49 protein-coding genes, 1 pseudogene, 1 riboswitch and 1 other annotated feature (1 of these 52 running past the window's edge) are annotated in these 57,671 nt (G+C 36.9%); of the genes and pseudogenes, 10 read left to right on the forward strand and 40 right to left on the reverse strand.

Annotated elements, in window-relative coordinates; all coding sequences use genetic code 11:
- Window positions 1–101 precede the first annotated feature (101 nt).
- Both HMPREF1639_RS04750 and HMPREF1639_RS04755 read left to right on the forward strand, forming a co-directional pair.
- The gene (locus HMPREF1639_RS04750; RefSeq protein WP_036763935.1) at window positions 102–1,532 is read left to right on the forward strand and encodes an aminoacyl-histidine dipeptidase; all 1,431 of its coding nucleotides are present in this window, start codon (window positions 102–104) and stop codon (window positions 1,530–1,532) included.
- A gap of 410 nt (window positions 1,533–1,942) precedes the next feature.
- Entirely contained in the window at window positions 1,943–2,620 is a 678-nt protein-coding gene (locus HMPREF1639_RS04755; protein ID WP_036763937.1) for a phosphoribosylaminoimidazolesuccinocarboxamide synthase, read from the forward strand.
- Window positions 2,621–3,004: 384 nt separating this feature from the next.
- Here the strand turns inward: HMPREF1639_RS04755 and HMPREF1639_RS09470 are convergent.
- The 7 genes and pseudogenes from HMPREF1639_RS09470 to HMPREF1639_RS04785 all read right to left on the reverse strand — a co-directional run.
- Window positions 3,005–3,111: pseudogene (locus HMPREF1639_RS09470) on the reverse strand (transposase); the annotation flags it as partial.
- Window positions 3,112–3,168: 57 nt separating this feature from the next.
- Window positions 3,169–4,227: a hypothetical protein gene (locus HMPREF1639_RS04760; protein WP_036763938.1), complete on the reverse strand. Its 1,059-nt coding sequence runs from the start codon at window positions 4,225–4,227 to the stop codon at window positions 3,169–3,171.
- Between the two features lie 77 nt (window positions 4,228–4,304).
- The gene (locus HMPREF1639_RS04765) at window positions 4,305–5,177 is read right to left on the reverse strand and encodes a hypothetical protein (RefSeq protein WP_036763940.1); all 873 of its coding nucleotides are present in this window, start codon (window positions 5,175–5,177) and stop codon (window positions 4,305–4,307) included.
- Between the two features lie 116 nt (window positions 5,178–5,293).
- On the reverse strand, window positions 5,294–6,694 hold the full coding sequence (locus HMPREF1639_RS04770) for an AbiH family protein (protein WP_036763942.1): 1,401 nt from the start codon (window positions 6,692–6,694) through the stop codon (window positions 5,294–5,296).
- 43 nt (window positions 6,695–6,737) lie between these two features.
- The gene (locus HMPREF1639_RS04775) at window positions 6,738–7,439 is read right to left on the reverse strand and encodes a restriction endonuclease (protein ID WP_036763944.1); all 702 of its coding nucleotides are present in this window, start codon (window positions 7,437–7,439) and stop codon (window positions 6,738–6,740) included.
- 55 nt (window positions 7,440–7,494) lie between these two features.
- Window positions 7,495–8,004 carry a hypothetical protein gene (locus HMPREF1639_RS04780; RefSeq protein ID WP_036763946.1) on the reverse strand — a complete coding sequence of 170 codons (510 nt, stop codon included), beginning with the start codon at window positions 8,002–8,004 and terminating at the stop codon, window positions 7,495–7,497.
- 354 nt (window positions 8,005–8,358) lie between these two features.
- On the reverse strand, window positions 8,359–11,010 hold the full coding sequence (locus HMPREF1639_RS04785) for a valine--tRNA ligase (protein ID WP_036763947.1): 2,652 nt from the start codon (window positions 11,008–11,010) through the stop codon (window positions 8,359–8,361).
- Window positions 11,011–11,057: 47 nt separating this feature from the next.
- Window positions 11,058–11,267 (reverse strand) — a binding site (T-box leader).
- 479 nt (window positions 11,268–11,746) lie between these two features.
- Between HMPREF1639_RS04785 and HMPREF1639_RS04790 the strand changes: the two genes are divergently transcribed.
- On the forward strand, window positions 11,747–13,297 hold the full coding sequence (locus tag HMPREF1639_RS04790; protein WP_036763949.1) for a 4Fe-4S dicluster domain-containing protein: 1,551 nt from the start codon (window positions 11,747–11,749) through the stop codon (window positions 13,295–13,297).
- 195 nt (window positions 13,298–13,492) lie between these two features.
- Here the strand turns inward: HMPREF1639_RS04790 and HMPREF1639_RS04795 are convergent, their stop codons facing one another.
- The 3 genes from HMPREF1639_RS04795 to HMPREF1639_RS04805 all read right to left on the reverse strand — a co-directional run bounded on the left by HMPREF1639_RS04795 (window position 13,493) and on the right by HMPREF1639_RS04805 (window position 15,444).
- On the reverse strand, window positions 13,493–14,134 hold the full coding sequence (locus HMPREF1639_RS04795) for an ABC-2 transporter permease (RefSeq protein WP_036763951.1): 642 nt from the start codon (window positions 14,132–14,134) through the stop codon (window positions 13,493–13,495).
- Window positions 14,127–14,993 (reverse strand): ABC transporter ATP-binding protein, encoded by an 867-nt coding sequence (locus tag HMPREF1639_RS04800; RefSeq protein WP_036763953.1) that lies wholly within the window; start codon window positions 14,991–14,993, stop codon window positions 14,127–14,129. The genes HMPREF1639_RS04795 and HMPREF1639_RS04800 overlap by 8 nt, the downstream gene beginning before the upstream one ends.
- Before the next feature lie 73 nt (window positions 14,994–15,066).
- Window positions 15,067–15,444 carry a GntR family transcriptional regulator gene (locus HMPREF1639_RS04805; protein ID WP_036763955.1) on the reverse strand — a complete coding sequence of 126 codons (378 nt, stop codon included), beginning with the start codon at window positions 15,442–15,444 and terminating at the stop codon, window positions 15,067–15,069.
- 201 nt (window positions 15,445–15,645) lie between these two features.
- On the opposite strand from HMPREF1639_RS04805, the gene HMPREF1639_RS04810 reads away from it, so the two are divergent.
- Window positions 15,646–16,041 carry a MerR family transcriptional regulator gene (locus HMPREF1639_RS04810; RefSeq protein ID WP_052045425.1) on the forward strand — a complete coding sequence of 132 codons (396 nt, stop codon included), beginning with the start codon at window positions 15,646–15,648 and terminating at the stop codon, window positions 16,039–16,041.
- Window positions 16,042–16,317: 276 nt separating this feature from the next.
- On the opposite strand, the gene HMPREF1639_RS04815 is transcribed toward HMPREF1639_RS04810, so the two are convergent.
- A complete protein-coding gene (locus HMPREF1639_RS04815; RefSeq protein WP_036763956.1) occupies window positions 16,318–17,868 on the reverse strand; it encodes an ABC-F family ATP-binding cassette domain-containing protein in 1,551 nt (516 codons plus the stop codon).
- A gap of 185 nt (window positions 17,869–18,053) precedes the next feature.
- Here HMPREF1639_RS04815 and HMPREF1639_RS04820 point away from each other — a divergent pair, with 185 nt between their 5' ends.
- Window positions 18,054–20,849 (forward strand): transglycosylase domain-containing protein, encoded by a 2,796-nt coding sequence (locus HMPREF1639_RS04820; protein ID WP_242847282.1) that lies wholly within the window; start codon window positions 18,054–18,056, stop codon window positions 20,847–20,849.
- A gap of 182 nt (window positions 20,850–21,031) precedes the next feature.
- Here the strand turns inward: HMPREF1639_RS04820 and HMPREF1639_RS04825 are convergent, their stop codons facing one another.
- The 3 genes from HMPREF1639_RS04825 to HMPREF1639_RS04835 all read right to left on the reverse strand — a co-directional run bounded on the left by HMPREF1639_RS04825 (window position 21,032) and on the right by HMPREF1639_RS04835 (window position 25,199).
- Window positions 21,032–22,648 (reverse strand): DEAD/DEAH box helicase, encoded by a 1,617-nt coding sequence (locus HMPREF1639_RS04825; protein ID WP_036763958.1) that lies wholly within the window; start codon window positions 22,646–22,648, stop codon window positions 21,032–21,034.
- 201 nt (window positions 22,649–22,849) lie between these two features.
- On the reverse strand, window positions 22,850–24,037 hold the full coding sequence (gene thiI, locus HMPREF1639_RS04830) for a tRNA uracil 4-sulfurtransferase ThiI (protein WP_036763960.1): 1,188 nt from the start codon (window positions 24,035–24,037) through the stop codon (window positions 22,850–22,852).
- Between the two features lie 4 nt (window positions 24,038–24,041).
- Window positions 24,042–25,199 (reverse strand): cysteine desulfurase family protein, encoded by a 1,158-nt coding sequence (locus tag HMPREF1639_RS04835; protein ID WP_036763964.1) that lies wholly within the window; start codon window positions 25,197–25,199, stop codon window positions 24,042–24,044.
- 245 nt (window positions 25,200–25,444) lie between these two features.
- On the opposite strand from HMPREF1639_RS04835, the gene HMPREF1639_RS04840 reads away from it, so the two are divergent.
- The 4 genes from HMPREF1639_RS04840 to HMPREF1639_RS04855 are packed head-to-tail and all read left to right on the forward strand — an operon-like array spanning window position 25,445 to window position 29,164.
- Complete coding sequence (locus HMPREF1639_RS04840; protein ID WP_242847283.1) at window positions 25,445–26,407, forward strand: AEC family transporter; 963 nt, start codon at window positions 25,445–25,447, stop codon at window positions 26,405–26,407.
- Window positions 26,408–26,436: 29 nt separating this feature from the next.
- A complete protein-coding gene (locus HMPREF1639_RS04845) occupies window positions 26,437–27,084 on the forward strand; it encodes a trimeric intracellular cation channel family protein (protein ID WP_036763969.1) in 648 nt (215 codons plus the stop codon).
- 12 nt (window positions 27,085–27,096) lie between these two features.
- Complete coding sequence (locus tag HMPREF1639_RS04850) at window positions 27,097–27,582, forward strand: PH domain-containing protein (protein ID WP_036763970.1); 486 nt, start codon at window positions 27,097–27,099, stop codon at window positions 27,580–27,582.
- Between the two features lies 1 nt (window position 27,583).
- Complete coding sequence (locus HMPREF1639_RS04855) at window positions 27,584–29,164, forward strand: PH domain-containing protein (RefSeq protein WP_036763973.1); 1,581 nt, start codon at window positions 27,584–27,586, stop codon at window positions 29,162–29,164.
- A 93-nt stretch (window positions 29,165–29,257) separates the two neighbouring features.
- Here the strand turns inward: HMPREF1639_RS04855 and HMPREF1639_RS09245 are convergent, their stop codons facing one another.
- The 4 genes from HMPREF1639_RS09245 to HMPREF1639_RS04870 all read right to left on the reverse strand — a co-directional run bounded on the left by HMPREF1639_RS09245 (window position 29,258) and on the right by HMPREF1639_RS04870 (window position 32,213).
- Complete coding sequence (locus tag HMPREF1639_RS09245) at window positions 29,258–29,425, reverse strand: hypothetical protein (protein ID WP_156955951.1); 168 nt, start codon at window positions 29,423–29,425, stop codon at window positions 29,258–29,260.
- 29 nt (window positions 29,426–29,454) lie between these two features.
- Window positions 29,455–31,605, reverse strand: a complete 2,151-nt coding sequence (gene feoB / locus HMPREF1639_RS04860; RefSeq protein WP_036763974.1) for a ferrous iron transport protein B — start codon at window positions 31,603–31,605, stop codon at window positions 29,455–29,457.
- Window positions 31,606–31,633: 28 nt separating this feature from the next.
- Complete coding sequence (locus tag HMPREF1639_RS04865) at window positions 31,634–31,867, reverse strand: FeoA family protein (RefSeq protein WP_036763976.1); 234 nt, start codon at window positions 31,865–31,867, stop codon at window positions 31,634–31,636.
- A 127-nt stretch (window positions 31,868–31,994) separates the two neighbouring features.
- Entirely contained in the window at window positions 31,995–32,213 is a 219-nt protein-coding gene (locus HMPREF1639_RS04870; protein ID WP_036763979.1) for a FeoA family protein, read from the reverse strand.
- A 456-nt stretch (window positions 32,214–32,669) separates the two neighbouring features.
- Between HMPREF1639_RS04870 and HMPREF1639_RS04875 the strand changes: the two genes are divergently transcribed.
- Window positions 32,670–33,401 carry a hypothetical protein gene (locus HMPREF1639_RS04875; RefSeq protein ID WP_036763982.1) on the forward strand — a complete coding sequence of 244 codons (732 nt, stop codon included), beginning with the start codon at window positions 32,670–32,672 and terminating at the stop codon, window positions 33,399–33,401.
- Window positions 33,402–33,525: 124 nt separating this feature from the next.
- Here HMPREF1639_RS04875 and HMPREF1639_RS04880 read toward each other — a convergent pair whose 3' ends face one another.
- From HMPREF1639_RS04880 to HMPREF1639_RS04985, 22 genes are all read right to left on the reverse strand, one after another.
- Entirely contained in the window at window positions 33,526–34,182 is a 657-nt protein-coding gene (locus HMPREF1639_RS04880; protein WP_036763983.1) for a hypothetical protein, read from the reverse strand.
- Window positions 34,183–34,372: 190 nt separating this feature from the next.
- A complete protein-coding gene (gluD, locus tag HMPREF1639_RS04885; protein ID WP_036763985.1) occupies window positions 34,373–35,626 on the reverse strand; it encodes an NAD-specific glutamate dehydrogenase in 1,254 nt (417 codons plus the stop codon).
- A gap of 265 nt (window positions 35,627–35,891) precedes the next feature.
- Window positions 35,892–36,059: a DUF362 domain-containing protein gene (locus HMPREF1639_RS04890; protein WP_004167102.1), complete on the reverse strand. Its 168-nt coding sequence runs from the start codon at window positions 36,057–36,059 to the stop codon at window positions 35,892–35,894.
- A 376-nt stretch (window positions 36,060–36,435) separates the two neighbouring features.
- Window positions 36,436–37,071, reverse strand: coding sequence for a redox-sensing transcriptional repressor Rex (locus tag HMPREF1639_RS04895; protein WP_036763987.1), 636 nt, complete (start codon window positions 37,069–37,071; stop codon window positions 36,436–36,438).
- Window positions 37,072–37,201: 130 nt separating this feature from the next.
- A complete protein-coding gene (gene abc-f / locus HMPREF1639_RS04900; protein WP_036763989.1) occupies window positions 37,202–39,133 on the reverse strand; it encodes a ribosomal protection-like ABC-F family protein in 1,932 nt (643 codons plus the stop codon).
- 11 nt (window positions 39,134–39,144) lie between these two features.
- A complete protein-coding gene (tsaD, locus tag HMPREF1639_RS04905) occupies window positions 39,145–40,164 on the reverse strand; it encodes a tRNA (adenosine(37)-N6)-threonylcarbamoyltransferase complex transferase subunit TsaD (RefSeq protein WP_036763991.1) in 1,020 nt (339 codons plus the stop codon).
- A gap of 3 nt (window positions 40,165–40,167) precedes the next feature.
- The gene (gene rimI / locus HMPREF1639_RS04910; RefSeq protein ID WP_036763993.1) at window positions 40,168–40,614 is read right to left on the reverse strand and encodes a ribosomal protein S18-alanine N-acetyltransferase; all 447 of its coding nucleotides are present in this window, start codon (window positions 40,612–40,614) and stop codon (window positions 40,168–40,170) included.
- A complete protein-coding gene (gene tsaB, locus HMPREF1639_RS04915; protein WP_036763995.1) occupies window positions 40,604–41,323 on the reverse strand; it encodes a tRNA (adenosine(37)-N6)-threonylcarbamoyltransferase complex dimerization subunit type 1 TsaB in 720 nt (239 codons plus the stop codon). The genes rimI and tsaB overlap by 11 nt, the downstream gene beginning before the upstream one ends.
- Window positions 41,320–41,778: a tRNA (adenosine(37)-N6)-threonylcarbamoyltransferase complex ATPase subunit type 1 TsaE gene (gene tsaE / locus HMPREF1639_RS04920; protein ID WP_036763996.1), complete on the reverse strand. Its 459-nt coding sequence runs from the start codon at window positions 41,776–41,778 to the stop codon at window positions 41,320–41,322. Before tsaE ends, tsaB begins: the two co-directional genes overlap by 4 nt.
- A gap of 237 nt (window positions 41,779–42,015) precedes the next feature.
- Window positions 42,016–42,936 (reverse strand): bifunctional enoyl-CoA hydratase/phosphate acetyltransferase, encoded by a 921-nt coding sequence (locus HMPREF1639_RS04925; protein WP_036763997.1) that lies wholly within the window; start codon window positions 42,934–42,936, stop codon window positions 42,016–42,018.
- A 543-nt stretch (window positions 42,937–43,479) separates the two neighbouring features.
- On the reverse strand, window positions 43,480–44,274 hold the full coding sequence (locus HMPREF1639_RS04930; protein WP_036764000.1) for an acyl-CoA dehydratase activase: 795 nt from the start codon (window positions 44,272–44,274) through the stop codon (window positions 43,480–43,482).
- 282 nt (window positions 44,275–44,556) lie between these two features.
- A complete protein-coding gene (locus HMPREF1639_RS04935) occupies window positions 44,557–45,177 on the reverse strand; it encodes an ECF transporter S component (RefSeq protein ID WP_036764003.1) in 621 nt (206 codons plus the stop codon).
- Window positions 45,178–45,265: 88 nt separating this feature from the next.
- Window positions 45,266–45,377, reverse strand: a riboswitch (FMN riboswitch).
- Window positions 45,378–45,541: 164 nt separating this feature from the next.
- On the reverse strand, window positions 45,542–47,695 hold the full coding sequence (locus HMPREF1639_RS04940) for a Tex family protein (protein ID WP_036764007.1): 2,154 nt from the start codon (window positions 47,693–47,695) through the stop codon (window positions 45,542–45,544).
- Between the two features lie 128 nt (window positions 47,696–47,823).
- A protein-coding gene (prfB, locus tag HMPREF1639_RS04945) for a peptide chain release factor 2 (protein ID WP_198021062.1) occupies window positions 47,824–48,931 on the reverse strand; the annotation gives its coding sequence in 2 pieces (ribosomal slippage) (window positions 47,824–48,855 and window positions 48,857–48,931; 1,107 coding nt in all).
- A gap of 115 nt (window positions 48,932–49,046) precedes the next feature.
- Window positions 49,047–50,045, reverse strand: coding sequence for a D-2-hydroxyacid dehydrogenase (locus HMPREF1639_RS04950; protein WP_036764012.1), 999 nt, complete (start codon window positions 50,043–50,045; stop codon window positions 49,047–49,049).
- A 329-nt stretch (window positions 50,046–50,374) separates the two neighbouring features.
- The gene (locus HMPREF1639_RS04955) at window positions 50,375–51,385 is read right to left on the reverse strand and encodes an electron transfer flavoprotein subunit alpha/FixB family protein (protein WP_036764013.1); all 1,011 of its coding nucleotides are present in this window, start codon (window positions 51,383–51,385) and stop codon (window positions 50,375–50,377) included.
- A gap of 27 nt (window positions 51,386–51,412) precedes the next feature.
- Window positions 51,413–52,198 (reverse strand): electron transfer flavoprotein subunit beta, encoded by a 786-nt coding sequence (etfB, locus tag HMPREF1639_RS04960; protein WP_036764016.1) that lies wholly within the window; start codon window positions 52,196–52,198, stop codon window positions 51,413–51,415.
- 16 nt (window positions 52,199–52,214) lie between these two features.
- Complete coding sequence (acdB, locus tag HMPREF1639_RS04965) at window positions 52,215–53,357, reverse strand: putative isocaproyl-CoA dehydrogenase AcdB (protein WP_036764018.1); 1,143 nt, start codon at window positions 53,355–53,357, stop codon at window positions 52,215–52,217.
- A 27-nt stretch (window positions 53,358–53,384) separates the two neighbouring features.
- Window positions 53,385–54,509: a 2-hydroxyacyl-CoA dehydratase subunit D gene (locus HMPREF1639_RS04970; RefSeq protein WP_036764021.1), complete on the reverse strand. Its 1,125-nt coding sequence runs from the start codon at window positions 54,507–54,509 to the stop codon at window positions 53,385–53,387.
- The gene (locus tag HMPREF1639_RS04975) at window positions 54,509–55,738 is read right to left on the reverse strand and encodes a 2-hydroxyacyl-CoA dehydratase subunit D (RefSeq protein WP_036764024.1); all 1,230 of its coding nucleotides are present in this window, start codon (window positions 55,736–55,738) and stop codon (window positions 54,509–54,511) included. Before HMPREF1639_RS04975 ends, HMPREF1639_RS04970 begins: the two co-directional genes overlap by 1 nt.
- Window positions 55,739–55,759: 21 nt before the next feature.
- Window positions 55,760–56,971, reverse strand: coding sequence for a CaiB/BaiF CoA transferase family protein (locus HMPREF1639_RS04980; RefSeq protein WP_036764027.1), 1,212 nt, complete (start codon window positions 56,969–56,971; stop codon window positions 55,760–55,762).
- A gap of 544 nt (window positions 56,972–57,515) precedes the next feature.
- Window positions 57,516–57,671 carry the 3' end of a YkvI family membrane protein gene (locus HMPREF1639_RS04985; protein WP_036764030.1) on the reverse strand. It continues 1,032 nt past the right edge of the window, so only the last 156 of its 1,188 coding nucleotides appear in the window; its start codon lies beyond the right edge, outside the window — the gene reads right to left on this strand; it ends in the stop codon at window positions 57,516–57,518.

The following is a 57,671-nucleotide window of genomic DNA, read 5'->3' on the forward strand; positions in this document are numbered from 1 at the left end:
CTCTTTCATTATGCTGATAATTCTTGATAAATTTCAATAAATGCGTTATTATAATTACAGGAAAGTTTATAAAATTATAAACAATTTAGGAGGTTTAATTCATGAATAACTTAAGCAATATAGAACCAAAGGAAGTCTTTAGATGGTTTTACGAAATCAACCAGCACCCTAGAAGTTCTGGAAATGAACAAGAAGTGAGTGATTTTTTGGTACAATTCGCCAAGGATAGAAATCTAGAAGTTTATCAGGACGAAATTCTTAACGTAATTATAAAGAAGCCTGGTACTCCAGGTTACGAAAAATCTGAGCCAGTAATCATCCAGGGACATATGGACATGGTATGTGTGAAGACTGATGATTCTAACCACAACTTTGACACTGATCCTATCGAAATGATAGTTGAAGGTGATGTAATCAGAGCTAACAACACTACTCTAGGCGGTGACGATGCAATAGCAGTAGCCTATGGTCTAGCTATATTAGATGCAGATGATATCCCTCATCCTCCACTAGAGCTATTGGTAACTACAAACGAAGAAACTGGTATGGATGGTGCTATGGCCCTTAAGGCTGACCACTTGACAGGAACACGTTTACTAAATCTAGACACAGAAGTTGAAGGCGACTTCTTGGTAAGTTGCTCAGGTGGATCAAATATAGACCTTAGCTTTGACATAACTAGAGAAGCAAACTCAAGCAAGGCCTACAAGCTAGTAATCTCTGGCCTAAAGGGTGGCCACTCTGGTGCTGAAATAGACAGACAGAGAGCCAATGCCATCAAGCTAGCTGCTAGACTAATGTACCTAGTAAAGGCTGATGTTAGACTTGCATCATTTGTGGGTGGTATCAAGCACAATGCAGTTCCAGGAAATGCAGAAGTAGTATTTGCTACAGACAAGTTTGACTCACTAAAAGATGGCCTAGATGCCCTAATAGCTGACCTAAAGGAAGAATATAGGGTTGAAGAACCAGATCTAGCAATAGTAATCACAGAAGCCGCAGCTGACCAGGTATACACTAAGGACCTTAGCGATTCAGTAATCGACATGCTAATGGCCCTACCAGATGGAGTTCAGTACATGAGCAAGGATATAGAAGGCCTAGTTCAGACATCTCTAAACAATGCTGTTATTCTAGAAAATGATGGAAAACTAGTACTTACTACTTCAGTACGTTCTGCATCATCTAGCTCACTAAGAGAAATCCTAAACAGGGTAACTATTATAGCCAACAGGATGGGTGCAGTTGCTAGAGAATACTCTGAATACCCAGCATGGCAGTACGAAGCAGTATCTCCACTTAGAGATATCTCTGAGAAAATCTACATAGAAATGTATGGAAAGGAACCTAACATCACATCTATCCATGCAGGCCTAGAGTGTGGACTACTAAAGGGAATCTTGCCAGATGCCGATATGATCAGTTTCGGACCAAGTATATTCGATGCCCACACACCTAAGGAACACATGTATATCTCTTCTGTTGAAAGAGTTTGGGAATACACTAAGAAATTACTTGCTGCTCTTAAATAAGAGCGTTTAACAACAAATAGGGGCTACGCATTCTAGTAAGATTGAACCTACCCCAAAAAGTTGGACTTTTTAGCGAGACGGCTTCGGCTGCCTCGCTATTTTTTATTCCTACTAAATTTTATAATTTCTGAACTACTTGCAAGAGCTCCCATACTTATGTATGTCCAATTTCATTCCATCTGAATACTTCTTCACAAGCAATTCCTCTTTAAATATACAAACAATTATAAAAAATAATCAAAAAAAGTTCACTTTTTCTAAAAAAAATAGCAAAAAAAAATTGACGAATCCCCCCTATTGTGAGATAATAAGTACATAGAAAACGAACTATTTTTCTAAACTTGTAAAGAACGTGCGTATATTGTGCGTTTACTATAAAAATTTTGGTATGTATTCATAGGAGGATTAAAATGAATAAGATTTATACTGGTAAGACTAAAGACGTATTTGAAATTGATGATAAGAATGTGCTATTAAAGTTCAAAGATGATGTAACTGGTAAAGACGGAGTTTTTGATCCAGGCGAAAACCAGGTAGGACTACAAATAGAAGGTGCTGGTCGTTCAGCTGTTGCTATGACTAAGTTCTTCTATGAAAAGCTAAATGCTATGGGCCTAAACACTCACTTCGTATCTGCTGATGTAGACAAGAATGAAGCAGTGGTTAAGAAGGCTAAGGTATTTGGTAAGGGTGTAGAAGTAATCGTTCGTTACAGGGCAGTAGGATCATTCATCAGAAGATATGGTGACTACATCGAATCTGGAACTGTAATCCCTCCATACGTTGAGGTAACTCTAAAGGACGACGATAGAAACGACCCACTAATCACTAAGGATGCCCTTGCCCTACTAAACATCATGTCAGAAGCTGAATACGACGAACTAGCTAAGCTAGCTCTAGGAATAGGCGAAGTAGTAAAGGCTGAATTAGCTAAAAAGGAATTAGAACTATACGATATCAAGTTCGAATTCGGTATGATAGACGGCAAGGTTGCCCTAATAGACGAAATATCAGGCGGAAACATGAGAGCTTATAAGGGAGACGAATACATCGAACCACTAAAGCTAGAAAAGATCATGTTAGGTTAATTTGGCCTCAATTTAATATAATTTCACATATAATATGACTAGGGATTTTTCACAGATCTCCCTAGTAGCTAAGAAGGCTCATTTATACTTTGTATAAGTGTGCCTTTTTGTTTTATTAAAAACTAGTTGCAATATATATAGCCGTAAATTGCAATATCAATTTGTACACTTTTTTTGCCACTCTTGCAAAAATATCGACAACACCAAGGACGAAAGTTTCGTCCAAGATGCTGCCGAATAATTTAAAAATGAATGTATAGAGAGTATAGAAGAGAGTATAGAATTTTTTCGAGAGTATAGAATTTTTTCTGTAAATTTGCCTTCTATGGATAATCTGCCAATTGGGCAATTAAATTTTTTATATAGAACCCCAGTTCCTGATAAGTAAATCGATTTTAAATCAGTAGCAAATACCTTTTGTCTTTATAACTAACATATCTAAGTGTGTTTCTTACTTGATGTACTATACAAGGCTGGTATTCAGTTTTAGGAATGCTACGTTTATAGACTACATTATACTTATTAAATATTATAAAATATCAACTGTTTTACTTAGAAATTTCCATTAATACTTCTCGCCATCTAATAGCTTTCTCTGGGAGTATATTATCGTTCTCACTATTCATAATAAACTCATAAATTTCCTTTGGATCAAGTATTTTAATATTTTCATACTTTTTACCCTTTATTTGTCCTTTTGTAGTAAATAGATAAACTTCACCATCTAAGTGTTTAAACTTTTCAGTGTCTAAATCTATTTCTCCTTTTTTTACTTGAATATACACATTTTTTTTATTTTGTCCACTCTTATCTTTATCATGATTTATTAATACGCACTCATATAATGGCGTCGAACTTTTACATGTAGATGGAATTGTTATGTAGCCATATTTTTTAAATAGCCACATACAAATTATATCTTCACAATCATTTGGAGAGATTAAATCAAATATACTATCAGGACTATTATCAAGATCACCAATTTTATAAATAGTATTATGAAGTTTATTGGCTATATACTTTGAAAATTTCAAAGCACTATCATTATTGATTTTTTGTAAAGTATTTCCTCTAAAAAATGATGTAGTAATAATACCTGGAATATCAGCCTCTCCCCCAATTATAAGCCATTTGATATTTGTTCTTTGATTAGAAGCATCCATATCTAAAGCTTTTTTTGAAGAATCATATTTATATTCACTATTTTTTTGAACTAAACCTAGCAAATATAGACCATCCTTCCTCATCCAAACGAAATCATTTTCTGATATATTATTTAATCTTCTAACATTGTCTATTTTACTGTACACTTTATTTTTATTCACAAACTTTTCATATTCTTCAAATCTTTCATTTTCTTTAGCATTCGCAATTAAATTTCTCTGCCTATCTATATACTCCCTATCCTTGATTAAATCAAGAGTACATGTTGATTTTTCTAAGTGTTTATCCTTTAAACTCCATCCCATTGCTAAGATTTCATTTTCAAAGCAATAATTTGCAACACTTTCATTCAGTTCATTATTAGTTTTAGTCTGCAATCTCCACACATTACACTTTTCTACTAGTTCTTCAGTTTCTAAATTTTTATTGTTAACATTTCTCATAATAAACCTCCTATAAAATAAATTTCATTATCTTTAGAATATTTTAAATTATTAACAAGTTCATTTGATATAGGCACCTATAAATACTTTATATCCCCATACATAAGAGGGAAAAAATCGAAATATTCAACATCCACTACCTCTGCATAAACTTTTTCATCCTGACCATCTACTGGTATGTAAAAATGGGATCCCTCATATACCCTTAAATCTTTTGATAAAAACACATGATATTTACCCTCTGAATCTACAAGTCTGCATACAGCATAGTCAGACTTACAAAGTCTAATTTTTCTATACCTTGTTTTGTCAAATATATTATATTTTCTATGATCAAATCCCTTCATCATATATTCATTTTCGACTATCAAATCCATAAACTCCTCATAGAAAACTGGCAGTCCAATTAGATCAAAACTTCCAGAGAATCTATGTGTAGGCTTACCATCATTATATTCAACTTCAATAGTATAGGTTTCTACTCGGTCTGAATCATTTAAGATATCCTCAAGATCTCCTAAACACATTCCAAATATATCCTCTGGGTTCCCTGCACACTTTCCAAATATATTTTTCTCACCAAAATGTAAAATATAAACAATTAATTCCCTAAAGATATTGAATGTACAAAAATACTCGCTTTCCCTACTATTTTTATAACCATTTTCTAAGGTAAAAATATACTCATTACTGTAATTTACATGATCAGCACCTTTATCTGACTGAAGTATTTTAATTGTAGTGTTTGCTAAATCAATTTCCATTGACTCATTTAACCTATCATAGCACTTAAAATCATCGTCTATCAAATAGTCATGTATTCTTTCATATGATATTTTAATTCTAGAAACCGGACATTTTTCAACTAATTGGGGATCACCATAGTTTACTTTTTCATAATACCCTTCTTTTTCTTTTAATTTTTTGTATTTAATTAATCTATTTAGCATAATAGGCCTCTCTACTAATTTCCCTTTTATAAGTTCTTTTTATAATCTATATTTACAAAAAATATTACTTTGAACGCCATTTCAAAAACCAATATTATTATGATGGTGTATAATCTTTACTTATACGATTTGATTATCAGTTCGATATTACCAAAAATTTTATATATAGATTTTATTTTCTCAATCACATCTTCACCTTCAAACTTAAATAAAATCACCTTGTTTAATAGGGGCATTTTACTCTTTAATAAACCTAGATAGTTTTTATCAATCGCTAAACTATGTCCTAATATAATTATCTCTTCTACTTTTGAATAATCTGTTTGATCCATATATATTTGGAACTCATTGTCCCTAGCATACTCTAATATTTCTTTTGAAGGTTCTTTATATTTACAGCTAGAATCATTTTTTTCATTTTCATCTATTAAATATTCTCCTCTTCCAGAAAATAAACAGTATAGATGTTCCAACAACTCATCTTGTAACTGATCACTATATTTATAATTCCTACTTTTTAAAAATCTCCTGAAATTTAAAATTTCTTTTTTAAAATCCTTTCTAAACTTTATAAATTCACCCCCACAAGAATCTGGGACATCATCTTCAGGAAAGCCCAAAATAATATATCCATCTTCAGATATGGAACCATGAATATATTTTACATTATTAGTATATAGCTTAATAGTATCCGTATAATTAAAATTAATAGCCAAAGTTTCTTCATCTATTACCTCTAAAATAGACTCTATTATATCTACAGTTTTATTCATAACATTATTTTGTAAGTATTCTGCAAATAAAGTTGTAATGTTATTATAAATTATATTAGTATCGAGCATTTTTTCTTCTATTATTTTGTCGGAATCTATATCTATAATGTCATGAAAATTTTCACTAAAGATACCTAATGCAACAGATTTCATACACCCTTCAATATCACACCAATTTAAATCATCTTTCTTATTTTTATTATGACTTTCTATCAATTTTTTAAAAGCTTTAATAAAGTTCTCCTCCTTATTATTATATAAAAAGTCAATATACTTTGTTTTCAGTCCATGTGATAAGTCAAATCCATTCCCTATTATTGCAACTTTCTTTATATCCTTACTGTGAATATCACCTCCTATTTCTTGCTCCACTCTAGTAATTAATATATCAACATTATTCAAATCTTCATTAGTTAAATATATATGTTTTTCTTTTTTATTTTTTAAATATACTATATTAATAAAGGATTCATAACCTTTACATCTTTTAATCAACTTTTTAAGTGCACTAAAAATACTAGCCCAAACTATAGCTGTTTCACCAATTTCTTTTATGTTAATTATTATATCCATAAGATTTGGTTCAAACGCTCTAGGCTGGCACATAAAATATACTTTTCCCTTATAATCACTACTAATAAATCCATTTCCTAGAAATTCTTCCATGGCATCTAGGTTAAAATCTAGATTTTTCTTTTCTAATTCACTTGCATTTGTACTTATGCCGACTTCAATTTCAACCATTACTTGTTCCACCATCCTTCTCATCAACAATTATATTTCATTATTACTCTTCAAAGTATAATGTTGAAAAATACAAACTTAGACGCTCTGACTCTTTTTTTGATAGATCCTTAGGTAATACAAATGAGATTTCAAATCCTGGTCTTAATGGGTATTTAACTTCAATTACATTTGTCGGTAATGATGTTTTACTTCCATTCACTTCTAATTCTTCATCCAATAATATTTTTTCTCCCTTAGATAGTGCCTCAATCTCATCAAAGTGTTTACTTAAATCTGATATAGTTCTTTGATTTTTCAAAGATAATCTTAATTTCATCGAAAGATTTTCACGTAATGTTTCATATACAGACCATTCGACATGTCTTTGATGAGGATATCCTTCCTCATCATTATCTTTTTCTTCATCAAAGTTATAATCACTCGTTATTCTACCAAAGTAAATATTATCACCATAAGGGGTCAAGATTAAGTCACCTATTTCCATCCTATTTACGAAATTATCAAGTATTGAAGCAACATTTCCAAGCACCACTTTTGAATAATTATATTTGTCATTATTATCAATTATTTTTTTGATGTCGTCCTTATTTTTATTGTGTAAATTTCCTATGCAAGGCCATCCTACAGCTATAATTTTCTCATTCTTAAATTCATCCATTCTATCCTCTCCATGTGGATGTGGTCTTAATAACCAAGCTACCTTCCTACCTGTAACCTTACTATTATTTTTTAAATTTGTCATTGCAATTCCTCCTTAAAAACTCTTTTTTTAATATAGTCTTATATATCAAATATACTTAATCTCTATTTATCATATAATTATCCTCTATCTCATCAAAGTGTTTGCTTAAATCACCTATCGCTTTGGGATATCTCAAAGATTTTCTTAAATTATCAGAAAGTTTTTTACGTGATGCTTTATTAATAACCCACTCAACTTGTCTTTGATGTGAATACCCCTTTTCATAAGTATCTTTTTCTTCATTATAAATATAATCACTAGTTATTCTACCGAAATATATATCATCACCATCTGGCATCAAAATTAGATCTCCTACTTCCATCTTATTTACAAATATATTAAGGCTTGAAGCTGCTTGTCCTAGTCTTGAACCAACATAGTTATATGGTTCACCAGAAAGAAGATTTTTAATTTGATCCCTTGATTTTCCATATAGGTTACCGATACAAGGCCAGCCTATAGCTATAATTTCTTCATTCTTAAACTCATCCAGTCTCTTGATTTTGTGTGGTGACGGTCTTAGCAACCAAGCCACTTTTACATTTGTTACTTTTAAATCTTTCATTTTGTTCCTCCTTTTTCATTTATACTTTATTAAATATTTATTTCAGATATGTATAATATATATCATAATATATGCCACAATATATATTGTGTTTATTATTATATATCTACTATTATCTACCCTTATCTAAGCTATATATCATATTTCTTCCTTTGTCAATTATTTTTCGTAAAATTTTTATTTATTTTTTTGATCTTATTTACTAGTGATAAAATATGCTATCATTTTATTAAATAAAAAAGCACCTACTCAGCTAATATCAGTAGATACAAACTTGTAGATGCTTCCTTATATTATTATTTTTTATTACGTTTTTCTATAAATCATCCAATTATGACTTAGAATATCGGCTTATTAGAACTTGGCCAATCTTTCTTCTATAGTATGAAGTATTTCTTCAAACTTTTCTTTTTTAGCCTTTTCTTCTTCAACCAATTTTACTGGTGCCTTATTTACAAAGCCAGGGTTATTCAGCTTGCCTTCTACCCTCTTTATTTCAGATATGGCCTTGTCTCTTTCCTTATTTAATCTTTCTTTTTCCTTTTCAAAGTCTACCAACTCATCCAATGGTATAAATAATTCTACACCGTCGATTACTACAGATACAGCATCCTCTGGTATGCCATCCTTGTTGTCCTGGATTTCTACCTCTGATGCTGATGCTAGTGACTTGAAGTATTCCTTACCGTCTTCCATTGCTGGTCTCTTGTCTCCTGTAGGAACTATGATTATCCTGGCCTTCTTTGAAGGTGGTACATTCATCTCCGCCCTCACATTTCTGACATTTCTGATACCGTCCATGATCAGGTTCATCTTTTCCTCTTCTTCTAGCATACCATCTTCTTCCTTGTAGTGAGGATATTCAGCAGTTATAATGTAGCCCTTTACTGTTGGTAGGTATGAATATATTTCTTCAGTAATAAATGGTATAAATGGATGTAATAACTTTAGGATTTTTTCCATTACATATGTCAATGTATATAGGGCTGCCCTCTTGGCCTCTCTATCATCTCCGTATAGTCTTGGCTTGACTATTTCTATATACCAGTCACAGTATTCTGACCATGTAAAGTCATAGGCCTTCTGTAGGGCTATACCCAGGTCAAACTGGTCCATATTGTAGTTTACTTCCTTGACCACCCTGTTGGCTCTAGAAATAATCCACTTGTCGGCTAGAGTTAGCCTATCTGCAACCGCCTGGCGAGTCAAACCATCTAGTAGGCTCTCATCCTCTAAATTCATAAATACGAACCTAGACGCATTCCACAACTTGTTGTTGAAGTTACGTGCAAATTCAACCCTTTCCATATAGAATCTCATATCATTACCTGGTGAATTACCTGTTGTAAGAGTAAATCTCAAGGCATCTGCACCATACTGGTCTATTATTTCCAGTGGGTCTATACCATTACCCAGGGACTTGGACATCTTCCTACCCTCTGAATCCCTAACCAGGCCGTGTATCAATACGTGCTCAAATGGCTTTTCATTCATACAGAACATGGCTGAAAAGGCCATCCTAACCACCCAGAAGAAGATGATATCATAGCCTGTAACCAATACACTAGTTGGATAGTAGTAGTCTAACATATCAGTTTTTTCTGGCCAACCCATAGTTTCAAAAGGCCACAGACCTGACGAGAACCATGTATCTAAAACATCTTCATCCTGCTTGATATTAGTAGACTTACACTTAGTACATTCATGTGGAGCTTGTTCAGCGACTATTAGCTCGCCACAATCCTGGCAATAGTAGGCTGGTATCTGGTGACCCCACCACAGCTGCCTAGATACGCACCAGTCTCTGATGTTTTCTAGCCATTGTAAATAAGTCTTGTCAAACTTATCTGGAACGAACTTTAGGTCACCCCTTTTCAATATATCTATAGCAGGCTTGGCCAATTCATCCATCTTAACAAACCACTGCAATGATAGTCTTGGCTCTATAGTAGTATGACACCTGTAGCAAGTACCTACAGCATGGTCATGCTTTTCTATTTTAATCAGGTAACCAGCTTCTTCTAGGTCAGCAAGCAAGGCCTTCCTACACTCGTACCTGTCCATACCAGCATACTTACCTGCTAGGTCATTCATTGTAGCATCATCATTCATTACGTTGATTTCTTCAAGATTGTGTCTTTTTCCAACCTCAAAGTCATTCGGGTCATGGGCAGGTGTCATCTTAACTGCACCTGTACCAAATTCCTTGTCTACATAGTCATCGGCAACTATAGGCAATTCCCTACCAACTAATGGCAATATAGCTGTCTTGCCCACTAGGTGGCTATACCTCTCGTCTTCAGGATGTACTGCTATACCAGAGTCACCTAACATTGTCTCAGGTCTTGTAGTAGCTATCTCCAAGTACTCGTCACTATCCTTGATAGGATACTTTATATGCCAGAAGTTACCTGCCTGGTCTTCGTGCTCTACTTCTGCATCAGATAGGGTTGTCTTACAGTTCGGACACCAGTTTATAATCCTGTTACCCCTGTATATGTGACCTTCTTCATATAGCTTGACAAAGAACTTTGTTACAGCCTTGTTACAGCCCTCATCCATTGTAAATCTTTCCATATCCCAGTCACATGAGGCACCCAACTTCTTTACCTGGTTGACTATCTTGCCACCAAACTCGTCCTTCCAAGCCCAGGCCTGTCTTAGGAACTCTTCCCTACCTGCCTCGTACTTGGACTTGCCTGTTTCCTTCTTGATTCTGTCCACTACCTTTACCTCTGTAGCTATAGACGCATGATCAGTTCCTGGTATCCATAGAGCCTCATAACCATCCATCCTCTTCCACCTTGTCAGGATATCCTGTAGAGTATCATCAAGAGCGTGACCCATGTGCAACTGACCAGTAATATTTGGTGGCGGCATAACTATAGAGAAAGACTTTTTCGACTTGTCAATTTTTGACTTGAAAAGGCCCTTGTCCTGCCACTCTTTATAGATTCTGTCCTCAAAATCCTTGGGATCGTAATTCTTAGGTAAATTCTTGTCCATTATTAATCCTCCTACTAAAATTTTCCTACAAAAAAAGCTCTCATCCACAAAAGGACGAAAGCTCGCGTTACCACCTTAATTCCGACTAATAGTCGGCACTCAAAACCTTTAACGGGGTCAACCGTACTGCACTACCACCTAGGCTTCATGCAATATGCTCAAAAGCTACCTTCGACAAACCCTCTCTAAAAATCTCCCACCAACAATTTTCTCTCTGTAAAATAGGCCTGCCTACTCCTCTTCATCAAAGCATAGTATAGAATTGCTATATAATAAGTAGATTATATAGCATATTAGGCCTTTTTTCAAGAATATTTGCCCACTTTTTATGAATAATTAGTCTTAAGTGATATTTAAATTTTTCTAAGAATATTTAGATAATTTCTACTTTTATAAGTTTATAACTGCACTTTTATCCAGTATTTTTGTATTTTATTTTAAAAATTTAAACCTAGAAAAAATATTTTTTGCAACTTTTTTTTCTCAATTTTTCACCTATTTTTACTAATTTTAACAAATTTTCACCTTCATTTTATAGCTAATTCTATCTAATAATTAACTTTTTTTCAATTTTATTTTCATATAATATGTTAAAAAAATAGTTATTTTTTATAATTTGTTTAAATATATTAATATTATTGTTTATTTAAGGGGATTTCTGTGTTATACTTTATACGAGTTCTACGAGAAAATTTGATATTTTATTATTAATTTATATTTTATATGGAGGTATACAATGAGCTTAAAAGGTATCTTTACTGCTATTGCAAAAGTTCGTCGTGACGTCTTCACAGAAGTGGCAAGATTCGCTTATGAGGATAGTCAAGACTACAACAAATTAGAAGAAATTCCATACAAGATAGTACCTGGAGAAATCGCTTCCCATAGAGAGAGTATTTTTTTGGAAAGGGCTATTGTTGGTGAAAGAATTCGTTTGGCAATGGGTGTTCCACTTAGACAAATTTCTGAACATGCCCCAATACCAGCAGGTATAGATGAACATACAGTGACAAACACTATCTATAAGCCACCATTTGTTAACATAATAAAGTTCGCATGTAATTCATGTCCGGATAATGTATACAAGACTACTGATATTTGTAGGGGCTGCTTGGCAAGACCTTGCGTTGAAGTGTGTCCAAAGAAGGCTGTTTCAATCGTCAATGGCAAGTCTTTAATCGACCAAGACTTATGTATCAAGTGTGGTAGATGTAAGTCCGTCTGTCCATATGATGCCATTGCAAAGTTGGAAAGACCTTGTGCTAGAGCCTGTGGCATGGATGCCATTACATCTGACAAGTACGGTCGTGCATCAATAGACTATGACAAGTGTGTATCTTGTGGTGTATGTATTTCATCATGTCCATTTGGAGCTATTGCCGACAAGTCTCAGATCTACCAGCTAATAAATGAAATCAAGTCAGGTTCTAGAGTTATAGCTGAAATAGCACCTGCCTTTGCCGGTCAGTTTGGACCTAAGGTTACACCAGAAAAATTGAAGTCTGCCCTACTAGAATTAGGTTTCTTCGACGTAGTTGAAGTTGCCATAGGTGCCGACCTTTGTTCTATAGAAGAAGCTGAGGACTACATGGCAAATGTACCTGAAAAGCTAGACTTTATGGCTACATCATGCTGTCCATCATGGTCAGTTATGGCCAAGAAGCTATTCCCAGAGTTCGAGGAAAATATATCAATGGCTATGACACCAATGGTATTTACAGCTCGTTTCATCAAGCAGAGATTCAAGGATTCTAAGGTTGTATTTATAGGACCTTGTGTATCTAAGAAGCTAGAGGCAACTAGAACGTCTGTAAAGAGTCACGTTGACTATGTCCTTACTTTCGAAGAGGTAATGGGTATGTTTGAAGCCAAGGGTATAGTCCTTGAAGAAATGGAACCTGCTGACAATATCAACTTTGGTACAGGAGCTGGTAGAGGTTTCGCAGTATCTGGCGGTGTTGCAAATGCTGTTGTAGACGTAATCAAGAAGATTGACCCAGATAGAGAAATTCTAATAGATAAGGCTGATGGCCTAAAGGAATGTAGAAATATGCTAATGCTGGCCAAGGCTGGTAAGAGAAATGGCTACCTTCTAGAAGGTATGGCCTGCCCTGGTGGATGTGTTGCCGGTACTGGTACTATCCAGCCAGTCAACAAGAGTACTGCTACAGTAAATAACTACAAGAAAAAGGCTGAAAAGCAGGTAGCTAATGAAAGTAAGTATGCTGAAATGTTGTCAAAACTAGATGATTCTTGGTTTGATAATTGGAAGCTAGACATTGAATAAGAAAATATAAATAGCTGACCCAAGGGACAGCACTAAAGAAACGGAGGCGCACCTACTAGTCATATGACTGTGAGTGTGAACCTCCGTTTTATTGTGTAGTAGCTTTCGAGACTCTATTTAATTATATAATCGCTTTGAGACTATATTCTATTGTGTAATAGACTTAAATTTCCTTTTCAGTCTATTATATGCTAGCTACAACTCTTTTGTCTGATAGGCTTTTAGAGAGCTCATAATTGATATAGTAAATGCCAAAATAGAAACTACCACCATACTGGCTATCAATGAATTCCTACTCATATTCGCTATAAAGTCCAGTTGAATTTTTATCTTCAAAGTAGCTATAATCGTCGGTCCTAGTGATATCATAACCACTACCAGCATCACAAGATACCTACCTGCCCTGACACCGAGCCTACTCGTCAACCCTAGATAAATTGAAGCTATAAGGGTAAAAACAAAAATCGACACAACTATTCCCATAGCATTTATCGGTTCCAATTGCGCTAAGGCTAGGCTCTCCACAAAATATACACATAGGCAGTATCCATATACTAGATACATCAATAAGTATCTCTTTACAACCAAGAGCCTTCTACTATATCCAACAGCTGTTATCAAGGCTGTAGCCTTGGGATACTTTTCCTCCTCTTCATCAATACCTGAAAAAAGCGTAACTGCAATAACAATTGTCTCAACACTCAAGACTAATCCTGAAGGAATCTCCTTACCCCCACCTGCAAGGCATATAAAACCAGGAAATATAACTGAAACTAGCATGACTATAACCCAAACCTTCTTGGCTATCAAAAAATCCTTTTTAAGTAAGTTAAGCATCTAAGCTACCCCCTTCCACATAAGCTAGCATAATATCCTCAATATTTATTCTTTCCACAATTATCCCTGGTATCAGATGGTTCAACTCATCCAGTCTTTCAGTTATACCGGAAAAACCGTAATCACTCTCTTTAAGACTCAAAAAATATTTTTTAGATTCTTCATTTATCAAGGCCTTGTCACCCTTGACCCTGACATAGGAATCCAACAAACTATCCTTGTCTTCCACAAATACTATTTGCCCCTTATTTATAAAAACTATTATATCGGCGAACTTATCTAAGTCAGAAGTTATATGGCTAGAGTAAAATACACCCTTGCCTCCCACCTTCATAAAATCGTTCAGAATCTCCATCAGCTCTTTTCTGACTAGGGGATCAAGACCGGAAGTAGGCTCATCCATAATCAATAATTCAGCATGGTGTGATAGGGCCAGAGTCAAGGCAAACTTCATCTTCATCCCCTTTGACAAGGTCGCTATCTTCTGATTTTCATCAAGAGAAAATTTATTTAAATACTTGTAGTAGCTTGAATCGTCCCAATTAGAATAAGCCTTTGAAATGATTGACTTCATTTCTCTTATCTTGAGCGAGTCATATAGGTAACCCTCATCAAAAACCACTCCAATCCTGTCCTTTATCTGTCTAGAATCCTCATCCAGGTCCATCCCAAAAATACTTATCTGGCCCGAATCCTTTTGAGATAGGCCCAGCATAGACCTAATAGTAGTAGTCTTGCCCTGGCCATTTAGACCAATAAAACCTACTATACAGCCCTCTGGTATAGAAAAAGAAATGTCAGTCAGGGCAAATTTTTCATACGTCTTATTCAAACCACTAATCTCAATTACATTTTTCATTTCAAGTCCTCCTCATAAAATTTATGGCTAATCATAATCACAAAATTTATAATAGATCATTTTATTATATTTATCATAACGTATCTTCATACAAAATATCTATCATGGCATTTAACTCTTCCCTGCTGATATCAAGAGACTTGGCTGTATTTATAGCATCCAAAAGCTTGTCCTCAACCATCCTCCTCTTGGCATCCTTCAAAAGCTCTATATTTCCAGCAGATACAAAAGTTCCAAGACCTGCCTGACTAACCACAAAGCCCTCTTCCTCAAGGTCACTATAGACTCGCCTAATAGTCAAAACACTCACTTGAAGGTCACTGGCAAAGGCCCTTATAGAAGGCAAGGCATCACCCTCTTTGAGGTCCCCTTTCAATATACAATCCTTAACCTGGTCCTCTATCTGCTGGTATAGAGGCAGTCTAGAGCTATTCGACACAATTATTTTCAAAATTTCCACCTCCTTAACTGTATATATTCTATATGCACAGTATACACTATGTAAGCACAACTGTAAATAGGCCTGCATAAAAATTCATGAATTTGTGGTATACTTTTTATTATAAGGGACTAAAATTTAAATTTATTGGATTAGACACTTGACATGAACCCTGGGCACAGTGTTATCTTGTCTATAAAGGAGATGATGGATATGCTTAGAAGTGAAATACAAGAAAAAACAGGATTAACCAGAAAGGCAATTGAATATTATGAAAACAAGGACTTGGTCAAGCCTCAAAAAACGATTAATGTCTTCCGAAACTATAGCCAAGAAGATTTAGCTAGCTTGAAAAAAATTTCTGTATATAGAAAACTAGGACTTTCTGTCTATGAAATCAAAAAAATCCTACAGGATAATGAAAATATTCTACCCTCTATTTTAAGAAAAAAACAATACTACTCCGACCTAGAAAATAGAAAAAATGAAATCTTAAAGCTACTTTCTCTTGGAGAGAATATAGATACCATAAACCAAATGCTCACGAATTTAGAGAAAGAAGAAACTATCTATACACTTTTAGAAAATTATGCATGGAAAAACCAATAGATTTGCATACCAACGCAAAACACTTAACATCATATATCAACATTTATTTTTGATATACGCCTACACCACCTCATCCAGAACATATTTTGTAAAATAAGAGGCTATTAGCTTTATAAGTGTAAGAATTGAGAGGAATTTAATTTATATCAATGCGAAAATAGCGTCACAAAACTCAGGTGCATAAAATGCACATTTGAGTTTTGTAGATATTAAGCATATGATATAAAAAATTCCGGTTCAACTTACACGATAAAGCTATAGCCTTTATCTACACATCTAAACTAACTTAGTTGTAAAGTCCTCTATATTCCACACTTCATCAACCACGTCATTATAGAACTCAGGCTCATGGCTTACCAGGAGCACAGTTCCCTTGAACTCTTTTACGGCCTTCTTCAGTTCATCCTTGGCATCTACATCCAAGTGGTTAGTAGGCTCGTCCAGCACTAGGAAGTTAATATCCTTTAGCATGATCTTGCACAACCTAACCTTGGCTGCCTCACCACCTGATAAGACCCTCATCTGGCTAGTGATATGGTCATTTGTCAAACCACACTTGGCCAAGGCCCGCCTTACATCTATATTATCCATGCCTGGATATTCATTCCAAATTTCATCCATGGCAGTATTTGTATTCTCATGAGACGACTCCTGTTCGAAGTAACCAACCTCTAAGTAATCACCCAATCTCAGGTCTCCTCCAAATGGTTTAACAATGCCTAACAGGGTCTTTAATAGGGTAGACTTACCGATACCATTCATACCCTTTAGGGCTATCTTCTTGCCCCTTTCAAGCCTAAAATTAAGTGGTTTAGTCAGTGGATCATCATAGCCCAATACCAGGTCATTTGTCTCAAATACCAACTTGCCTGATGTACGAGCATTTCTAAATGCAAATGTCGGCTTAATCTTTTCCTTTGGTCTTTCAAGTATTTCCATCTTGTCTAGCTGCTTCTGTCTAGAGTTGGCCATGCCCCTAGTCGCTACCCTGGCCTTGTTTCTAGCTATAAAGTCTTCAAGCTTCTTTCTTTCTTCGACCTGCTTTTCATAGGCCTGTTCTTCCTGACGTTTCTTTATTTCATTTAGCCTTTCGAATTCATCATAATTTCCCTTGTACCTATTCAATTCTCCATTTTCTAAGTGGTAGATAACATTACAAGTATTGTTGATAAAGTCTATATCATGAGACACTAGTACAAAGGCATTTTCATAATCCTGTAGGTACCTAGTCAACCAAATAATATGCTCTTCATCCAAGAAGTTGGTAGGCTCGTCTAGAACTAGTATAGTCGGATTTTCAAGCAAGAGTTTTGTTAGTAGAACCTTTGTCCTCTGACCACCTGATAGGTCTGTCACATCCTTATCCAAGCCTAGTTCACCTAGACCCAAACCATTGGCAACCTCCTGAATCTTGGCATCTATAGTATAAAAACCACTATGCTCTAGCATAGTCTGGATTTCCGCTGTATCCTCCAGGTACTTACTCATTTCCTCATCGGTCGCCTCTGCCATCTTGTCATAGATTTCTAGCATTTCTTTTTCTAGATCAAACATCTTCTTGAAGGCATCTCTCAATATTTCTCTTATAGTCTTGCCCTTTTCTAGGACAGTATGCTGATCTAGATAACCAACTGTTACCCTATTTGACCACTTAATATCGCCAGCATCTGGCATCTGCCTCATAGTTATTATATTTAAAAAACTAGACTTGCCTTCTCCATTTGGACCTACAAGGGCTATATGTTCTCCCTTTCTAATCCTGAATGACACATCTTCTAAAATAGTCCTAGCCCCAAAGCCATGACTAACATTTTCTACTACTAACATCTAATCCTCCTAATTTTTCCGATTCTATCACAAATTTTATCACTTTAATATAATTTTATTATTACCTAAGATATCATCTTTCACTACTCTATAATATTATTAATCGGGGATTTATTCAAGCAAAAATGTTGTAAAATGCACATATTTACAGTATAATTATTAGATAGTAAGGGGGTTAAAAATACATGAAAAAAGAAAATCCTGAAGATAATAAGATAAGAAGGAAACCAGCTGGGCAGTCTAGCAGACCTTCTAACCGCAGACCATCTTCGAGCAATTCTGATCTAATATTACCATCGGAACGCTCAAAGGCGGACGGAAGTTCTGATAGAAGAAAGAGCAGGACCAGCTCACCAAATTCCAGAAGATCTTCTAGCTCTAGTAATCCTCAGACCAAAACTCGGTCTGTAGGTCCAGACTCTAGGTCAAATACTAGGAGCAGAAATAGCAACAAAAACTCTGCAAATACTAATGAGAATAATAAAAGAGCCTCTTCTAAAAACAAGAGCTCAAAAACACTAAAAAGAAAGTTGAGATCAAGAAGAAAGAAAAAGTTCATCGGTGGTATCATAGCTTTCTTCATAATACTATCAGCTGTGGTATTGGGCTTTGTGTTTGCGTCTCTAAAGGACGTAAAACCTGTCAATGAAGCCCTACTCGACAAGTTGACCCACCAGACTACTACTATCAAGTACTCAAACGGTGAGACCATGTCAACAGCACCTACCCAATACAAAAAGACACCAATCCCTCTAAGCGATATGTCACCTTATTTAAGGAAGGCCATCGTATCCATAGAGGATGAGCGTTTCTACTCTCATAGTGGTGTTGACTACTGGGGTCTAGGACGTTCTGTAGTCAAGACAATATTTGGTAGGAGACAGGGTGGTAGTACAGTACCTATGCAGGTATCAAAAATACTATTAACAAGTAGTGACCAGACAATGAGTCGTAAGATAAAGGATATATATTATGCCCTTGAAATGAGCAAGTCTGTCAGCAAGGACAAGATACTAGAAACTTACTTAAATAACTACTTTGTTGGTAAGAGTTTGTGTGGTGCTGAGGCCAGTGCCATGGGCTACTTCAACAAACACTCAAAGGACCTTAGCTTGGCAGAGGCTGCCATGTTGGCCGGAGTAACTAGGAACCCAACCAAGTATGCCCCATATACATCAGCCAGGATAACTGGTGATGAATCCAAGGCAGAATTAGACCACAAACTACTGTTCTTCCTTCCAACAGAAGGATTAGAAGCTGCTAACTCAGCTGAAAAATCTATGTATGAAAAATTAAACGAGTGGGACCTAATAGACCAGGATACCTACAAGCAGTTAAAGAGTGGTGACCTGCTAGTTAGGAAGGCAGTAAACAATCCTGATGCCAAGACTAGGCAGGAAGTCGTACTTAGCAAGATGAAGGAACTAGGTGTCATAACTGAGAAACAGTATGTAGCTGCCATAAATGAAAAAATTAATCTCCAGTTCCCAGATTCAAACGAAAAAATTGCAAACTCTGTAGAAAGTTTAATAGAATATGATGTAATAGATGCCCTAATGGAACAGGGTAAGACAGAAGAAGAAGCAAGAAACATGTACTACAACGGAGGACTAATAGTCAACTCTACAGTAGATCCAAAAATACAAAAGTCAATCGAAGCTGAATATGCAATCAATTCAAACTTCCCTAATGACACTGTAGCTGCAAATGGTTTAAGCGAGCCACAGTCAGCAAGTGTAATCATAGACTATAAAACTGGTAATATTAAGGGCCTAATAGGTGGTAGAAATATCAAGGCAAGAAAGACCTTAAATAGGGCTATCACACCTTACCAGCCCGGTTCTGCTATCAAGCCTCTATCAGTATATACACCTGCAATAGACACACAAAAAGTCACACAGTCTACACTAATGTCAGATACTAGAGGTGGCTATAGGTTTAAGGAAAATAGGGCATACAGCCCAGAAACAACAACTAATGGTTATGGTTCTATGTCTTTGAGACATAGTTTGGCCCTATCATCAAATACTATTGCCTACAAGACTGGTGAATTATTGGGACCAACATATGATGATGCAATTGACGTAATGATGGACTACCTAAGAAACTTCGGTATCACTTCTATACTTGACTTCAAGGAAGAAAACAAGGCCGGTATGCAGCGTAGTGACCGTCACTTCAACTCACTTGTATTAGGTGGTTTGACTAGGGGTATATCTCCTCTACAGATGGCATCAGCCTTTGGCACATTGGCCAATGGTGGTGTCTACATAGAACCGGAAATATTCACTACCATAACTACATACAACGGTGAGCTAATCATCAAGAATACACCTAAGACACACAAGGTTGTAGATCCAGATGTAGCCTATGTTGTAACTGATATGCTGACAGCAGTTATCAAGGAAGGTATTGGTAACTATGCAGCCCTAAGTTCAGGTATACCAGTAGCTGGTAAGACTGGTTCTACCAACGACTACTTGGATACTTGGTTTGTCGGCTATACTCCATACTATGTAGGTTCAACCTATATAGGTGATGACGCCGGTGTCAAGAACGAAGATGGAACCACTATGCAGAGACGTCGTATAGAAGGTGGTGCCTCAATGACGTCATCTAGACTATGGGCCAAGATTATGAATAGGGTTCACCAAAACTTAGAATACAAAACATTTACAAAACCGGATAATGTCTACACAACTACTATAAATGCTATTGATGGAGGACGTGCATCATATGGTGTACTAGCAGCCTTTATAAATGGTACTGCTCCTGATAGGTATAGTTATGCTGTAGCACCAACTCCAAAGAAAAAGACTGTCCCTTCAAATGGACAACAGGTTCCTGGTGCCAACGGTCAAACTACGTATCCTAGAACGCAACAGGGAACTCAGGGTGCATACCCTAGTCAGCAACAGGGTGCTAATCAATACACTAGACAACAGCAGTCATATAGTCGGGGAACTCAAAGAGGTTATTAAAAAATATATGTAATAGGTTAAAAATCAATATAAAACTTAACCCCCAGTCTAACTGGGGGGTCTTTGTACAATAAGAAGGAGTCACAAAATGTGACCCCTTCTTTATACTTAGATATTTTAAAACAAGACTTATCATCCTGCTAAAACCTTCTTTAAATTTTCTTATTTAGGCCGACTTCAAACTACTTATTTCTTCTTGAGCGATTGCTTCTATTTGCTCTTTCAATATTTAGCTTGTTGCCCTTTATCTTCCTGTTTTTCATTTTTTCAATGATTTCTCTAGCCTTATTCTTGTCTACATCTACAAATGTATACTTGTCATAGACATCGATATTGCCTATAAACTTGCCCCTAACACCTGTTTCACCAGCTATGGCTCCAAGTATATCCTTAGCTAGAATTCTCTGATTCTTACCTACATTCAAGAATAACCTAGTCACATCAGATTCGTTTAGCTTGTGCTTGCCCCTAGATCTTGGGACTTCTTCTACTATTTCCTGCTTTTCTTCATCACCCATGCTGTTTTTCAAGATGGCTGCACATATATCTATCATAGAATAATCTTCTTCATTGCAAAAGTCCTCTATCCACTGAACCTGCTTGGCTATATTTCCCTCTTCTAGAGTAGACTTTACAGTTTCAAAGAACTGGCCTACCTTCTTCTGTTCTACATCATTTACTGATGGTATATTATGCTTTACTATCTTTGACTTGGTATACCTTTCGATATCCTTTAGCTTTCTCATCTCCCTACCAAAGGCAAATGAAAAGGCTAGACCCTCTCTACCTGCACGACCTGTCCTACCAATTCTATGTACATAGTATTCATCATCCTGTGGTAATTCATAGTTTATTACACACTCTACGTCATCTATATCTATACCTCTGGCAGCAACATCAGTGGCTACTAGGATATCTATAGTACCTGCTCTGAACTTGTCCATTACTATGTCTCTTTGAACCTGCTTTAGGTCTCCGTGCAATGAGTCTGCACCGTATCCTCTAGCCTGTAGACTAGATACTAGCTCATCTGCACCCTTTTTAGTATTTGTAAATACCACTGTTAGCTTTGGATTGTACACATCTATCAACCTAGTCAAGACTTCTAGCTTGTTTGACTTCCTAGTTTCTATAAAGTACTGTTTGATGTTTGAAACTGTCAGCTCTTTTCTTACAACCTTGATATGAACTGGATCCTTCTGGTACTTCTTAGTCAAGTCCAAGATAGCCTTAGGCATAGTCGCTGAGAATAGGGCTGTCTGTCTTTCTTCTGGTACGTTTGATAAAATAGTTTCTATATCTTCCCTGAATCCCATATCTAGCATTTCATCCGCTTCATCTAGGACCACCATCTTTACCTGGTCTAATTTAAGTGTTCTTCTATTTATATGATCAATTACACGACCTGGTGTACCTATCACTACCTGTACACCGCCCTTTAGAGCCTTTATCTGCCTGTCTATGGGCTGTCCACCGTATATTGGTAGGGTACGTATACCCTGCATATACTTAGCAAGCTTTCTGACCTCCTCAGACACTTGTATTGCTAATTCTCTGGTCGGGCACAATACTATTGCCTGTAATTTTCTATTATTCTGGTCAATGTTTTCTAAGATTGGTATACTGAAGGCTGCTGTCTTACCTGTTCCAGTTTGGGCCTGACCAATTACATCACATCCTGATGTCATAGTTGGTATAGCCTTGGCCTGGATTGGAGACGGTTCTTCGTAACCTAGATCCTCTATCGCTCTCTTTATTTCTTCACTTACTTGCAATTCATTGAATTTTGTTATTTCCATACACTTTCCTTTCTTTGTACATATTTTGTACGCATTCCTATTATTATACATCTAATTTTAAAAAAAAGCAATTATTTTTTCTTTTAATCAAAAAACTATAGCCCTATAAAAAAAAACCTCAGGGACTATTTATTCTATACGCCCCCGAGGTGTCTTTTAAACATTTATAAATTTTTTCCACTTATCTAGGTCTCTTTTGTATTAATCCTCTTCTCCATAGTCTATAACCTCCATAACAGAAGCCTCCACAGCAGCCTTTATTAGGCCTTCTACATCCAACTTGGATTCTGACTTTTCTATACGCTCTAGCCTTGGCTTAGTCACTGGCTTTTTTGGTGAAAATAGGGCACAGCAGTCAGTTTCTGGTATAATAGATGTCTCATATGTTCCTATTTCTTCAGCCAACTTAATGATATCCACCTTGTCCATGGCAATCAAGGGCCTAAATATAGGAAGAGATACCGCTGCATTTGTACAAACTATACCCTGCATGGTCTGAGATGCAACCTGACCTATACTTTCACCTGTAATCAAGGCATCACAATATCTTGATTTTCCTATTTCCTCTGCTATCCTCATCATAAATCTCCTAGATAGGATAGTAGTCTCCTCTTCATTACACCTCTCAGCTATGGCCTTTTGTATATCGAGTATATTCACCATATGCAACTTTATAGGTCCACAGTACTTTGATAGGATCCTAGCTAGGTCTATTACCTTTTCCTGAGACCTCTCATTAGTAAATGGATAAGAATGGAAGTGTACAGCCTCTATATCTACTCCCCTCTTGGCAACCAACCAAGAAGCAACCGGGCTATCTATACCACCTGACAAAAGTGTAATTGCCTTGCCATTTGTTCCCAGTGGTAAACCACCATAGGCGGCAACTGCATCAGTATATACTAGGATATGTTCCTTCCTATATTCACAAGTAATTGTAAGTTCGGGATTTCTAACGTCAACCTTGATATCAGGATTGTTTAGGTTGCTCAGTACATAGCCACCAATATCTATGCTCATCTCCTGAGAAGTCAGCCTAAAGGACTTGTCCCCCCTCTTTGATGCTATTTTGAAAGTCTTGGCACCCTGGGCTACCTTCTCCTTTAGCATATACAGGGCTGTTTCCTTTAGAAGGTCATAGTCATGGTCTCTCTTTATAGCCGGACACACGCCAACCACTCCAAATACCTTCCTCACTTCATTTATCACTGCTTCATAATTGCTGTCGTCTACATCTATGTAGATTCTTCCGTATTCCTTGTATACGTTGAACTTGCCCATTGGCTTTAGCATATTTCTAATATTTCTTATTAGCTTGTTTTCAAATATATACCTGTTCTTGCCCTTTACGCCTATTTCACCGTACTTGGCTATCAAAATATTGTACATTTATCTATCTCCTATTCTTCTTTGCAAAAAACCTGATCATTTCTACGTGCTTTTGTAGCTTTTCAACTACATAGTCCATCTCTTCCTTCGTATTGTCCTCTGACAAGCTAAACCTTATAGTTCCATCAATCTGTGCAGGACTTAGGCCTATAGCATTTAAGACGTGACTACCCTTCTTCTTGGCTGAGCAGGCAGACCCTGTAGATACGCATATGCCCTCATCATCTAGATAGTGGAGCAAGACTTCCCCCTTTACATTGTCAAAGCTTATATTTAGTATATGGCATACTCCCCTAAGTATATCAGTATTTAGCTTGATACCGTCTATCTTCTGTGAAATCCTCATATATAGGTAGTCCCTATTTTCCCTGATTTTATCTATATTAGAATCAAGGTCATCAAAAAGTATTTCCACAGCCTTACCTAATCCGTATATGCCCGGCACATTTTCAGTACCAGACCTCAGGTCAAATTCTTGTCCTCCACCTCTTAGAAGGGGTTTGAACCTGTTGACATCCCTTATATACATAAAGCCTATCCCTTTAGGTCCATGTATCTTGTGGCCACTGACTGTCATAAAGTCAGCACCTATATCCTTCATTTTGAAATTTATCTTACCATAGGCCTGGACAGCATCTACATGGAAAAATACCTGGTCATATCTAGATACTATCTCACCAATCTGCTGGACTGGCTCAATAGCTCCCAATTCGTTATTTACATACATAATACTGACTAGGCAGGTCCTGTCTGTTATGGCCTTTTCTAGCTCATCTACGTCTACTAGGCCTGTTTCATCTACACCTAAGACCGTCACCTCAAAGCCTTCCTCTTCCAAGGCCCTGACAGTATTCACAACTGCTGGATGCTCAATTGATGAGGTTATGATATGGTTTCTTCTCCTCTTGTTGAGCCTTGCCACACTAGCTATAATGGCATTGTTGCCTTCAGTTCCTCCCGATGTAAATATTATAGATTTATCTTCAACTCCAATTGTATTTGCTATATTCTCTCTTATCTTCTTTATCTTTTTTTCAACCAAAAATCCCTTCCTGTAGGCAGATGATGGATTGGCAAAATCATCCCTAAGGGCCTTGCACATTTCATCTACTACTTGATTATAGGGTTTTGTCGTTGCGCTGTTGTCTAGATATACCTCCATAAAATCAACTCCTTTTCAAACCTTAATTATATCATATCTTGAGCTATTATATATATTTTTTCATATTCTTATTATAAATCATAATTATAATGTAAAATCTAAAAACAGTAAATATTAAAACTATATTTTTTATATCTTTTTAACATTTACTATCTTAATCAATTTTATTAAAAGCCGTACTCAAATATTGCATTAAAATAGTTGTAATTTAAATACCATTTTTGTATACTTAGTATGTAAAGGAGATGTTTACTTTGTCTAGTTTTATTTTCGCCCTAAACTCCACCCTACCAGTCTTTCTAGTCATACTAGTGGGCAAGTTTTTAATGAGGGTGGGTGTAATAAATGAGGAGTGGACCAAGATTTCTGACAGGATGGCCTTTAAGTATGCCCTGCCCGTAGTCCTCTTCCTAGATATAGCCAAGATGGATATTAAGAAGGATATGGATATGCGCTTTATTCTCTTTTGCATGATATCGACCACTGTCATGTTCTTTTTGATGTATATAATCAGCCGTGTATGTCTCAAGGACAAGACAATGGTGGGTTCTTTTGCCCAGGGGTCTGTAAGGGGTAGCGCCGCCATACTGGGTATACCATTTGTGACAAATATATATGGTGATGCTGGCATGATACCACTCATGATACTAGCTGCTGTTCCCTTGTTCAATGCCTATTCGGTCATTATACTGACCATATCATCCAAGAAGTTCCTGGCAGGCTCCAAGACAAGGATTCAGTACAGACAGATCATAAAGTCCATCTTTAAAAATCCCCTGATAAGGGGTATCCTGATAGGTTTTCCATTTTGTATATTAGGAATTGAAATACCTCCTATCTTGGACAAGAGTTTGAACTCTATAGGAGCCATGGCAGTACCCTTGATGCTAATATCAATAGGGGCCGACTTCAAGATGAGCGACCTGACTGCCAAATTCAAGCTGTCAGCTATAGCAACTACCATCAAGTTGGTGATACTACCACTAGCTGTACTTCCTATAGCTATCTATATGGGATTTAGAGATTCATCCCTAGTGGCCCTACTAGTCATGCTAGGGGCACCGTCAGCAGTATCTGGCTATGTCATGTCAAAGGCCATGGACAACGACCACATCCTTATGTCTAACATAGTAGTCATGACCACCCTATTCTCATCAGTAACCTTCACCTTCTGGATATTCATCCTTAGGTACAAGGGTTTGATATAGGAATATAAATTCATACAGGAGGAAGTAATTTGTTAATTTTTGCAATTGAAATAGTCGGAACAATAGCTTTTGCCGTATCGGGTTCGGCGCTGGCCATCAAAAAGCAAATGGACCTACTCGGGGTAATCGTTTTAGGACTCACCACTGCCATAGGTGGTGGTATTATTAGGGATGTCATAATAGGTGCCATTCCACCCTCTAGTATCCAACACACAATATATGCCAAGGTTTCTATAGCTACATCATTGCTAGTCTTTCTAGTGGCCTATATCTACCGTAATAGGACCATCAAGTATGAATTCAAGCTTGTCTACAACAACCTCTTATTGGTATCGGACTCCATAGGTCTAGGCCTATTCACAGTGGTAGGTATCAATTCAGCCTACCACAAGTTGGATTCACCTGGCTTTTTCCTCCTAGTCCTAGTAGGTGTAGTCACAGGTGTCGGCGGAGGTTTGGTCAGAGATATAATGGCGGGTGACAAACCCTACATCTTTATCAGGCACATATATGCATCAGCCTCTATACTAGGTGCTGTGTCTTGTATATATCTGTGGGATATCACAGGCAAAAATATAGCCATGTTGTTTGGAACAGCAGTTGTCTTTCTTATAAGGTTTTTAGCAGCTCGCTTCAAGCTTGACCTACCAAAAATTCAGGGAAGTAATTTTAAATAGAAAGGAATATGCATGATAAATAGAAACGAATATAATAAAATACCATCAAAAGCACGCTATAGCATGATAGTCGGCAATATAATCGGACTTGCTATAGCTTTCATTATCCTAGTATCAGTCTGGAAGATACTCAATATCTTCCCCATTCCAAGGCCAGTATTTTTCTGGTACAAGTGCCTTGGAGGTCTGATTATAGGATATCTTGTCCTCTTGCTAGTCTTAGAGCCTAGTCTTGGTTACAAGAGGCACCTCTACAGGATTAACGATGAGAGTATCGATATAATCAAGGGAATTTTTTTCATAGACCACACCATAATACCTATTCGCAGGATGCAGCAGGTAGATATCAGTGTCGGTCCAATCAACAAGCTATTCGGCCTAGCAGACATCAGTATTACAACTGCTGGTGGTGTAGCTGCGATAGAATATTTACCTTCAGACCAGGCAGACATGCTAGCAGAAAAACTTAAAAAAGAAATTAACGAAAGGGTGATATAGTATGAAGTTTAGAAACCACCCTATAATTATGCTAAAGCCTCTACTAGCTGTAATTGGTTTTATCATTTGGTTTATAATACTTGCCTTGGAGGACATAGTAAAGGGTAAGATTAGCCTCAATAAAATATGGACTAGTATGTCAAGACTCTTAACTAGGGATAAGCTGGCCTATTTTCAAAAAGATAGGACCTTTTCTATCATTTTTATTGCAGTGCTTGCTATGGTCATCCTGTCATTAATTAGGGCCTTTTTAAAGTGGAAGAACTCCTATATAAATCTTGGTGAAAATTCCTTATTTTATAGGAGACAGGGTCTCTTTATCAAGGTCCACAAGGAAGTCAACTTCGCCAATATAGCTAATATCAATATTAGTTCTGGAATTTTATATAATATACTGGGTATGAGCATTTTGACTATAGATATAGACTCTTCTGCAACCGCCAATGAGTTTGACTACAAGATGTATCTTTCCAAGAAAAATGCAGTTTTAGTACGTGACTGGGTCCTAGATCCTAACAAGAGGTTTGTGGAATTGGAAGCAGAAGGGAAGAAGTGTGAGACTAAGATTGATAATTTTCAGAAAGAGAGTTCAGAAAATAGTATTAGTATAAAAGAAAGTATAGAAAATAGCACTGGTATAGAAGAAAGCCTAGAAAATAGTAGTGATATAGGTGATAAAAAAATCTCCCCAACCAGCTATAGGTTTACGGCCAAAGATTCTATAGGTCACTTTTTCCTAGACATAAGCACTTTTAATATAGCCCTAATATTAGGAGCAATAGGAGCCCTTGTAAATGGACATTTCACCCTGTTTACCCTAGTCAATCTAGGTCTTATTAAATCCTTTTTTAATAGGATTGACGGACTCTATCACCTGACAGTCAAGAGGTATCCAGATCACCTACATATAGAGTACGGTCTTTTCAACCTCAAAGACTTCACCATTCCTATAGAAAATATATCATCTGTAGGCTGCCACAAGTCAATCTTTGCAAGGATATTTTGCTACAAGTGCCTGACTCTGGATGCTATAGGCTATGGCAATGAGGACAATGAAAACAGGCTCTTATCCCTATATATGAAGGACCATGCTATCAGGTCTTTTATGGACCAAGTCATACCTGAATTTTCACTGGATGAGGAAGCTAGTGAAGATGACTTCATATCTAGGCCTAGACATTTAGTCAAGTACTACGCCCCCCTATACACAGGTATTTTTATGACAATATTTATCTTGATAGCTATACCTCTAGGTAGATACTGGATAGGGCTGTTAGGACTTCCTCTTGCCATATTGGCTAGCCTTTATAAGATAGTGGGGCGTAAGATAAGGCTTACAGACAAGGAACTCACAATAAAAAAAGGCTTATTTTCATCACAGACCCTTGTTATACCTCTTGCTCATATAGATATGATAAGCATAGATAAAAATCCAATCTACAAAAAACTAGGTGTAGAATCACTTACAATATATAAGCGGGACCCAAAAACGGGTAAAACAACAGAAGATACTGGACCATATCCTCTTGGCATATTCGACCAACTGGTCGGCTACTATAGCAGGGGTGAAATAAAAAATTAATAAATACAAAAAGATAGTGCCAAGGTCATTCCTCTAGCACTATCTTTTCTATTTGTCAAACCTAGACTCATACAAAGTCCATTTCGCTACTATTTAGTTTTTATTGGACTTAGAATCACAAGAGCTACAAGCACATCCACAATCACTTTCATGACCACAGTTACAAGCTCCCTTTTTCTTTATTCTCTTGATAGCAAAACCTACTGCTACCGCTATTACTGCCAATACTACTAGTGTTGACACCATTGAAGTATTTTTCATGTCCACACTTCCTTTCAAAAAATACACTACTAGTTATTTTCTGATACAGCCCTCTTGGCCTCAACCTTATCAAACTTAGGTTTTCTAAACATAGCATAGATCATAGCAACTAAAACTACAACTGCTACACCTGTCCATATTGTTGGAGCTGCACCCATTACTAGTACATTACCAAACTGGTATACCATTAGGGCGATTGCATATGCAAAGCATAACTGGTAGGCTATAGCGAACCAAGTCCACTTAGCACTATTCATTTCTTCCCTAAGAGCACCGACTGCTGCGAAACAAGGTACGCATAACTGGTTGAATAACATAAAGCTTAGGGCAGATACACTTGTAAATATAGTAGCTGCATAGCCTATTACTCCTGCGTCATCAGCGCCAACTTCACCTAGACCTGCAACAACACCCAATGTACCTACTACTACTTCCTTGGCTACTAGACCTGTAGCTGTAGCAACTGTCGCTGCCCAGTTACCAAAGCCTAGAGGGCTAAAGATTGGAGCAAAAGTCCTACCTATAGCTTCAAGAATTGAATGACTGTCCTCAGAGAATTCAACAAATTCAAAGCTAGTAGATATATTCTCTAAGAACCAGATTACTACTGTCGCAACCAGGATTATAGTACCGGCCTTTACTATGAAGGCCTTAACCCTATCCCATACTGTTCTTAGTACATTTGTAACTAGAGGCCTATGGTATTCCGGTAACTCCATTACAAATGGGGCTGGATCTCCTGCAAACTGCTTAGTCTTCTTTAACATTAAACCTGAAATTATTACGGCCATTATACCTGAGAAGTAGCAAACTGGGGCAAACCACCAGCCCTTGCTACCTGCAAATATTGAAGCTGCAAATAGGGCTATTATCTCTGTCTTGGCACCACATGGCATAAAAGAAGCAACCATGATAGTCATCCTTCTATCATTGTCATTTTCTATAGTCCTAGTAGCCATGATACCTGGAACTGAACAACCTGTACCTATAAGGATAGGTATAAATGACTTACCTGATAGACCAAACTTACGGAAAATCCTGTCAAGTATAAAGGCAATTCTTGACATATAGCCTATATCTTCAAGGATTGCCATAAATAGATATAGTGTTGCTATGATTGGTAGGAAGCCAAGAACGGCACCAACACCACCTATGATACCATCAACAACCAAGCTGTTTACCCAAGGAGCAACTCCGGCACCCTCTAGCATGCTTCCTACATTACCACCTATTATTTCTCCAAAGAATACATCATTTACCCAGTCAGTAACTGGACCACCGACAACTGTAACTGCAACATAATATATAAGGAACATCAGACCTGCAAATATCGGTAGAGCTAAAACTCTATTTGTGACATACTTGTCTATCTTGTCGCTGGCAGTCAATCCTATTCTTCCCTTAACTACTGTCTTGTCTACAACATCTGTTATATATGTATAACGTGCATCCGTGATGATACCCTCACCGTCATCATCAAAGTCAGCTTCGGCCTTTGCTATAATTTCATCTATATTGCTTCTCTCAACAGAAGATAATTCCAATTTTTCTGTAGCCTTCTTGTCCTTTTCAAACAACTTAACTGCATACCATCTCTTGTATTCAGAATTTAATAGACATGCTGCACTTGCCTCTATATCTGATAATACCTTTTCAAGCTTTTCATCAAAAGTCTTAACTACTTCGTGCTTTCTTCCAGCTACCTGCTTGGCAACCTCGATTACCTTGTCTATATTCTTACCTCTAAGGGCAGATATTTCAACTACTGGATAGCCAAATTCCTGACTTAGCTTATCAGTGTTAATTTTATCTCCATTTTTTTCAACTACATCCATCATGTTTAAGACTATTACCATTGGTATACCTATTTCTGATAGCTGTGTTGTCAAATAAAGGTTTCTTTCTATATTAGATGCATCTACAACATCGACGATTACGTCTGGCTTTTCATTTATCAAATACTCTCTACTTACTACTTCTTCCAAAGTGTATGGTGACAAAGAATATATACCTGGCAAGTCAGTTATCTTCACTTCCTTGTCCTTCTTATATGCACCACCCTTTTTTTCAACTGTTACACCTGGCCAGTTACCAACATACTGGTTAGAACCTGTCAAGGCATTGAACAAAGTTGATTTACCACAATTGGGATTTCCCGCTAAGGCAATTGTTATACTCATTTTATTCCCCTTTCCATTTTTTAAAATACTATACGTTTATTTCTTCAATTTCGACACACTCTGCATCTTCTTTTCTAAGTGATAGTTCATAGCCCCTTACCCTAATCTGAACTGGATCACCAAGTGGTGCTACCTTCCTGACATAAATTTCAGCATTCTTAGATAGTCCCATATCCATAATCCTTCTCTTTAAAGGACCAACGCCATGTATTTTCTTGATTACATAGCTCTTGCCTACCACGGCCTCTCTTAGTGTTGTCATAATACTCCTCCTACCTTATAATAATAATTTGTTTTTACTTTTGATATCGATAGTATATATCATCAATATAGCGTAAAAACGAACAATAGGGTATAAGCATATCGCTCATTATACTTTTAACTACATTTTATACAGGTATCACCATAATCTTCCTAGCCAAATCAGGTCCAATACCTACCCTACTGTCTTTAATGTTTATTATAATATTGCCGGCATTTTCAGCCACAACTGTCACGTTGGCATCAACAACAAATCCCATATTAGCTAGCTGCTTTTTCTGGTCGCCGTCAATCTTAATTTTGACAATTTTCATTGGTACGCCAATCGGCGCTATAGATAAATTCATAGTAATTCCTTCTCCCCTAACTGTGATTAAAAGTATTGTATTGCTTGTAAAAATGTTTACACAAACCTATTTATTCCTACAATTTAGTATAAAACATTCACCAGGATATGTCAATATGATATGATACTTTTTATCGCTTGATGAAGCGATTCATACTAAAGCCTTAACCGCTATTATTAGCAACCTTATTTATGATTTTCAAATAAAATTTCAGTTAAAATCCCCTTAAATTTATAATATAAATAACCTTTATAGTTGGTGTACTTAAAAGTAAAAATACTTATCATATTAATATAATTCTCTACAAAGCTTTAAGTGCCTTATTTAGACAAGTTTCATTTAATTTGCAAAGCATATTTATTTAATATATAATCTAGTAAATAGCTAATATATCATATTATATTTTAATCTACTTTTAAAACCAGTATTTATATTTTATGGTTAGGAGGAAATCTTATGAAGAAGTATTCTTTTATCAAAAAATTTTCGTTTTTCTCGTTTTTATTTCTTTTATGTGTGGGGCTTGTAGGCTGTGGTAAGACACCAACAAAGTTCGACGGCAAATGGAATGCTATCTATTGCCAAAGTATGAGCGTGGACATACCAGTTGAAAAAGCCTTCGCTGGAGGCATGAGCTTTGAAATCGACGGTTCGGAAAAGGCAGTGATGAAGGTTGGCGAGAAGAGCGGCAATGTTACATGGGAAGAAAAAGACGGAAAGTTTATCCTTGATATTGATGGAGAAAAGGCTACAGGTATACCGGGCAAAGATTTTATAAAATTCGAAAAAATACTAGGCCAGCCATTAACAGTCATATTTGCCAAGGAAGGTAGCCAGGCAGACAACTATGTCAACTATATGCCTGAAGAAGAAAAGAACTTACTTGGTAAGTGGGTATCTGAAAGTGTAACAGATATTATAGGAAATCCTACTAATAAAATTTCTAACCCTAAGGGAGCCCTTGAGCTAGAAATCAGTGTTGATAAGACCGGAAAGAAGATTGCCAATATTAAGTACAATGGCAAGGAATACAAGAATATCGACTGGACATATGGAATTAAGATGGTTAATATAGATATTGACAAGGACAAGCTGTCAATAATGGCAAGTCCTGATAAGGATAAGCTAAAGATTTCCTTGAATGACAATGGGGAATACTTCAATTTCACAAGTAGCCTATCAAAGTAATTCTATAAAAGTCAAGCAGCATCTCTGATGAATTTTTCTCTCCTAGATGCTGCTTACTTTTTATAGTCTATATACTCTAAATTACAGTTTTATCATTTTCTGGACTTTGACAATACCCAAGAGCTTACTGAACTAGGGTATCTATAATTTCCTTTTGTATATTTATTATATTGTCCTTGCTTAAAAATACCTGTAATTTCAAATTATCACTGACTACACTGGCCTTCCTTATATTGATATTAGGAACGTTCAACTTTATATAAATTCTATTATCTATAATCTTCATATTGCCGTAGCCACTTTCCTTGAGCTTTAACATGACTCTAGATATCATTTTTTTTGACATCTTAATCTTGCCTAGTTTTGCAGATTCTACGGTAAAAACCAAGTCATTACCAGCATTTGTTAGGCTAGACTCTAGATCAACCTGACTCTCCCATATCCAAATTTTCAGAGGATAACTAACCAGTATTCTGTCATCTTTCAATCTGTAAGATGCCTCTTGCAATTCTGCATTCCCATTATGAGACATACCATATTTCAACAGTTTCTTAAAATTATAATTGTCAATTTTTATTTCAGAAACTAACTTGCCCTTATCTATACTAGCATTTCTAAAAACCTTCTTGTTATAGGAGTCTATATCAACGTTATCGGATACATTCCACAACCTTTCATCATTCTTCAATCTGTCACTTGGTTTTAAAAAATAAGTCAATACTCCCATTATTATAGCTATCAATACTAGCAAACCAATTAAAATCTTTATTATCTTTTTCATGCCTTCCCCTCCATGCTCCTATTATACCACAGTAATTATAGCAAATGAGACATATATATAAAAAAAGAAGTCACCAGTAAAACTAGTGACTTCCAAATATTCAATTGTAATTCTTATATTGTTTAATGGCTCTATTTAATAGCCCTTTTATGTATTTTGAAATTTATAAGATACTAATCTTTTTTATATTTTAGTACCAACCTCTAAGCTTCATAGCAGTAGCAACTCTCTTTACAGAATGCATGTAAGCAGATTCTCTCATAGTTACTCCGTATTCTTCCTTTATAGCCCATAGAGCTTCGAAAGCCTTAACCATAGCTTCGTCTTCCTTCTGTTCTACTTCAGCTTCTGACCAGTAGTATCCGTATAGGTTCTGTACCCATTCGAAGTAAGAAACTGTAACACCACCAGCATTAGTTAGGATGTCTGGAGTAAGAATGATACCCTTCTTAGCAAGAACTTCGTCACCTTCTGGAGTTGTAGGACCGTTAGCAGCTTCACAAACTAGCTTAGCCTGGATCTTTTCAGCAACTTCTGCAGTTATAGCATTTTCAAGAGCAGCTGGAACAACAACGTCTACCTGAGATGCCCAGAATTCGTCCATAGATATCATCTTAGCACCTGGGAAATCAACTAGGTTACCCTTTTCAGCTCTGTAATCCCACATAGCCTGGAAATCTAGTCCGTCTTCTTTGTATATAGCGTATGGTCCAACTTCCTTAGCCCATTCAGCAAGAGCAACAACTGTTCCGCCTAGCTTCTGGATGTTCTTAACAGTGAAGGCACCAACGTTACCAAATCCCTGTACAGCAACCTTAGCCTGCTTTAGGTCTATACCCATCTTCTTAGCAGCTTCTCTAACTGTAACAGCAACACCGTATCCAGTAGCTTCATTTCTACCTAGAGATCCACCGAATTCAACTGGCTTACCAGTTAATACACCTATAGAAGAAACTCCTACTAATTTATTATATTCGTCTACCATCCAAGACATTATCTTACCATTTGTATTTACGTCTGGAGCTGGAACGTCAACTTTTTCACCGATTAACTTGTAGATACCATCGATGTATCCTCTAGAAAGTCTTTCTAATTCACCTTCAGATAGTTCAGATGGATCAACTATGATACCACCCTTACCACCACCGTAAGGAATACCAGTTACTGAGCACTTGAATGTCATCCATATAGAAAGTGCCTTAACTTCTTCTATAGATACGTTTGGATGGAATCTGATACCACCCTTAGTTGGTCCTACTGCATCGTTATGCTGAGATCTATATCCCTTGAAAACCTTTATAGAACCATCATCCATCTTAACTGGGATGTTAACTTCGATAACTCTTCTTGGTTCCTTTAATAGTTCATAAACCTGTGGTTCCATTCCTAACTTGTCACAAGCGTTCTTAACCTGAGCCTGTGCCATTTCAAATACATTTGCCATTTGTAAGCCTCCTTAAATTTAAGATACTCTAAATTTTATTATTTTTTCGCAGAAAAACGCAATTTAAGCACGAAAAATGATTTAAAAATCACTTTCCTCTCCTGAAGAAACATTTTCCTGACCCTAATAGAATTATAACACATGTAGGTGGAATAGTGTATAATAATTTAAATTTTAACAATATTTTTTATTTCAGAAAAATATTGTTACATAGCAAAAAACTCAGTGTAAACACTGAGTTTGAAATCTTAATTATCTCTCGCTATTATTCTGGCTGAGGAGCATCAACTGGACAAACACCAGCACATGATCCACAATCGATACAAGCTGAAGCATCTATAGAATAGATATCTCCATCAGATATACAAGATACTGGACATTCAGCTGCACAAGCACCACAAGCTATACAAGAATCTTTAATTACGTATGCCATTTTTATTTCCTCCTAATTAATTATATTTTATCGATAAATTTATTATAACAAACTCCTAGTATTTTTGCAATTGATTTTTTCAAAAAAATAAAACTTTTTTTATAACCTTATTTGTCATTAGTATAATAATATTTTTAATTTTATAGTTTTATGATTATATCAAAACTTCATCTTAATTGAGAATTATACATCTTCAATTATATACTTTCACTATCAATTATAATTAAGTTTCATATCCTGTTTATCTTTTAGTCATATTTATACTATAACTGAAAAATTTACAGGTGGATACAAAAAAGATATAGGACCAAAGCATAAAGCAATATCCTATATCTCAATAATCTATGACTAACTAGGGGTAAAATTTAATCAAATTCTAGTTTCCTTCATTTTCCTTCATCAGGTAAGAAAGAGTAAACAAACTCTCTGTCAAGTTTACATTTTCTACTATGATGTTGCTCGGAACCTCAAGATCTATTGGGGCAAAATTCCAAATACCCTTTATGCCAGCACCAACTAACTTGTCAGCTACACCCTGAGCACCATTTTTAGGTATACATACTATAGCTATATCTACATTGTTTTCCCTAACAAAATCTTCTAAGTGGTCTGAATCCATTATTTCGAAGTCTCTAATCTTCAAACCTATCATCTTCGGATTGGCATCAAATACGGCAATAGTTTCAAATCCAGCATTTCTAAAGCCAGTATAATTAGTCAAGGCCTGACCCAAGTTACCAGCACCTATCAAGATAGCACGGTATTTTCTATCTAGACCAAGAATCTTGCCAATTTCCTTGTGAAGGGCTTCTACATTATAGCCATATCCTTGCTGACCAAATCCACCAAAGTTATTAAGGTCCTGCCTAATCTGAGAGGCAGTAAATCCAATTATCTCACTCAACTCTTTTGAAGATATTCTCTGTACATCTCTTGACAGCAAGTCAGCCAAATACCTGTAATACTTAGGTAATCTTCTGATTACGGCCATTGAAATATTTTTATTTCCCATTCCAGTCCTCCTGTATCCTATATTTTATAATATCATAAAGCAACATTCTTGTTAAAAAAAACGTCAACTCTACCAATTTACACTATTATAATATATATTATACCTTATTTTCGATAAATTTAAAACACTTTTATCCCAATATTTGTTCCCATTTTTCGTATAATTTAGCCAAACGTTTTTCTAGGTCACTTTTTTCCTGATTGACCTCTTTAGAGCGTTCTGGACTGGTGTAGACCTCTTCCTGACAAAGCATATAATCTAGTCCACCTATTTGTTTTTCAGTAAGTTCTATTTCTGATTCTATATCTTTTATAACCTTTTTTGCCTTATTTTCAATCTGTCTAAGCTCTTTTTCACGCCTTTTTTCTTCCTTTAGTTGGGTCTTTGTCTTACTGGTTTGCTTATCCATATCTACCAGCTGACTTTTTTCAAACTCCTGCCTCTTCTTATTTTGGTAATATTCGTAATTGCCCAAATATTCTTCCACTCCATCCGGTTTAAGTACCATGATTCTGTCTACTACTGTGTTAAGGAAATATCTATCATGTGATATGGTAAGTAGGGTCCCTTCATATTCTTTTAGGGCCTCTTCCAGAACTTCTTTGGAATCTATATCCAAGTGGTTAGTAGGCTCATCCAGTAGCAAGAGGTTTGACTTTGATAGGATAAGCTTTAATATAGCTATTCTCGCCCTCTCTCCACCACTCAGAGTCTTTATACCCTTGAATACATCTTCACCTTCAAACAAAAAGGCTCCCAACAAGCCTCTTACCTCCGTCTGAGTCATATGTGGATTATCGTTCCATACCTCGTCTATTATGGTATTTTCCAGATTCAAGGACTTTTGTTCCTGGTGGAAGTAGGCTATATCTACACCTTGACCTACCTTATAGGAACCCTTATCTTGCCCCTCATCACCCATTATAATCTTAAAAAGGGTTGACTTGCCGACTCCATTAGGTCCTATTAGTGCTACCTTTTCTCCCCTATATAAGTTAAAATCTACATCCTTAAATAGTTTTCTATCTCCATAAGACTTGGCCAGCCCTTCTACTTCTAAAACATCATTTCCGCTTTGATGCCTTAATACAAAATTAAATCTAGCCTTTTTTCTAAGTTCTGCAGGTTTTTCAATCCTATCAACCTTGTCAAGCATTTTTTCCTTGCTCCTGGCCCTCTTTAGGTGTTTTTCCCTACCATAGGCCTTGAGCCTCTCTATTGATTCTTCCTGCTTTTTTATTTCTCTTTGCTGATTTTCATACTGTCTCAACCTTATTTCCCTGTTGACCCTAGCCTGTTTCTGATAGTCCGTATAATTCCCATTATAACTAGTAAGGTGCTTGTTCTCCATCTCGAAAATCCTATTTACAGACTGGTCCAAAAAGTACCTATCATGGGATATGATCATTATAGTTCCCTCATAGGCCCTCAAAAAGCTCTCCAACCATTCTATGGCATCTGCATCTAGATGGTTGGTCGGTTCGTCTAGCAGAAGAAGGGATGGCTTGCTCAAAAGGAGCTTGGCTAGTAGGACTCTGGTCTTTTCTCCACCCGACAATACATTTACAGTCTTATCCATTTCTTCATCGCTAAAGCCTAAACCTTTTAGGGTTCCCTTGACTATGCTCTTATAGGCATAACCATTTTTTTCCTCAAAATCTTCATATTTTTTTCCATACAGGTCCATGACCTTCTTTAACTGATCGCCTGATGCACAATCCCTGTCGGATAAATTAGCTATCTGGTGTTCCAAGTTTCTTAATTCTTCCTCGGCTACTATCAGGTCAGAAAATACTGAAACGACTTCATCATATATGGTCTTTTCCGAGTAAAAGTTGGTATTCTGTTCTAGGTAGCCTAACCTACAATTTTTTGCAGTAAAAATCTCCCCACTATCATAGGAAAATATACCAGTTATTACCTTAAATAGGGTCGTCTTACCCGTACCATTTACACCAACTATACCTATCTTGTCCCCCTCGTTTACCGAGAAAGAAATATCCTCTAGTATAGTCTCCACCCCAAAAGACTTGGAGACATTGTTGCACGACAACATTATCATAGATCCACCCCCTAAACCTGATCAATCTTCAAATTAGGGACTGCATTTAGGTCCATGCTGTCTCTTTTGCCAGCCAGATACCTATAGTAACCTGCGCAGGCTATCATGGCTGCATTGTCTGTGCAAAGTACCAATGGTGGATACTTCAGGTCTAGGCATGCCTTGTGACACAAGTCTGCCATCTGACTCCTCAGACCAGAATTTGACGCCACTCCTCCTGACAGGGTTATAGTCTTGTAGCCCTTGTCCATGCAAGCCTTTATGGCCTTGTTGGTCAATACGTCTACCACAGCCGCCTGAAAAGACGCACATACATCCTCTGGAACTATATCTATATTTTTCATTTTCATGGAATTCAAGTAGTTTAGGACAGAAGACTTTAGACCGCTAAAACTAAAGTCATACCCGTCATCATGGATACAGGCCCTAGGAAAATCTATAGCCCCAGGATTACCCTGCTTGGCCAACCTATCCACTATTGGACCACCTGGATAACCCAGACCCATGGCCCTAGAAACCTTGTCAAAGGCCTCTCCAGAGGCATCATCCTTGGTCTTGCCCAATATTTCATAGCTACCGTAGTCCTTGACCTCCACCAGGTGGGTATGACCACCGGACACTATTAGGGTAATAAATGGTGGTTTCAAATCCTTGTGTTCTATATAATTGGCAGACAGGTGACCCTCGATATGGTTTACTCCAACTAGGGGTATACCCAGAGTAAAGGCAAGGGCCTTGGCATAGGATAGGCCTACCAATAGGGCTCCAACCAAACCAGGTCCATGAGTAACTGCTATATGGTCTATATCTGAAAAGGTCATACCTGCAGTGTCTAGAGCCTCCTGAACTACTAAATCTATATTTTCAATGTGCTTTCTAGATGCCACTTCTGGCACCACTCCACCAAACTTTTTATGTATTTCTATCTGAGTAGATATGATGTTTGCAAGAACCTCCCTGCCATTCCTAGTAATGGCACAGGCCGTCTCATCACAGCTACTCTCTATGGCTAACGTTATAATATCACTCACTTCTTAAAACACCTCCCTGAGCTGTTTCCACATTATTATTGCATCTTCCTTGTTATTAGTATAGTATTCCTTCCTGACGCCACCTGCCAAAAAATCATACTTCTTGTAGAGCCCCTGAGCAACAAAATTACCTGCCCTAACCTCTAAGGTTATAGACGCTATCTTGTCCCTATCGCACATAGCAAGCAAGGCCTCTATCAAGCCGTTTCCTATTTTTTGCCCCCTAAAGTCCTTGTGAACAGCTACATTGGTAATATGGGCCTCATCTATTATATACCAGGCTCCTACATAGCCAACAATCTTGCCATCATTATCTGCCACTATATACCTGGACAACTTGTTTTTTAGCTCTCCCTTTAGAGAATTATAAGACCAGGGATCTTCAAAGGCAGATAATTCTACCTCATACACACCGTCTATATCACCAGCAGTCATCCTTCTATATATCATTTTTCATCTTCCTCTGCTTTTCTTCATATTGAACCTCTGCCTGAGACTTCCTAATGTACATAGGCAAAATGTCATAGCAGGTATATACATCTAGACCTTTTTTATACTTGTAGTGGGCACAGGCACATACACTAGCTGCCCTAGACACATTTATATTGCTGGATGCTATCCTTGCATCTAGACCTAGACAGCCTAATTTATCTCCATACTTATAGACCCCTTCACCCAGGAATATGACCGGTCCTTCGATTAGCTTGACCTCTTCTAGCAAGTCATCTATATCAACCACCTTTATCTCCCTACTTATTTTTGGTAGTCCCTCTTGGCTTTTGTATATTGCTGAATAGACCTGACTTCCCTGGGCATCCAATATAGGAACCAGACTAGCCTGACTATCAGACAGATTATAGGCCAAACTTTCAAGAGAATTAACTGCCACTACTGGTAAGTCTCCTACATGAGCCAAGGCCTTGACAGTAGCCATGGCAATCCTAATCCCTGTAAATGATCCCGGTCCTATACATACAGCCAATAGGTCTACATCTCTTATTTTAATGTTGGCCAGTTCACACAAGCTCTCCAGAATAGGCATCAATTTTTGTGAATGTGTCCTCTTGTCATTCACGACAAGCTCACCCAACAGGATTCCATCTGACCACAAGGCCACACTTGCAGCCCTAGTCGAAGTGTCCAAACCCAAAATAATCATGCTCTAGTAACCTCCTCAACCAATTCTTCATAGGCCTGACCTCTAGCAACAAACTCTAGACGCCTAGCCTCTCCTTCATACTTGATATTTATATCCAACCTCTCATCAGGTAATATGTCTTCTATTATCTGTGACCACTCTATTATACAAACTCCATCTGAATCAATGTATTCTTCAAAACCTATATCGTACATCTCATCACTTGAGCCTATCCTGTATACATCAAAGTGGTTTAGCTTTAGCCTACCATCCTCATATTCATTGACTATAGTAAAGGTAGGACTAGTTATATCCTCTTCTATGCCAAGTCCGATAGCTATTGCCTTTGTAAGGGCAGTCTTGCCAGCACCCAAATCTCCATTCAGGCACAAAACTGCACCTTCAAACAGGTTTTTACCTATCTTTTGACCCAGACTAGAAGTGGCATTTTCATTTTCTAGATAGATACTCCTCATATAGCCTCCTTATATTTCAAATAATATTATTATACCATTAATAGTATATATACCACAAATAAATATCCACAAAAAGACACTACCCAAGTCTATCAACTTCCAAATCAAAAATCTGAAAGTCCTAGACTCAGGTAGTGTCTCATTTATAATTATTAATCAATATATGTTTATCAATGTAATGGGCACATACGAGACAAATAACAAATACTCATATGTATATCAAAACCTTATAGTTTCTTATTTTTGTGCATTTCTAGCAGATAGCATACAAGAAACAGCTATTGAAACCAACTTAGCAGATTCTCCGTCAGATCTTGAGCATACAACGATTGGCACCTTGGCACCAACAACTATACCACCAAATGTCCATCCACCTAGATACTTAGCAGTCTTTAATAGTATGTTACCCGCTTCGATAGCAGGAACAACTAGTATATCTGCACGACCAGCAACTGGATCATCTATACCCTTTACTTCAACTGCATGTAGGTCAACAGCATTATCCATCTGTAGAGGTCCACTTACTAGACATCCTGTAATTTCACCTTCCTGGTTCATTCTCTGTAGGGCAACTGCATCTACTGTAGCAGGCATCTTTTCGTAGTATTTTTCCTTGGCACATATCATTGCTATCTTTGGTTCTTCATTACCTAGGGCGTGGGCAACATCTACAACATTTTCTATTATGCCCTTCTTCTGTGCTAGGTCTGGAGCTATCAACATTGCACCGTCAGAAGTTAGGTAGTACTTGTCTCTATCTTCATTGAACAAGATACCAACGTAACTCAAAGTATTTCCAGTTCTAAGGTTATTTTCCTTCTTAACTACTGCCTTAAGTATTACTGAAGTATCTATTAGACCCTTCATTATTAGACTAGCCTTGCCAGCATTAACCTGGTCAACTGACTTCTGAGCAGCATCCGCCAAGTTCTCAGCATGTACTAGTTCCATGTCAGATATATCCAAGTTTGCTTCCTCGGCTACACTCTTAATGATATTTTCATCACCTACTAGGATTACCTTTGTAAATCCTAGGTCAACTGCATTTCTTAAAGATTCTAATGTAGCTAAGTCGTGTGGAGCTGCAACAGCAACCGTCTGGATAGCATCACCAGTTTTTTCCTTAGCTAAATTAATAAAATAATCCTGATTTATCATTCTATACACTCCTATAACATAAGTATTATCAACCTGGGCCACTCAAGGCCCATTTCACCTATATATATTTTATCACATTTATAGGATAATAGTAGCGTTTTCTTGAATTTTTTTGTAAGTTTTTGTATTTTTTAACATTTTGTTTATATTTTTTATCTTTTACCGGCCTTTTACCTATTAAAATATAGCTTGTATCTATTTGATTTACACCTCTATTGCATAGATTGACACTCTTCACAAAGTTGATAGTAACCAGCCACATACTAGACCAATTGCTTTCGTAATGGAATATGATGGTGGACTAGCATTCTATTCTGACAAGAGAAAGAATATGTACAAATGGTAGGCAAGGACGTTGAAGGTATAGAACTATAATAAAAATAAAGGCCACACATTCATTAATTCTAATTAGAATGTATGGCCTTTATTTTGTTGTAACAGCCTTTATGCAGCCTATATATTTATATAAAAAAGGACCCTATTCAAATAAGATCCTCTTAAATACGAGCCAAGACCAGCCCAAAAATTTCTATATTAATTTACTTAAGCGTTATGCTTCTGGTGTTCATCAAAAGCGTATATGGCAGCACCTATAGCACCTGCCATCTGAGAATCAGGAGATATCATTATATCACATTCCAACTCTTCGTTAAGGGCTCTAACTATACCCTTGTTCTTACTTACTCCACCAGTCATGGCAACAGGAGTCTTTAGACCACCTCTTCTTGCCAAACTAGCAACTCTAGTAGCAACAGACGCATGTATACCTCTTATGATATTTTCTAGAGGGATCTTCTTAGCCATACATGAGATAACTTCTGACTCAGCGAATACTGTACATGTTGAACTAATTGGTGTTACTTCTGTAGACTTGGCATCTAGATCGCCTAGCTCATCCAGTTTTACATCCAATACGCCTGCCATAACTTCCAAGAACCTACCTGTACCAGCAGCACACTTGTCATTCATCAAGAAGTTTACAAGACCACCCTTGTCATTTAACTTCAATACCTTAATATCCTGACCACCGATGTCTATAATAGTACCTACACCACCAAATATAAAGCCACCGCCCTTAGCATGACAACTAAGTTCACTGACAGTCTTGGCAGCCTTTTCATAGCTGTTTCTACCATATCCAGTAGATACAATTAGGTCTATTTCATCAAAACTTTTTCCTGCTTTTCCAAGTACCTCTTCTATAACCAAGTCAGCGCCTTTAGTACCGGCACCTAGGCTAACTACACCTTCACTTACAACTTCTTTTCCATCCTTCATTATCACACACTTTGATGATGTTGATCCAATGTCAATACCCATTGTGTATACACTACTCATTTTAAAACGCCTCCTATATAATTTGTTTAAATTAAATATCGTCGATAGATTTTAACATTTAGTATAATACCCATTTTTTGTGAAATATAATATTATTTTTAAATATTTTATACGAAATTATAATTCATAAGTAATTGTCAATCATTGATAATTAAAAAACAATATCAAGGATTATTAACAAACCTATCTCCTCGTCAATTATACCATAATAAAGGCCCCACTTTCAATATCATATTGAAAATAGGACCTTTTATATATTTTTACCTCAACTTTAATTGCTGATTAACATAAATTATTTTTTATCAATTTTTCTATCTTTTTATAGAGTGGTATTGTAATTATTGATATTACTATTCCCTTAACTAGGTTAAATGGTGCTATAAACCATAAAACGAAAGATAGTAGGTCTTTTACATTAGGATTAATGGCTGTACCCATTCCAATTATGGCCTCTAAGCCCATTATCTGACCATAGAATGGCAACATTACAAAGTAGTTCATAGCAGATCCAATAATAACCATAGCAATTGTTCCTAGGGCAAATCCCTTGATCAAGGCCTTTAATGACTTCTCGCTCCTATATACTAGAGAAGCTACTACTACAAACGAAGATCCAACTACTATATTTGCTATTTCTCCAACACCACCTGTACTAGTCGCTGTGATTAGGTGAAGGAAATTCTTTACTGCTTCAACTGCAAAACCTGCTATTGGTCCAAGCGCCAAACCTGCTACTATAGCTGGCATATCAGATAGGTCTATCTTTAAGAAACCTGGAAATAGTGGCACTGGCATCTCTAAAAACATCAATGCATACGCTATCCCAGCCAACAAGGCAACCTTTACCATAGATAATGTAGATACTCTTCTTTTCTTTAAACTTACTGAATTAACCTTTTCCATTTTGTCCTCCTATTTTTCGAGGGAAAAATAAAATTCCTGGAGAAAATATCCCCAGGAAAAACCATTTCATTACAATAAACATTGTAAAACATTACTTCTCTCATCCAGACTTTACTGTCGGCTTTGGAATCTCACCAAATCAGCTTGCGCTCGCGGGCTATACCGCCGGTAGGGAATTTCACCCACCCCCGAAGATTAATTTTTATTTTATTTTACAAGACTATTATATGACTTTTATAAGAAAAAGTCAATATTTTTCAGTCTTTTTTTGGTCTCTAGCACCTATTTATTAAGTCAAGCTAGGATTGATTTGCAAGCTTGACTTATACACCTATATGGGGTATTGGGAGCCAAAAAAATCCAGCTAGGATTGGCTTACACCCTTCATTGATAGGGATACCCTAGCCTTTTCCTTGTCAAGTCCTATTACCTTGACCTTGACGATACCACCTACTGTCAGTAGGTCGGATGCATTTTTCACCCTCTTATTGGATATCTGAGATATATGAACTAGGCCGTCATTTTTAATACCTATATCTACAAAGGCACCAAAGTCTACTACATTTCTTACTGTACCTGTCAGGACCATGTCCTCTTCTAGGTCTTCTAACTTCATCACGTCTGTCCTAAGTATAGGCTTTGATCCAGCCTCTCTGATATCCCTACCAGGCTTTTTGATTTCATCTACTATGTCCTTTAGGGTTGCCTGACCTGCACCTATTTCTTCACTTAGCCTGTCCAAACCATATTCCCTTATCTTTTTGTCTAGCTGGTCTAACCTGGACTCAGTCACATCATCTAGACTATATCCCAATATATTCAACATTGCTTGGCAAGCCTTGTATGATTCGGGATGGACACCTGTATTATCCAGTGGGTTCTTGGCATTTGGTAATCTTATAAAGCCTGCTGCCTGTTTGAAGGCTGCTGGTCCCAACCTCTTTACCTTTTTCAGTTCTTCTATGTCTTTGAAGTCACCATTTTCATCCCTATAGGCTACTATGTTCTTGGCTAGGCTTGATGATATTCCTGCCACGTGCTCTAGCAGAGAGTAGGATGCTGTGTTGGCGTCTACACCTATTTGATTGACAGAATCCTCTACCACTCCATCTAGGACCTGGGTCAACCTTTTTTCATTTACGTCATGCTGGTACTGGCCTACTCCTATACTCTTAGGTTCAATCTTTACCAGTTCAGCCATAGGGTCCTGGAGTCTCCTCGCTATTGATATGGCCCCCCTTATAGACACGTTTATATTCGGGTGTTCTTCATTGGCCAGTTTGGATGCTGAATATACAGAGGCACCTGCCTCATTTACTATCAGGTAGGATACTGGCCTATCTATTTCACCTATCATCTCTGCCACAAATTGTTCTGACTCTCTTGATGCAGTACCATTGCCGATAGATATTATATCCACCTTGTATTTTTCAATCAACTTCTTGAGACTGGCTTTGGCTTCCTCAACCTTGTTCTGGGGTTTAGTTGGATAGACTGTAGTATAGTCTAGCAGCTTGCCATTCTTGTCTACAACTGCAATCTTGCAACCAGTCCTATAGGCGGGGTCAAAGCCCATGACCACTGCATTTTTTATAGGTGGCTGTAGTAGGAGTCCCTGTAGATTTTTACCAAATACCTTGATAGCCCTCTCTTGGGCTAGGTCTGTTAGATTGTTTCTAACCTCCCTCTCTATGGCTGGGAAAATCAGCCTCTTGTAGGCATCTAGGGCTACTTCTTCTATAATAGCTTCATTTCCCGTATTCTGAGTATTGATATAGGACCTGACAATTTTGTCTAGCATCTGCTGGTCGTCGACTACTAGCTTAACATTTAGGATGCCTTCCTTTTCCCCCCTATTTATAGCCAGTGTTCTATGGGGTGGTATATCTGCCACCCTCTCAGTAAAATCATAGTAAAGCCTGTATACTGAATCTTCTTCGAGCTTGGCCTTGGATTGTAGTTGACCTCTTTTCAAGGCCTGCTCTCTTATGTACTTTCTAATATCCGCATTGTCGCTCATTACTTCGGCTAGTATATCCTTGGCACCTGCTATAGCAGTATCTATGTCATCTACTCCTTTTTCGGGGTCTATATAGGCCATGGCCTCCTTGCCTAGGTCTAATTTTTTAGAAAGAAGTATCATCATTGCCAGTGGCTCTAGACCCCTCTCCTTGGCTATAGTGGCCCTAGTTCTCTTTTTTTGCTTAAATGGTGCATAGATATCTTCAACCTCTTGTAGACTCTTGGCCTTTTCTATAGCCTCTATCAGGTCTTGTCCAAGCTTGCCTTGCTCATCTATCAGCCTCTTTACATCTTCCTTTCTAGCCTCTAGGTTTCTGAGATAGGTCAATTTTTCTCCAAATTCCCTCAACTGGATATCGGTCATTTCTTCAGTCATTTCCTTCCTATACCTGGCTATAAATGGAATTGTATTGCCTTCATCTATTAATTTTATAGTGTTTTCAACTTGGGATGGACGCAAGCCCATTTCTTTTATAAGTATATCTTTAATATTCATAATTCCCTCTTTTTGTGTATTTTTAAGAGGCAGAAAAACTGCCCTCTCTGTCTTATCGAATTAATTGTATTGCTGAATCAGCCCCAAACAAGTAGTCTGCATATTATATTACTAGCCTATCATATATCTCATATATTTTGCTTTAGGTATTCAAACATAAAATTGTCCAATTTGCCATCCATAACTGCATCTACATTGGCATTTTCTTCATTTGTCCTGTGGTCCTTGACCAACTTGTAGGGTTGGAATACATAAGACCTAATCTGACTTCCCCAGGTAATCTGTGAATACTTGCCCTGTATGTCTTCTATCCTTTCCTTGTTTTCCTCTTCCTTTAATTGGACTAGCTTGGCCATCAAGATCTTCATAGCTATATCCTTGTTGGAATGCTGGCTTCTCTCATTCTGACACTGGACTACTATACCTGTTGGCAGGTGGGTTATCCTCACTGCAGAATCTGTAGTATTTACGTGCTGACCACCTGCACCCGATGACCTATAAGTATCAATTTTCAGGTCATTTTGGTTTATATCTACACTCACATCCTGCTTCAATTCAGGCGTTACATCAATCGACGCAAATGAGGTATGCCTCTTGCCTGATGAATCAAACGGAGATATCCTCACTAAACGATGGACTCCTTTTTCACACTTTAAATGACCATAAGCATTTTGCCCCTGAACTAATATCGTTGCCGTCTTGATACCTGCCTCTGGATCAGAGTTCATATAGATTAACTTCACCTTAAAACCTTTAGATTCAGACCACCTGGTATACATCCTTAAGAGCATCTGGGCCCAGTCTTGGGCATCCAAACCACCAGCACCTGAATTAACAGATAGTATCGCATTGTTGGAATCGTACTGGCCAGAAAATAGCATCTCCAAGGTCATTTGATCTAAATTTTTCCTAGCTTCCTTCACCTGCATATTTAAAGATTCTTCCATCTCATGGTCTTCACCTAGGTCTTCATCACATAATTCAACCAGTATGCTTATGTCTTCTATAGATGATATAAGTTGACTATATTGAGCCAACCTGATTTCTATAGTCCTATTCTCCTGTAAAATCCTGTTAGACCTGTCCGCATCTTCCCAAAATCCCTGGTCTTCCATAAGCTTTTCTATCTTTGCCTTTTTGGATTTTAGACTAGATGGGTCAAAGTGACTCACCCAATTCTTTGGCTTTTTTTCTCATATCTTCGTATTCAGATTTATAATCTTGAATATTTATCAACCTTATCACCCCTTATTCCTTTACTGTATTTAATTATAACATAAAAATGCACGCCAATAAATATGGCGTGCATTGATATAAAATTAAAATTTTAGAAAGGCTGTTCTATCTTTAATTAAGCGTTCATGCAGTTCTGAACCTTACCAGTTTCGATTTCTACCTTGATGTTGTCAAGAGCAGTTGAAACCATGTTGTCTACTGCAGTTTCAGTGAAGAATGCGAAATGTCCTGTTAATACAACATTGTCCATTTCCATTAGCTTTTCAACTACTGTTCCTTCTATCTTCTTAGGATCTATCTTCTGGTTTACATATAGAGTTTCGCATTCTAGAACGTCTAGAGCTGCACCCTTTATCTTACCAGCTTCAAGAGCTTCTATTACGTCATCTATGTTTACTAGACCACCTCTACCAGTGTTAACTAGGATAGCATGTTCCTTCATGTGGCTTATTCTATCCTTGTTTATGATATGGTGAGTAGAATCAGTTAATGGTAAGTGAAGTGAAACAACGTCAGCTTCTTCTAGTAAAGCTTCTACTGTGTCTCTGTATTCTAGAATTCCGTCTGCACCTGGGTTTCTAAATTCGTCAAAACCTATAACCTTAGCGCCTAAGCCCTTGAATAGAGTTGCAGCTGTAAGACCTATTCTACCAGTACCTATGATACCTACTGTACAGCTTCTGATTTCCTTAGAAATAAGATCCTGGTTCCAAGTAAAGTCACCCTTCTTCTGAGCTGCTCTAATATGTCCGATATTTCTTAATAGTGTCATAGCATGTGTAACAGCTAATTCAGCTATCGCATTTGGAGAATACCTTGGTACATTTGTTATAGAGATTCCATATTCTCTTGCAGTCTTAAGGTCGAACATGTCAACACCAGCAGTTCTAGATGCAATCTGAGTTAGTCCGTATTCTTTCATTTTCTTGAATATTTCTTCGTCCTTAACTGGTATAACCTGCTGAGTAGTTATTCCGTCATATCCCTTAGCCTTTTCGATTGATTCTGGAGTAATTAGACCGTATTCTAAATCTACCTGAACTCCTGTTTCCTTTGACCATTTCTTAAATGCTGCTTCTTCGTAACCCTGTACATGGTATGCTAAAATTTTCATAATGCTGCCTCCTAATACACATAAATTTACTTTAAACTAATAAAAACATTAACTAATAATTTTGATTTTCTTTAAAATAATATACTCTAATTAACTTAAAACGTTTTCTTAACTAATCACTTAATAACACAAATTTCTAAACACATAAACACTAAAAACACAAATTTTATGTCACTCACATGACAATAACAATTTTTTAACTATCAATATTAAAAAAACACAACTGAATAATATTTCAGTTAAAAAACTATGGTAATAGGTCGCCATATACTAGATATGGCGACACTAACTACCACTATATAGTTTGTAGATTTAAAATTCTACTTAAATTACTTAACTGCCTTTAAAGCTTCAAGTATTTCTGGGATTACCTTATAAAGGTCACCAACGATACCGTAGTCAGCAACACTGAATATTGGAGCGTCTGGATCCTTGTTTATTGCTATTATAAGGTCAGATTCCTTCATACCAGCTAAATGCTGTATAGCACCTGATATACCACAAGCTACGTATAGGTTAGGCTTAACAGTAACACCTGTCTGTCCTACCTGGTGAGATCTATCTATCCAACCAGCGTCAACAGCTGCTCTTGAAGAACCAACTACACCGCCTAAAGCTTCTGCGAATTCAGCTATAAGCTTGAATCCATCTGGAGTTCCTAGACCCTTACCACCAGATACGATTATGTTAGCATCTGTTAGAGATACCTTTTCGTTAGCAGACTTAACGATTTCTAATACCTTAGTTCTGATATCAGATTCCTTAAGATCTATGTTTAGCTTAACAACTTCACCTGTTCTAGAGTCATCCTTTTCAGCCTTGTCCATAACTCCAGGTCTAACTGTAGACATCTGAGGTCTGTTATCTGGACATATGATAGTAGCCATTATGTTACCACCAAATGCTGGTCTTGTCTGCTTAATCTTACCATCTTCTGGATCTATTTCTAGCTTAGTACAGTCAGCTGTAAGACCAGTGTTTAGTCTAGAAGCTATTCTTGGAGCTAAGTCTCTACCTATATGAGTAGCACCAACTAAAACTATTTCTGGCTTAATTTCGTGTACAGCGTCAACTATAACCTTAGCGTATCCATCAGTTGTATAGTTCTTTAAAAGAGCGTCATCAGCTACATATACAGTTTCAGCACCATAGCTAATTAATTCTTTTGCTAATTCATCCATATCCTGACCTAGAAGTATAGCATTTAACTTAACTCCTCTTACGTCAGCTAATTTTCTACCTTCTCCTAGTAATTCAATTACAACTGGAGTAAGTTTTCCCTGTCTCTGTTCAGCATAGACCCAAATGTTCTTGTACTGATTCAATTCATTTCTATCCATAATACTCTTCTCCTATAAACAATTAAATTATATTATATGTACAGCCTTTAGCTCATTAACAATCTTAGCTGCAACTTCTTTTTCTGTTCCTTCTAGTATAACACCCTGACCCTTAACTTCTGGTGTAAATGATCTAAATACTCTTGTAGGTGATGCCTTAAGACCAACCTGAGTCTTTTCTATATCAACATCATCTATTGAAAGAACCTTAATTTCTTTTTCATAGGCTTCGAATATTTTATCTATGTACATATGTCTTGGTTCGTTAAGTTCCTTAACAGCTGTAAGTAGAGCTGGCATCTGTAATTCGATCATTTCATAACCATCTTCTAACTGTCTCTTAACTGTAAGTTTCTTTCCATCAACTTCTAGACCTTCTACATATGTAACCTGAGGTATTCCAAGCTTTTCAGATATCTGAGGACCAACCTGAGCTGTATCTCCATCTATAGCCTGTCTACCTGCTAGTATTAAATCATAATCTCCAATAGCTCTGATTCCTGCTGCTATTGCATTTGAAGTAGCCCATGTATCTGAACCACCAAAAGCTCTATCTGATAACAATACTGCTTCATCAGCACCCATTGCTAAACACTCTCTAAGCATTACATCTGCCTGTGGAGGTCCCATTGAAACAACTGTTATATGAACATCTTCGTGAGCATCCTTAAATGCTAGAGCCTGTTCCAACGCATTTGCATCATCTGGGTTTAATATACTTGGTACACCTTCTCTTATTAAAGTGTTTGTTTCCTTATCAATTCTAACTTCTGTTGTATCTGGTACTTGTTTTACGCATACTATGACTTTCAAATTTCACACCACCCTCTTATTTTAATATGTTTCCTGCGATTACTATCTGCTGAACCTGAGAAGTTCCTTCATAGATTGAAAGAATTCTAGCATCTCTGTATATTCTTTCTATTCTATAGTCCTTAACAAATCCATATCCACCATGTAACTGTAATGCCTTGTAAGCAACTTCGTTAGCTACTTCTGCAGCATAGTACTTAGCCATTGATGATAGAAGAGCAGGGCTCTGCTTGTTATCCTTCAACTGAGCTGCCTGATGAACTAATAGTCTAGCAGCTTCAACCTTAGTAGCCATATCAGCTAATGTAAACTGAGTGTTCTGGAACTTAGAAAGTGTCTTACCAAACTGTACTCTTTCCTTAGTGTACTTGATTGCTTCATCTAGAGCAGACTGAGCAACACCAACAGCCTGAGCAGCAACACCTATTCTACCAGCTTCAAGAGTATTCATCATAACCTTGAAACCAGCACCTAGCTTACCAAGTAGGTTTTCCTTTGGAACCTTAACATTTTCAAATATAAGGTCTGATGTTCTAGTACCTCTGATACCCATCTTATCTTCGTGTGCACCATGAGAGAATCCTTCCCATTTACTTTCAACTATGAAAGTAGATATTCCTCTAGTTCCTTTTCCCTTTTCAGTTACAGCAGAAACTATAGCAAAATCACAGAAAGGACCATTAGTTATCCAGCATTTTCTACCGTTTAGTATGTAGTAGTCACCATCTAGTACAGCAGTTGTCTGAGTTGCACCTGCATCTGAACCAGCACCTGGCTCTGTAAGACCGAATGCACCAACTAGTTTACCTTCAGCAAGTGGCTTAAGGTATTTCTGTTTCTGTTCTTCAGTACCGAAGTTGATTAGTGGAAGTGCAACCAATGATGCACCTGCAGTTAAGTAAGTACCACAAGAAGCATCTGCTCTTGATAATTCTTCCATTATTAGTGCATATGAAACATAATCTGCTCCAGCACCACCATATTCCTTTGGTACGATTGGGCAAGAGAATTTATATTTAGCTAGCTTGTCAGTAAATTCCTGTGGCATGTCAACGCCTTCTCTGTCCATCTTTTCAGCTAAATCAGTATCATACAATTCACGCTGGCAAAAATCACTAATTGATTTTTTTACTAATTCATGCTCTTTTTTTAGTATCATTTTTAACCTCCAAAAATTTGATTACAATTACGCTAATATTTCAGCGAATGTTTGTATTCTTGTTCTTATTTGTTCTATGCTAGTTGTTCCCTGTTCAATCTCAATAAATAGATGAGGTATTTCTGCCTCTTCCATATCCTTCTTGAAGATTGGATAGTCATATTCTTCTGGGTCACAGAATTTCATTAGTGCATAAACAACACCATCAGCACCTAGCTTCTTAGCATCTTCAGCTACCATTCTACCTCTTAACTTGGCAGGATCGTATGCTAGTGAACATCCTTCAACGTCAGCCCACCACTGTGCCATTCTTTCTAATGCGCTACCACCTTCTGGAATTAGAGTTCTGAACTGTCTAGTTTCCTGAGCAACGTCATCAGCTACTATAGCCATATTATTTGCTTCAAATACTTCTAATAAGCCCTTGTCATCAAGTATTATACCAGAAGTTATTATCTTCTTGCCCTTAAAGTCTTCCTTAGGCATAGCCTTTAGGCCTGCTATTAATTCTTTAACCAAAGCTGTATGTTCTTCAACCTTCATAAAGTGTGCACTCTTAAGTACGTAATTTCTTACTCTTGGAGTGATTGTATTTAGATAGTCAGGAACCAACTTAACAAACTCATTCATTACTTTTCTGTGTTCATTGTAAACTGCTATACTTGCCTGGATGCTTTCATCAGTTATTTCGTGTCCACAGAGTTCTTCTAACTTAGTCTTTACTGTAGCATATTCACTAACTAAGTAGTCTTTACCAGCCTGGATCTTTCTGTTCTGAGGGAAAGCAAAACCTATCATAGGTATTTCCTTAACACCAGACTTCCAGTTCTGAGTAAGAGTTATAAGTGTATCACAGTGACATGGTATTATAGCACCAGATAAGCCCTTGAAGCTTCCCTTTAGACCATATTCCATGATAGCCTGGATTATTGAACAACAGAATGCTGGGAAGTATTCCTTAGCTCTTTCTATTGAAGTGTTTCCACCCCAAGTTCCCATTGGTATCATACCAGATGCGTGAACTATTTCCTTTGGAGTATATACTGGGAAACATCCTATAACTTTCTTACCTTCTTTAAGATATCCATCTAATAATGCATTTGGGTTATTTGCAGCATATTCGAATTTAGCAATTAATTCTTTAACAGTCATTACTGAGCACCTCCATCATTCTTTCTTTCTTCCATAACTTCTACTAGACCTTCTAGTCTTGTTTCAAACTGTGCCTTTGCGAAGTTTCTAGGGTCGGCCTGGTCACCATCAAATCCTGCATATGGTAGTCCAGTCTGCTCAGCTATTCTTCTCTGCATTTCGTACTGTACGAAAGACATCAACTTACAACTTCTGTTCATATGATAGAATGCACCATCACAGTTACCACCTTTAAGAGCGTTAACTCTGTATTCTACCATTTTTTCTATATTAACGTTGTTGAACATTGTACTGTAAGCTCTAGCCATTCCATCTAGGTCGTTTACATCATAAATCAATGCCCAAGCATGTGGATAAACTGAACCAGTCATGTTTACACCCTGCTTAGATAGAGACTTCATCTTGTAACCGATATGTGGCCAACATGGAATACCTTCCATCATGATTCTGAACTTTTCTTCACCTCTAAATGAAGTCTGTCCAGTTCTAGCATTTTCTTCAAGTTCTTCAATAAGTAACTTAAATGCTTCAGTAGTTTCCTTCTTACCTCTAGCTGCAACTATTGCTGCCATGTAGTTGAATAGGTCGAAACCATTCATTGGAGATGGGAAGTTACCTTCTGGAAGACTCATTGAATACTTCCATAACTTACCATTTTCAGAAGATATCCTCATAACTTCTTCTAATCTCTTTGGATCGAATTTCTTGCCTGAAATCTTTTCAAACTGCCTTATAGCTTCTTCAAACTGTCCTCTTAGGTACTTAACTCTGTTTTCAGTAACCTCAGTTTCTAGGTTGTAAGCTGTATCTATCATTATAAGAGGTATGTTTAATTCTCTAGAGATATTTTCATACCACTTGATAACTTCGTTACAGATGTTGTTACAGCAACATAGGAAATCTGGTTCTGGCATTGGTAGAGCATCTGAATGTCCTTTTAAAAGAACACCAAAGTTTGTTCTAGCGTATGCACATAGGTCATTTGAATAACCTTCACCTTCAGATAGTTCACATAGTTCTAGTGACTCTCTCTTAGCTGCAACACCGGCTGCATGGTTTTCAGGATATAATAACTGTAAATCAAATATTTCAGCTAATTCCTGAGGGAAAACTGAAGTTGACCAACCTACAGGTCTACCAGCTTCCTTTTCTCTAAATGCATTATCATACTGTTCCTGCAATAAGTCAGCTATGGCTGTCTTTGCATCTTTCTTTACGTTTGCTTCCATTATCAACACCTCCAAATTTTACTATTTAACGATACCTTTTTCCTTTAATTCATCGAAATCAGCACCACTAATACCAACTTCAGCTAATACTTCCTGAGTATGTTCACCGAACTTAGGAGCTCTTACATATTCGCCTCTCTTGTTTTCTGTAAACATTACTGGTGTGTTGAATATAACACCTTCGTGTCCATTTTCGAATGTATGCTTGATTAGGTAGTCATTTGCCCAACACTGTTCGTCAACTAGAACTTCATCAGTTGTAGCTAGTTTTTCGTATGGGATACCTGCTGCCTGAAGTCTTGCACACCATTCATCTATAGGTCTCTTTATAAATTCTTTTTCCATCATATCAACGAATTCTTCTACGTAGTTAACTGCACTCTTCATTGTGCTGTACTTACTACCAATTAGGTCTGGTCTTTCTATTACTGTATTACAGAAGTTAGGGAACCACTTGTCATACTGGAAGAATGCTATCTGTAACCATCTATCATCCGCACACTTGAAAGTAGTGTTTAGTGGGTTAGGTGGGTTCTTTCTAGATATTGGCATTCTATATCCGTAGTGAGCTGCAGATACCATGATACCCATACCAAATACTGCTGTATGGAATAGAGAAACTGTAACTCTTTCTCCCTTACCTGTCTGTTCTTTCTTACGTAGAGCTGCTAGTATACCAGCTGCCAAACTCATACCTGCATAGTGGTCACCAAGACCTGCTACTGGGTTACATGGAGAAGTTCCTTTTTCCATCAAACTCATTGCAACACCACCTCTTGCGAAGTATGCTGTGTAGTCGAATGCTGGATTATCCTTAGCAGGACCATTTTCACCGTATCCTAGTAAGTGAGCGAATATAATGTGTGGAGCTCTCTTCTTAACCTCTTCATAATTAAGACCACTCTTATCAAGTGCCTTCTGTCTAGTGTTTGTTAAGAAAACGTCTGCATCATCAAGTAACTTGTAGATAACTTCAACACCTTCCTTAGTACCAGTGTCAATTACGATATCCTTCTTACCTGAGTTTTCGATTTCGAACATTGGGTTTTCTTCTTCTTTAGTTGGGAAACACCACTGTATACCAACGAATCTCATTGAATCTCCAAATGTAGGTTCAATCTTAATAACTTCAGCACCCCAGTCTGCTAGTAATCTACCACATACTGGTGCAGCAACGAAGTTTGCATACTCAATAACTCTTACACCTTCCAAAGGTAATCCGATTTTTGTCATTTCTCTACCTCCCAAAATTTGTTAATTTAATATAATTTGAAGTCTCTGACTTTCTATATTTATATAAGCAAATACCATGCCAACTTTTTAACTTTCCAAGATTTTGCATATTTTTTCACATTTTTTTGCCTGTTTTTAAGAAAGATATTTTTATCAAAACCACTTAAGCTAGCCATCTTCTAATCTGTATGCAAAGCTTTGCAAGCAATAAAAAAGGATTTTTAATATTTGAAAAGGCTTTTACTTTCTTTATTTTTATTGAAATCAATTATTATTGTATGGCTTTTTGCAAATATATATGAGCTTTTTTTGCTTTTTGCAAATACCTTTGTTTTCAAATTAACATATTATTTTTATATAGGTTAATAAAATAACATTTTTTGGTCTTTTATTAACTTAATATTGTTTTTTACGAAAAAACTCGACTTTTATTTTCTAAAAGTCCTTTTTTATAAAAAAAGGGTATTTGCAAAATGCAAATACCCAACAAAAAGTCTAATTTTTGTTTAATTTTCTACACATATTTTCTAAAATGTCAAGAAAATTATTCTGCAATTTCTTCTTCTCCATCTAGGACTCTCTGCGCATACCACTTGTGGTCTGGATGTTCTCTCTTGAACTTTCTATTCTTGTAAACACCTATTGTCAAGAATGGTAGTACTATAGCAAATATACCTAGGTAACCACAATATCCGTAACC

Origin of the sequence: Peptostreptococcus sp. MV1 (assembly GCF_000758885.1) — a bacterium.
Classification (GTDB): domain Bacteria; phylum Bacillota; class Clostridia; order Peptostreptococcales; family Peptostreptococcaceae; genus Peptostreptococcus.

Excerpts from the sequence above, each read along its gene's own strand:
- HMPREF1639_RS04840 (WP_242847283.1), top strand. The coding sequence starts at position 25,445 with ATGTTTACTTTGTCTAGTTTTATTTTCGCCCTAAACTCCACCCTACCA.
- HMPREF1639_RS04855 (WP_036763973.1), top strand. The coding sequence starts at position 27,584 with ATGAAGTTTAGAAACCACCCTATAATTATGCTAAAGCCTCTACTAGCT.
- acdB (WP_036764018.1), bottom strand. The coding sequence starts at position 53,357 with ATGATACTAAAAAAAGAGCATGAATTAGTAAAAAAATCAATTAGTGAT.
- tsaB (WP_036763995.1), bottom strand. The coding sequence starts at position 41,323 with ATGATTATTTTGGGTTTGGACACTTCGACTAGGGCTGCAAGTGTGGCC.
- abc-f (WP_036763989.1), bottom strand. The coding sequence starts at position 39,133 with ATGATAATGTTGTCGTGCAACAATGTCTCCAAGTCTTTTGGGGTGGAG.
- feoB (WP_036763974.1), bottom strand. The coding sequence starts at position 31,605 with ATGAGTATAACAATTGCCTTAGCGGGAAATCCCAATTGTGGTAAATCA.
- HMPREF1639_RS04925 (WP_036763997.1), bottom strand. The coding sequence starts at position 42,936 with ATGATAAATCAGGATTATTTTATTAATTTAGCTAAGGAAAAAACTGGT.
- HMPREF1639_RS04890 (WP_004167102.1), bottom strand. The coding sequence starts at position 36,059 with ATGGCATACGTAATTAAAGATTCTTGTATAGCTTGTGGTGCTTGTGCA.
- HMPREF1639_RS04930 (WP_036764000.1), bottom strand. The coding sequence starts at position 44,274 with ATGAGTAGTGTATACACAATGGGTATTGACATTGGATCAACATCATCA.
- HMPREF1639_RS04750 (WP_036763935.1), top strand. The coding sequence starts at position 102 with ATGAATAACTTAAGCAATATAGAACCAAAGGAAGTCTTTAGATGGTTT.
- HMPREF1639_RS04950 (WP_036764012.1), bottom strand. The coding sequence starts at position 50,045 with ATGAAAATTTTAGCATACCATGTACAGGGTTACGAAGAAGCAGCATTT.
- HMPREF1639_RS04880 (WP_036763983.1), bottom strand. The coding sequence starts at position 34,182 with ATGAAAAAGATAATAAAGATTTTAATTGGTTTGCTAGTATTGATAGCT.
- HMPREF1639_RS04820 (WP_242847282.1), top strand. The coding sequence starts at position 18,054 with ATGAAAAAAGAAAATCCTGAAGATAATAAGATAAGAAGGAAACCAGCT.
- HMPREF1639_RS04835 (WP_036763964.1), bottom strand. The coding sequence starts at position 25,199 with ATGGAGGTATATCTAGACAACAGCGCAACGACAAAACCCTATAATCAA.
- HMPREF1639_RS04870 (WP_036763979.1), bottom strand. The coding sequence starts at position 32,213 with ATGAATTTATCTATAGCGCCGATTGGCGTACCAATGAAAATTGTCAAA.
- HMPREF1639_RS04795 (WP_036763951.1), bottom strand. The coding sequence starts at position 14,134 with ATGCTTAACTTACTTAAAAAGGATTTTTTGATAGCCAAGAAGGTTTGG.
- HMPREF1639_RS04970 (WP_036764021.1), bottom strand. The coding sequence starts at position 54,509 with ATGACTGTTAAAGAATTAATTGCTAAATTCGAATATGCTGCAAATAAC.
- rimI (WP_036763993.1), bottom strand. The coding sequence starts at position 40,614 with ATGATATATAGAAGGATGACTGCTGGTGATATAGACGGTGTGTATGAG.
- tsaE (WP_036763996.1), bottom strand. The coding sequence starts at position 41,778 with ATGAGGAGTATCTATCTAGAAAATGAAAATGCCACTTCTAGTCTGGGT.
- HMPREF1639_RS04755 (WP_036763937.1), top strand. The coding sequence starts at position 1,943 with ATGAATAAGATTTATACTGGTAAGACTAAAGACGTATTTGAAATTGAT.
- HMPREF1639_RS09245 (WP_156955951.1), bottom strand. The coding sequence starts at position 29,425 with ATGAAAAATACTTCAATGGTGTCAACACTAGTAGTATTGGCAGTAATA.
- HMPREF1639_RS04940 (WP_036764007.1), bottom strand. The coding sequence starts at position 47,695 with ATGAATATTAAAGATATACTTATAAAAGAAATGGGCTTGCGTCCATCC.
- HMPREF1639_RS04770 (WP_036763942.1), bottom strand. The coding sequence starts at position 6,694 with ATGGTTGAAATTGAAGTCGGCATAAGTACAAATGCAAGTGAATTAGAA.
- HMPREF1639_RS04760 (WP_036763938.1), bottom strand. The coding sequence starts at position 4,227 with ATGAGAAATGTTAACAATAAAAATTTAGAAACTGAAGAACTAGTAGAA.
- HMPREF1639_RS04825 (WP_036763958.1), bottom strand. The coding sequence starts at position 22,648 with ATGGAAATAACAAAATTCAATGAATTGCAAGTAAGTGAAGAAATAAAG.
- HMPREF1639_RS04810 (WP_052045425.1), top strand. The coding sequence starts at position 15,646 with ATGCTTAGAAGTGAAATACAAGAAAAAACAGGATTAACCAGAAAGGCA.
- HMPREF1639_RS04800 (WP_036763953.1), bottom strand. The coding sequence starts at position 14,993 with ATGAAAAATGTAATTGAGATTAGTGGTTTGAATAAGACGTATGAAAAA.
- HMPREF1639_RS04865 (WP_036763976.1), bottom strand. The coding sequence starts at position 31,867 with ATGACAACACTAAGAGAGGCCGTGGTAGGCAAGAGCTATGTAATCAAG.
- HMPREF1639_RS04765 (WP_036763940.1), bottom strand. The coding sequence starts at position 5,177 with ATGCTAAATAGATTAATTAAATACAAAAAATTAAAAGAAAAAGAAGGG.
- HMPREF1639_RS04980 (WP_036764027.1), bottom strand. The coding sequence starts at position 56,971 with ATGACAAAAATCGGATTACCTTTGGAAGGTGTAAGAGTTATTGAGTAT.
- HMPREF1639_RS04775 (WP_036763944.1), bottom strand. The coding sequence starts at position 7,439 with ATGACAAATTTAAAAAATAATAGTAAGGTTACAGGTAGGAAGGTAGCT.
- HMPREF1639_RS04875 (WP_036763982.1), top strand. The coding sequence starts at position 32,670 with ATGAAGAAGTATTCTTTTATCAAAAAATTTTCGTTTTTCTCGTTTTTA.
- HMPREF1639_RS04935 (WP_036764003.1), bottom strand. The coding sequence starts at position 45,177 with ATGGAAAAGGTTAATTCAGTAAGTTTAAAGAAAAGAAGAGTATCTACA.
- HMPREF1639_RS04895 (WP_036763987.1), bottom strand. The coding sequence starts at position 37,071 with ATGGGAAATAAAAATATTTCAATGGCCGTAATCAGAAGATTACCTAAG.
- gluD (WP_036763985.1), bottom strand. The coding sequence starts at position 35,626 with ATGGCAAATGTATTTGAAATGGCACAGGCTCAGGTTAAGAACGCTTGT.
- HMPREF1639_RS04785 (WP_036763947.1), bottom strand. The coding sequence starts at position 11,010 with ATGGACAAGAATTTACCTAAGAATTACGATCCCAAGGATTTTGAGGAC.
- HMPREF1639_RS04955 (WP_036764013.1), bottom strand. The coding sequence starts at position 51,385 with ATGGATAGAAATGAATTGAATCAGTACAAGAACATTTGGGTCTATGCT.
- HMPREF1639_RS04780 (WP_036763946.1), bottom strand. The coding sequence starts at position 8,004 with ATGAAAGATTTAAAAGTAACAAATGTAAAAGTGGCTTGGTTGCTAAGA.
- HMPREF1639_RS04815 (WP_036763956.1), bottom strand. The coding sequence starts at position 17,868 with ATGTTAGTAGTAGAAAATGTTAGTCATGGCTTTGGGGCTAGGACTATT.
- HMPREF1639_RS04790 (WP_036763949.1), top strand. The coding sequence starts at position 11,747 with ATGAGCTTAAAAGGTATCTTTACTGCTATTGCAAAAGTTCGTCGTGAC.
- HMPREF1639_RS04850 (WP_036763970.1), top strand. The coding sequence starts at position 27,097 with ATGATAAATAGAAACGAATATAATAAAATACCATCAAAAGCACGCTAT.
- thiI (WP_036763960.1), bottom strand. The coding sequence starts at position 24,037 with ATGTACAATATTTTGATAGCCAAGTACGGTGAAATAGGCGTAAAGGGC.
- HMPREF1639_RS04975 (WP_036764024.1), bottom strand. The coding sequence starts at position 55,738 with ATGGAAGCAAACGTAAAGAAAGATGCAAAGACAGCCATAGCTGACTTA.